General features: G+C 43.8%; 57 protein-coding genes and 1 pseudogene. 16 read left to right on the top strand and 42 right to left on the bottom strand.

The features are described from left to right. Window positions 1-404: 404 nt before the first annotated feature. Window positions 405-1,571: a glutamine-hydrolyzing carbamoyl-phosphate synthase small subunit gene (carA, locus tag BM329_RS03750; RefSeq protein ID WP_092549122.1), complete on the top strand. Its 1,167-nt coding sequence runs from the start codon at window positions 405-407 to the stop codon at window positions 1,569-1,571. 17 nt (window positions 1,572-1,588) lie between these two features. After that, window positions 1,589-4,813 carry a carbamoyl-phosphate synthase large subunit gene (gene carB / locus BM329_RS03745; protein ID WP_092549119.1) on the top strand — a complete coding sequence of 1,075 codons (3,225 nt, stop codon included), beginning with the start codon at window positions 1,589-1,591 and terminating at the stop codon, window positions 4,811-4,813. Between the two features lie 146 nt (window positions 4,814-4,959). Here carB and BM329_RS03740 read toward each other — a convergent pair whose 3' ends face one another. The 4 genes from BM329_RS03740 to BM329_RS03725 all read right to left on the bottom strand — a co-directional run bounded on the left by BM329_RS03740 (window position 4,960) and on the right by BM329_RS03725 (window position 7,855). Beyond that, window positions 4,960-5,538: a TerD family protein gene (locus tag BM329_RS03740; protein ID WP_092549116.1), complete on the bottom strand. Its 579-nt coding sequence runs from the start codon at window positions 5,536-5,538 to the stop codon at window positions 4,960-4,962. A gap of 112 nt (window positions 5,539-5,650) precedes the next feature. Beyond that, window positions 5,651-6,679: a TerC/Alx family metal homeostasis membrane protein gene (locus BM329_RS03735; RefSeq protein ID WP_092549113.1), complete on the bottom strand. Its 1,029-nt coding sequence runs from the start codon at window positions 6,677-6,679 to the stop codon at window positions 5,651-5,653. A 27-nt stretch (window positions 6,680-6,706) separates the two neighbouring features. After that, window positions 6,707-7,162, bottom strand: a complete 456-nt coding sequence (locus tag BM329_RS03730; protein ID WP_092549110.1) for a tellurite resistance TerB family protein — start codon at window positions 7,160-7,162, stop codon at window positions 6,707-6,709. Window positions 7,163-7,267: 105 nt separating this feature from the next. Continuing rightward, entirely contained in the window at window positions 7,268-7,855 is a 588-nt protein-coding gene (locus BM329_RS03725) for a TerD family protein (protein WP_092549107.1), read from the bottom strand. A 299-nt stretch (window positions 7,856-8,154) separates the two neighbouring features. Between BM329_RS03725 and BM329_RS03720 the strand changes: the two genes are divergently transcribed. The 13 genes from BM329_RS03720 to pcp all read left to right on the top strand — a co-directional run bounded on the left by BM329_RS03720 (window position 8,155) and on the right by pcp (window position 22,400). Next, window positions 8,155-9,309, top strand: coding sequence for a phosphoribosyltransferase domain-containing protein (locus BM329_RS03720; RefSeq protein ID WP_092549104.1), 1,155 nt, complete (start codon window positions 8,155-8,157; stop codon window positions 9,307-9,309). A gap of 94 nt (window positions 9,310-9,403) precedes the next feature. Beyond that, complete coding sequence (locus BM329_RS03715) at window positions 9,404-10,486, top strand: cysteine protease StiP family protein (RefSeq protein WP_092549101.1); 1,083 nt, start codon at window positions 9,404-9,406, stop codon at window positions 10,484-10,486. Continuing rightward, window positions 10,486-11,400 (top strand): HpcH/HpaI aldolase/citrate lyase family protein, encoded by a 915-nt coding sequence (locus BM329_RS03710; protein WP_092549267.1) that lies wholly within the window; start codon window positions 10,486-10,488, stop codon window positions 11,398-11,400. Before BM329_RS03715 ends, BM329_RS03710 begins: the two co-directional genes overlap by 1 nt. 183 nt (window positions 11,401-11,583) lie before the next feature. Next, window positions 11,584-12,069, top strand: a complete 486-nt coding sequence (locus BM329_RS03705) for a tellurium resistance protein TerW (protein ID WP_092549098.1) — start codon at window positions 11,584-11,586, stop codon at window positions 12,067-12,069. A gap of 405 nt (window positions 12,070-12,474) precedes the next feature. After that, window positions 12,475-13,155, top strand: coding sequence for a helix-turn-helix transcriptional regulator (locus tag BM329_RS03695; RefSeq protein WP_092549092.1), 681 nt, complete (start codon window positions 12,475-12,477; stop codon window positions 13,153-13,155). A gap of 231 nt (window positions 13,156-13,386) precedes the next feature. After that, entirely contained in the window at window positions 13,387-14,388 is a 1,002-nt protein-coding gene (locus BM329_RS03690) for a LacI family DNA-binding transcriptional regulator (RefSeq protein WP_092549089.1), read from the top strand. Between the two features lie 38 nt (window positions 14,389-14,426). Continuing rightward, on the top strand, window positions 14,427-15,881 hold the full coding sequence (gene nhaC / locus BM329_RS03685) for a Na+/H+ antiporter NhaC (RefSeq protein WP_092549086.1): 1,455 nt from the start codon (window positions 14,427-14,429) through the stop codon (window positions 15,879-15,881). Next, a complete protein-coding gene (locus BM329_RS03680; RefSeq protein ID WP_092549083.1) occupies window positions 15,868-17,046 on the top strand; it encodes a MalY/PatB family protein in 1,179 nt (392 codons plus the stop codon). The genes nhaC and BM329_RS03680 overlap by 14 nt, the downstream gene beginning before the upstream one ends. Window positions 17,047-17,995: 949 nt before the next feature. After that, window positions 17,996-18,685: a PAS domain-containing protein gene (locus BM329_RS03675; protein ID WP_092549080.1), complete on the top strand. Its 690-nt coding sequence runs from the start codon at window positions 17,996-17,998 to the stop codon at window positions 18,683-18,685. Between the two features lie 63 nt (window positions 18,686-18,748). Then, window positions 18,749-19,429, top strand: a complete 681-nt coding sequence (locus BM329_RS03670) for a helix-turn-helix transcriptional regulator (protein ID WP_092549077.1) — start codon at window positions 18,749-18,751, stop codon at window positions 19,427-19,429. A gap of 558 nt (window positions 19,430-19,987) precedes the next feature. Next, window positions 19,988-20,716 carry a DUF969 domain-containing protein gene (locus BM329_RS03665; RefSeq protein ID WP_092549074.1) on the top strand — a complete coding sequence of 243 codons (729 nt, stop codon included), beginning with the start codon at window positions 19,988-19,990 and terminating at the stop codon, window positions 20,714-20,716. Continuing rightward, a complete protein-coding gene (locus BM329_RS03660) occupies window positions 20,713-21,732 on the top strand; it encodes a DUF979 domain-containing protein (protein WP_177216178.1) in 1,020 nt (339 codons plus the stop codon). Before BM329_RS03665 ends, BM329_RS03660 begins: the two co-directional genes overlap by 4 nt. Before the next feature lie 20 nt (window positions 21,733-21,752). Continuing rightward, window positions 21,753-22,400 (top strand): pyroglutamyl-peptidase I, encoded by a 648-nt coding sequence (pcp, locus tag BM329_RS03655; RefSeq protein WP_092549068.1) that lies wholly within the window; start codon window positions 21,753-21,755, stop codon window positions 22,398-22,400. 52 nt (window positions 22,401-22,452) lie between these two features. On the opposite strand, the gene pgpA is transcribed toward pcp, so the two are convergent. The 18 genes and pseudogenes from pgpA to BM329_RS03565 all read right to left on the bottom strand — a co-directional run bounded on the left by pgpA (window position 22,453) and on the right by BM329_RS03565 (window position 39,830). After that, window positions 22,453-22,944, bottom strand: coding sequence for a phosphatidylglycerophosphatase A (gene pgpA, locus BM329_RS03650; RefSeq protein ID WP_092549065.1), 492 nt, complete (start codon window positions 22,942-22,944; stop codon window positions 22,453-22,455). Next, a complete protein-coding gene (gene thiL / locus BM329_RS03645; RefSeq protein ID WP_092549062.1) occupies window positions 22,937-23,983 on the bottom strand; it encodes a thiamine-phosphate kinase in 1,047 nt (348 codons plus the stop codon). The genes pgpA and thiL overlap by 8 nt, the downstream gene beginning before the upstream one ends. Before the next feature lie 101 nt (window positions 23,984-24,084). Next, on the bottom strand, window positions 24,085-24,501 hold the full coding sequence (gene nusB, locus BM329_RS03640; protein ID WP_092549059.1) for a transcription antitermination factor NusB: 417 nt from the start codon (window positions 24,499-24,501) through the stop codon (window positions 24,085-24,087). 28 nt (window positions 24,502-24,529) lie between these two features. Next, a complete protein-coding gene (ribH, locus tag BM329_RS03635) occupies window positions 24,530-25,000 on the bottom strand; it encodes a 6,7-dimethyl-8-ribityllumazine synthase (protein WP_092549056.1) in 471 nt (156 codons plus the stop codon). A gap of 97 nt (window positions 25,001-25,097) precedes the next feature. Next, window positions 25,098-26,204, bottom strand: coding sequence for a bifunctional diaminohydroxyphosphoribosylaminopyrimidine deaminase/5-amino-6-(5-phosphoribosylamino)uracil reductase RibD (gene ribD, locus BM329_RS03630; protein ID WP_092549053.1), 1,107 nt, complete (start codon window positions 26,202-26,204; stop codon window positions 25,098-25,100). A 38-nt stretch (window positions 26,205-26,242) separates the two neighbouring features. Further along, entirely contained in the window at window positions 26,243-26,692 is a 450-nt protein-coding gene (gene nrdR / locus BM329_RS03625; protein WP_092549050.1) for a transcriptional regulator NrdR, read from the bottom strand. 128 nt (window positions 26,693-26,820) lie between these two features. Next, window positions 26,821-27,789 (bottom strand): protein translocase subunit SecF, encoded by a 969-nt coding sequence (secF, locus tag BM329_RS03620; protein ID WP_092549047.1) that lies wholly within the window; start codon window positions 27,787-27,789, stop codon window positions 26,821-26,823. A gap of 10 nt (window positions 27,790-27,799) precedes the next feature. After that, window positions 27,800-29,647 carry a protein translocase subunit SecD gene (gene secD, locus BM329_RS03615; RefSeq protein WP_092549044.1) on the bottom strand — a complete coding sequence of 616 codons (1,848 nt, stop codon included), beginning with the start codon at window positions 29,645-29,647 and terminating at the stop codon, window positions 27,800-27,802. Window positions 29,648-29,674: 27 nt separating this feature from the next. After that, window positions 29,675-30,013: a preprotein translocase subunit YajC gene (gene yajC, locus BM329_RS03610; protein WP_092549041.1), complete on the bottom strand. Its 339-nt coding sequence runs from the start codon at window positions 30,011-30,013 to the stop codon at window positions 29,675-29,677. A 184-nt stretch (window positions 30,014-30,197) separates the two neighbouring features. After that, on the bottom strand, window positions 30,198-31,322 hold the full coding sequence (gene tgt, locus BM329_RS03605) for a tRNA guanosine(34) transglycosylase Tgt (protein ID WP_092549038.1): 1,125 nt from the start codon (window positions 31,320-31,322) through the stop codon (window positions 30,198-30,200). A 339-nt stretch (window positions 31,323-31,661) separates the two neighbouring features. Continuing rightward, window positions 31,662-32,894 carry a phage tail fiber protein gene (locus BM329_RS03600; protein ID WP_177216177.1) on the bottom strand — a complete coding sequence of 411 codons (1,233 nt, stop codon included), beginning with the start codon at window positions 32,892-32,894 and terminating at the stop codon, window positions 31,662-31,664. Window positions 32,895-33,047: 153 nt separating this feature from the next. Next, window positions 33,048-33,698: a hypothetical protein gene (locus BM329_RS03595; RefSeq protein ID WP_092549032.1), complete on the bottom strand. Its 651-nt coding sequence runs from the start codon at window positions 33,696-33,698 to the stop codon at window positions 33,048-33,050. Continuing rightward, a complete protein-coding gene (locus BM329_RS03590) occupies window positions 33,698-33,925 on the bottom strand; it encodes a hypothetical protein (protein ID WP_092549029.1) in 228 nt (75 codons plus the stop codon). Before BM329_RS03590 ends, BM329_RS03595 begins: the two co-directional genes overlap by 1 nt. Window positions 33,926-34,008: 83 nt before the next feature. Further along, on the bottom strand, window positions 34,009-37,380 hold the full coding sequence (locus BM329_RS03585) for a TipJ family phage tail tip protein (protein WP_092549026.1): 3,372 nt from the start codon (window positions 37,378-37,380) through the stop codon (window positions 34,009-34,011). Between the two features lie 51 nt (window positions 37,381-37,431). Beyond that, a pseudogene (locus tag BM329_RS03580) lies at window positions 37,432-38,039 on the bottom strand (tail assembly protein). Continuing rightward, window positions 38,036-38,746, bottom strand: coding sequence for a C40 family peptidase (locus tag BM329_RS03575; protein WP_092549023.1), 711 nt, complete (start codon window positions 38,744-38,746; stop codon window positions 38,036-38,038). The pseudogene BM329_RS03580 and the gene BM329_RS03575 overlap by 4 nt, the downstream one beginning before the upstream one ends. Next, window positions 38,743-39,486: a phage minor tail protein L gene (locus BM329_RS03570; RefSeq protein WP_092549019.1), complete on the bottom strand. Its 744-nt coding sequence runs from the start codon at window positions 39,484-39,486 to the stop codon at window positions 38,743-38,745. Before BM329_RS03570 ends, BM329_RS03575 begins: the two co-directional genes overlap by 4 nt. Beyond that, a complete protein-coding gene (locus tag BM329_RS03565) occupies window positions 39,483-39,830 on the bottom strand; it encodes a phage tail protein (RefSeq protein ID WP_092549016.1) in 348 nt (115 codons plus the stop codon). The genes BM329_RS03570 and BM329_RS03565 overlap by 4 nt, the downstream gene beginning before the upstream one ends. Before the next feature lie 157 nt (window positions 39,831-39,987). Between BM329_RS03565 and BM329_RS03560 the strand changes: the two genes are divergently transcribed. After that, window positions 39,988-40,716, top strand: coding sequence for a 3'-5' exonuclease (locus BM329_RS03560; protein ID WP_092549013.1), 729 nt, complete (start codon window positions 39,988-39,990; stop codon window positions 40,714-40,716). A 220-nt stretch (window positions 40,717-40,936) separates the two neighbouring features. On the opposite strand, the gene BM329_RS03555 is transcribed toward BM329_RS03560, so the two are convergent. The 20 genes from BM329_RS03555 to BM329_RS03460 form a co-directional block, all read right to left on the bottom strand. Further along, a complete protein-coding gene (locus BM329_RS03555; protein WP_092549010.1) occupies window positions 40,937-42,070 on the bottom strand; it encodes a hypothetical protein in 1,134 nt (377 codons plus the stop codon). 303 nt (window positions 42,071-42,373) lie between these two features. Then, complete coding sequence (locus BM329_RS03550; protein ID WP_092549005.1) at window positions 42,374-42,667, bottom strand: hypothetical protein; 294 nt, start codon at window positions 42,665-42,667, stop codon at window positions 42,374-42,376. A 38-nt stretch (window positions 42,668-42,705) separates the two neighbouring features. Then, complete coding sequence (locus BM329_RS03545) at window positions 42,706-43,293, bottom strand: hypothetical protein (RefSeq protein ID WP_092549002.1); 588 nt, start codon at window positions 43,291-43,293, stop codon at window positions 42,706-42,708. Between the two features lie 66 nt (window positions 43,294-43,359). Continuing rightward, the gene (locus BM329_RS03540) at window positions 43,360-43,845 is read right to left on the bottom strand and encodes a type VI secretion system-associated protein TagO (RefSeq protein WP_092548999.1); all 486 of its coding nucleotides are present in this window, start codon (window positions 43,843-43,845) and stop codon (window positions 43,360-43,362) included. Window positions 43,846-44,011: 166 nt separating this feature from the next. Continuing rightward, on the bottom strand, window positions 44,012-46,870 hold the full coding sequence (locus BM329_RS03535) for a phage tail tape measure protein (protein ID WP_092548996.1): 2,859 nt from the start codon (window positions 46,868-46,870) through the stop codon (window positions 44,012-44,014). 149 nt (window positions 46,871-47,019) lie between these two features. Then, window positions 47,020-47,568, bottom strand: coding sequence for a putative periplasmic lipoprotein (locus BM329_RS03530; RefSeq protein ID WP_092548993.1), 549 nt, complete (start codon window positions 47,566-47,568; stop codon window positions 47,020-47,022). A 137-nt stretch (window positions 47,569-47,705) separates the two neighbouring features. After that, complete coding sequence (locus tag BM329_RS03525; protein ID WP_092548990.1) at window positions 47,706-47,990, bottom strand: DUF1799 domain-containing protein; 285 nt, start codon at window positions 47,988-47,990, stop codon at window positions 47,706-47,708. A 17-nt stretch (window positions 47,991-48,007) separates the two neighbouring features. After that, the gene (locus BM329_RS03520) at window positions 48,008-48,310 is read right to left on the bottom strand and encodes a phage tail assembly chaperone (RefSeq protein WP_092548987.1); all 303 of its coding nucleotides are present in this window, start codon (window positions 48,308-48,310) and stop codon (window positions 48,008-48,010) included. Window positions 48,311-48,357: 47 nt separating this feature from the next. After that, window positions 48,358-49,014 (bottom strand): phage tail protein, encoded by a 657-nt coding sequence (locus tag BM329_RS03515; RefSeq protein ID WP_092548984.1) that lies wholly within the window; start codon window positions 49,012-49,014, stop codon window positions 48,358-48,360. A 47-nt stretch (window positions 49,015-49,061) separates the two neighbouring features. Beyond that, a complete protein-coding gene (locus BM329_RS03510) occupies window positions 49,062-49,463 on the bottom strand; it encodes a phage tail terminator-like protein (protein WP_092548981.1) in 402 nt (133 codons plus the stop codon). Beyond that, window positions 49,460-50,017 carry a hypothetical protein gene (locus BM329_RS03505; RefSeq protein WP_092548978.1) on the bottom strand — a complete coding sequence of 186 codons (558 nt, stop codon included), beginning with the start codon at window positions 50,015-50,017 and terminating at the stop codon, window positions 49,460-49,462. The genes BM329_RS03510 and BM329_RS03505 overlap by 4 nt, the downstream gene beginning before the upstream one ends. 1 nt (window position 50,018) lies before the next feature. Then, on the bottom strand, window positions 50,019-50,372 hold the full coding sequence (locus tag BM329_RS03500; protein ID WP_092548975.1) for a hypothetical protein: 354 nt from the start codon (window positions 50,370-50,372) through the stop codon (window positions 50,019-50,021). Window position 50,373: 1 nt separating this feature from the next. Next, window positions 50,374-50,850, bottom strand: a complete 477-nt coding sequence (locus BM329_RS03495) for a DnaT-like ssDNA-binding protein (RefSeq protein ID WP_092548972.1) — start codon at window positions 50,848-50,850, stop codon at window positions 50,374-50,376. Between the two features lie 39 nt (window positions 50,851-50,889). Then, window positions 50,890-51,894 (bottom strand): phage coat protein, encoded by a 1,005-nt coding sequence (locus BM329_RS03490; RefSeq protein WP_092548969.1) that lies wholly within the window; start codon window positions 51,892-51,894, stop codon window positions 50,890-50,892. Window positions 51,895-51,911: 17 nt separating this feature from the next. Further along, window positions 51,912-52,619 (bottom strand): hypothetical protein, encoded by a 708-nt coding sequence (locus BM329_RS03485; protein ID WP_245759000.1) that lies wholly within the window; start codon window positions 52,617-52,619, stop codon window positions 51,912-51,914. A gap of 87 nt (window positions 52,620-52,706) precedes the next feature. Next, entirely contained in the window at window positions 52,707-53,828 is a 1,122-nt protein-coding gene (locus BM329_RS03480) for a phage minor head protein (protein ID WP_092548966.1), read from the bottom strand. A 3-nt stretch (window positions 53,829-53,831) separates the two neighbouring features. Beyond that, window positions 53,832-55,208: a DUF4055 domain-containing protein gene (locus BM329_RS03475; protein ID WP_092548963.1), complete on the bottom strand. Its 1,377-nt coding sequence runs from the start codon at window positions 55,206-55,208 to the stop codon at window positions 53,832-53,834. 1 nt (window position 55,209) lies between these two features. Beyond that, window positions 55,210-56,781, bottom strand: a complete 1,572-nt coding sequence (locus BM329_RS03470; protein WP_092548960.1) for a terminase family protein — start codon at window positions 56,779-56,781, stop codon at window positions 55,210-55,212. Continuing rightward, window positions 56,778-57,338, bottom strand: a complete 561-nt coding sequence (locus BM329_RS03465; protein WP_092548957.1) for a terminase small subunit — start codon at window positions 57,336-57,338, stop codon at window positions 56,778-56,780. The genes BM329_RS03470 and BM329_RS03465 overlap by 4 nt, the downstream gene beginning before the upstream one ends. A gap of 9 nt (window positions 57,339-57,347) precedes the next feature. Next, window positions 57,348-57,560 carry a hypothetical protein gene (locus BM329_RS03460; protein ID WP_092548954.1) on the bottom strand — a complete coding sequence of 71 codons (213 nt, stop codon included), beginning with the start codon at window positions 57,558-57,560 and terminating at the stop codon, window positions 57,348-57,350. Window positions 57,561-57,671: the final 111 nt, after the last annotated feature.

Here is a 57,671-nt window from a genome sequence, read left to right as displayed (position 1 = left end):
AATAAAAACAATAAAGTTGTAATTAAATGGCTTATAAATGGTTTTTTTTAATAAACAAAAATTAATTCCTTTTTTTATAGGAACGGAGTGTCTTTTTATTGCCTTATTTTCGATAAGTAAGAAAAAAAGCACATTTTTTTTAATTTTAAAGTTTTCTTTCATATTAATCGATTATTTATACCTACTTTCCTTATTTTTTTCAGCTGCATTTACTTAATTTAGGGCTGAGCGCTGTAAAAAAGTCAATGAAAATGCCATTTTTTGTAGACAACTCCACCTCTCGTCATTAGAATGCGCGCAATTTGCCAAAATTTTAACAAAAATCACGATTAATATTGATTTTAAACATTAATAATGAATAAATATGCAATATGTTAGACTAATTATTCATTCTGGAGGGCGTTTTGATTAAGTCAGCTATATTGGTTATGGAAGATGGAACCCAATTTCACGGTCGCGCCATTGGTGCAGAAGGTGTGGCTGTTGGAGAAGTGGTCTTCAATACCTCAATGACCGGATATCAAGAAATACTTACCGACCCTTCCTATTCCCGCCAAATTGTTACTCTTACTTATCCCCATATTGGTAATGTCGGCATCAATGCCGCTGATGAAGAATCTCCTGCCATCCAAGCCCAAGGCCTCGTCATTCGTGATTTACCTTTAGTGGCCAGCAACTTCCGCAGTGAAGAAAACCTGTCTGATTATCTGAAACGCCACAATGTTGTTGCCATCGCTGATATCGATACACGCAAGCTGACCCGCCTGTTAAGAGAAAAAGGCACGCAGAATGGCTGTATCATCGCAGGTAATGAAGCAGGTGCCCAAGTTGAAGTTGCATTGGAAAAAGCAAAATCATTCCTGGGCTTGAAGGGCATGGATCTCGCGAAAGAAGTCACAACGGCGCAATCTTACCAGTGGGTACAGGGAAGCTGGACATTGACAGATGGGCTGCCGGAAACTCGCAAAGAACAAGAACTGCCTTACCATATTGTAGCCTATGATTTTGGTGTCAAACGTAACATCCTGCGTATGCTGGTAGATCGCGGCTGCCGCGTTACCGTTGTACCGGCAAAAACTTCCGCAGATGAAGTGCTGAAAATGGCACCAGACGGCATTTTCCTGTCCAACGGACCGGGTGATCCAGAACCCTGTGATTATGCTATTGAGGCAATCAAAACCTTCCTGAGCACCGAAATTCCTGTATTTGGTATCTGTCTGGGTCATCAATTGCTGGCACTGGCCAGTGGCGCAAAAACCGTGAAAATGAAATTTGGTCATCACGGTGGTAACCATCCGGTTAAAGATCTGGATCGCAATGTTGTGATGATCACCGCACAGAACCACGGTTTCGCGGTTGATGAAAGCTCACTGCCAGCCAACCTGCGTGTAACGCATAAATCACTGTTTGATGGCACATTGCAGGGTATTCATCGCACAGACAAACCCGCGTTCAGTTTTCAGGGGCATCCTGAAGCCAGCCCTGGCCCACATGAAACAGCTTCGTTGTTCGATCATTTTATTGAGTTAATCGAACAATATCGCCAGACCAATGCTCAGAACACTAAATAATCAGGAGAAGAAAAAAAATGGCAAAACGTACTGATATTACAAGTATCCTGATCTTAGGTGCCGGCCCAATTGTTATCGGTCAGGCTTGTGAATTTGACTATTCCGGTGCACAGGCCTGTAAGGCACTGCGAGAAGAAGGCTATCGCGTCATTCTGGTGAACTCGAACCCAGCAACTATCATGACCGACCCTGAAATGGCAGATGCAACTTACATTGAGCCAATTCACTGGGAAGTCGTGCGCAAAATCATTGAAAAAGAACGCCCGGATGCAATCCTGCCAACCATGGGGGGGCAAACTGCCCTGAATTGCGCATTGGAGCTGGAACGTCAGGGCGTGCTGACCGAATTCGGCGTGACCATGATTGGTGCCACTGCTGATGCGATTGATAAAGCAGAAGATCGCCAGCGTTTTGACAAAGCGATGAAAAAAATTGGTCTGGATACTGCCCGTTCTGGTATTGCACATACGATGGAAGAAGCATTGGCGGTGGCCGAAGACGTTGGCTTCCCTTGCATCATTCGCCCTTCTTTTACTATGGGCGGAACAGGCGGGGGTATTGCTTACAACCGTGAAGAATTTGAAGAAATCTGCGAACGCGGTTTAGATCTCTCCCCAACCAATGAACTGCTGATCGATGAATCTCTGATTGGCTGGAAAGAGTACGAAATGGAAGTGGTGCGGGATAAAAACGATAACTGCATTATCATCTGCTCCATTGAAAATCTCGACCCGATGGGTATTCATACCGGTGACTCCATCACTGTCGCACCTGCACAAACGCTGACTGATAAAGAATATCAGGTTATGCGTAATGCTTCTATGGCGGTATTGCGTGAAATCGGCGTTGAAACCGGTGGTTCAAACGTACAGTTTGCGGTGAACCCGAAAAATGGCCGCCTGATTGTCATTGAGATGAACCCACGTGTATCTCGCTCATCCGCGCTGGCTTCCAAAGCAACAGGTTTCCCAATTGCGAAAATTGCAGCAAAACTGGCGGTCGGCTATACCCTTGATGAATTGATGAATGACATCACAGGCGGACGTACCCCGGCGTCTTTTGAACCATCTATCGACTATGTTGTGACGAAAATTCCTCGCTTCAACTTCGAAAAATTCGCTGGCAGCAATAATCGTCTGACCACTCAGATGAAATCTGTCGGTGAAGTGATGGCAATTGGTCGTACTTTCCAGGAATCCTTGCAGAAAGCGCTGCGTGGTCTGGAAGTCGGAGCGACCGGATTCGATCCAAAAGTCAATTTGGATGACCCACAGTCACTGACCAAAATCCGCAGTGAACTGAAAAATGCAGGAGCTGAGCGTATTTGGTATGTTGCTGATGCTTTCCGTGCGGGAATGTCCGTTGACGGTATCTTCAATCTGACGAATATCGATCGCTGGCTCCTGGTGCAAATTGAAGAGTTGATTCGTCTGGAAGAACAAGTTGCAGAGCAAGGCGTAAACGGCCTGACTTTTGATTTCCTGCGCCACCTCAAGCGCAAAGGTTTTGCCGATGCACATTTGGCAAAACTCGTGGGAATTTCTGGTAAAGAAATCCGCAAGCTACGCCATGATTACAAGCTGTACCCTGTTTATAAGCGTGTTGATACCTGTGCCGCAGAATTCGCCACTGATACCGCTTACATGTATTCCACATACGAAGATGAATGTGAAGCGAACCCGAATAACGACAAGCCAAAAATCATGGTATTGGGCGGTGGCCCTAACCGTATCGGGCAAGGCATTGAATTCGATTACTGCTGTGTACATGCGTCATTGGCCCTGCGTCAAGATGGTTATGAAACCATTATGGTGAACTGTAATCCAGAAACTGTTTCAACCGATTATGATACTTCCGACCGTCTTTACTTTGAGCCTGTCACACTGGAAGACGTACTGGAAATCGTGCGTGTTGAACAACCAAAAGGCGTTATCGTTCAATATGGCGGGCAGACTCCGCTGAAACTGGCACGTGAGCTGGAAGCGGCGGGTGTACCTATTATCGGTACCAGCCCTGACGCGATTGATCGCGCAGAAGATCGTGAACGTTTCCAACAAGCTGTTAACCGTCTTGGCCTGAAACAGCCGGCTAACGCGACGGTCAGCACTATCGAACAAGCGGTTGAAAAAGGTAATGCAATTGGCTATCCGCTGGTTGTTCGCCCATCTTATGTATTGGGTGGACGCGCGATGGAAATCGTATATGACGAATCTGACTTGCGCCGTTACTTCCAGACTGCGGTAAGTGTATCCAACGATGCACCGGTTCTGCTGGATCGCTTCCTTGATGATGCCGTTGAAGTAGACGTTGATGCTATCTGTGACGGTGAACGCGTTCTGATCGGCGGCATCATGGAACATATCGAGCAAGCGGGTGTCCACTCCGGTGATTCTGCCTGCTCTCTGCCAGCTTATACTTTAAGTACAGAAATTCAGGATGTTATGCGTCAGCAAGTTGAAAAGCTGGCCTTTGAACTGCGTGTCCGTGGTTTAATGAACGTCCAATTTGCGGTGAAAGATAACGAAGTCTACCTGATTGAAGTGAATCCACGTGCGGCACGTACTGTACCATTCGTATCCAAAGCAACGGGGCTGCCGCTGGCAAAAGTGGCTGCACGCGTGATGGCAGGTCAATCTCTGCTTCAACAAGGTGCAACTAAGGAAATCATTCCACCTTATTACTCCGTGAAAGAAGTCGTATTGCCATTCAATAAATTCCCGGGAGTTGACCCAATTCTGGGACCAGAAATGCGTTCTACAGGTGAAGTGATGGGGGTTGGCCGTACCTTTGCCGAAGCTTTCTCAAAAGCAATGCTGGGCAGTAACTCTACCATGAGCAAACAAGGCCGTGTATTGCTGTCTGTTCGTGAGGAAGATAAAGGACGTATTGTCGATTTAGCGGCTAAGTTACTTAAACAAGGCTTTGAGCTTGATGCGACTCACGGTACAGCAATTGTATTAGGTGAAGCGGGCATCAACCCACGTTTGGTGAATAAAGTTCACGAAGGGCGTCCACATATTCAGGACAGAATCAAAAACGGTGAATATGACTATATCGTCAATACCACCGCCGGTCGTCAGGCGATTGAAGATTCAAAACTGCTGCGTCGCAGTGCACTGCAATATAAAGTGCACTATGACACAACGCTGAATGGGGGGTTTGCAACAACTATGGCACTGAGTGCAGATCCTACTGAGCGGGTTATTTCTGTACAGGAAATGCATGCCAAGATTGTGAAATAAATTGAACAGATAAAATACCCTCATTTAGGACGGGACAAGAAGACAATAAAAGCCCTGCTTATATTGCCAAACAGGGCTTTTAATCTCAGTCTGACCTGACGAATTAAATCTTCACACTGAAACTCTTATGTTGAGCAATACTCAAATTAAGCAGCGTTAATACCATACTGTGCACAAACAGAAGCCAGACCACCTGCGTAGCCTTGACCTACTGCACGGAATTTCCATTCCGCATTGTGGCGATACAGTTCACCGAACAGCATAGCGGTTTCGGTAGAAGCATCTTCAGTCAGATCATAGCGAGCCACTTCAACCTGCGTATCATCGTTGACCAGACGGATGAAAGCACCGGAAACCTGACCGAAGCTCTGGCGACGAGCTTGTGCATCATGGATTGTGACCACGAATACCACTTTATCTACATCGGCAGGTATTTGATCCAGTTTGATTTTCAGTGATTCATCATCGCCATCTCCTTCACCGGTACGGTTGTCGCCAGTGTGCATGGTGGAGCCATCAGAGGATTTCAGGTTGTTGTAGAAAATGAAATCGGCATCACTGCGCACTTTGCCGTTTGCCGTCAGCAGGAAAGCAGATGCGTCGAGGTCGAAGTCTTGTCCGTCAGTCGAACGGGCATCCCAGCCGAGACCGATCAGAACGTTTTTCATGCTTGGCGCTTCTTTGCTCAGAGAAACGTTACCGCCTTTAGAAAGAGATACACCCATTGTTATTTCCTCTATTAGTCTGTTAATTAATTGTTGAGATTTATACCCGTCATCTTTCAAGTTGCAGCTTTGTCGGCGGCATCTTGCAATCCATTGGTATAGCTCACCAGATTTAGCTTGCGTTTTCTTTTTGCGGGAACAACATGCTGGCAAGAATACCCGCCACCAGTACCCCAATCACGACAAGCAGGCTGGTTGTCGCCGAAATCGAGTAGCCGTGGTGGAATATGTGCTCAGAAGCGTTCAGACCCAGTTTGATGGCGATAAAGAACAGCAGGACAATGACTGCTTTTTCCAAGTGCACCAGATATTTTTTCAACGCTTCAAGTACGAAATAAAGTGTACGCAGACCCAAGATAGCAAACATCATGGCGCTGTATACAATCAACGGTTCCCGACTGACAGCAATCACCGCAGGGACAGAATCAAAAGCAAACATCACGTCAGACAGTTCAACCACTGCCAGACACAGCATCAGTGGCGTAGCGTAAAGCGCCGCCTTACCTGCACGACCCACTTTCACATCGGCGTTTTCCTGTTTTGCCAGCTCTGTGTCCACTTCTTTTTGGTTCAGTATAAAAGCATGACCACGCAGTTTCGGCCAGATTGGGAAGAAACGCTTCACCAGACGATAAGCCAGATGCTGTGAATAATCTTCGATTTCATCGTCGTCGTCACCGCTTTTCAGCATCATAACCGCAGTCCAGCCAACGATAACCGCAAACACTACCTCAACCCACGGCCCGAGTGATAACAGGCTTGTCCCGATGGCAACAAAAATTCCACGGAAAACGATAGCACCGATAATCCCCCAGTACAGGACACGGTGGCGATAGCGATCCGGAACAGAGAACCAGGAGAAAATAGCCATGATGACAAACAGGTTATCGACGGAAAGTACTTTTTCCAGCGCATAGCCCGTGACAAACAGGCTGGCGGTTTCCGTCCCGTGATGAATATACAGAAAGCCTGCGAAAACAAAAGCAATCGCGATCCAGAAAATAGACCAAAGTGCGGCACTACGCAGCGAAATCGGCTTATCATCACGATGCATAAAGAGATCGATAAAGAGTGCACCAACCGACAGAATAATAAATACAGCAACGGTTTCCATCGGAAAACCAATATGCGTGGATACCATGAAATAAGCCTCTTAAATTATCTGCGATTACAGTCCGAAATCAGCCGGTGCAAAGCCAAGGGCTAAGCAAATTTCACGGGCAGCATGCTTTTCGTCGTTATCAAAGTCACCATCACTCTTGGCGACTGCGATACCTACGCGCAAAGCAAGTTGTGCCGCTTCCGGTTGTTGCTTCAGTGCCATGATAAATTTCATGGCTTCACCTTTGCCAATGTCAGCATCAAATTCGTAGCTGCTGACCAGCTTGTTAAAGAACTCGATAATTTCAGCGGTATCGAATACTTTCAATTCAGGGGAGCTTTTGATGAACCCGATCATTTTCTGTTTTTCTTCTGAGCTGATGCCGTTGCTTGCCATTGCAACATGTGCGCATACCGCGACAGTGCCTTCCATGAACTTTTTGTTCTTGAAACGGCCAACTTGGTTGGTCAGCTCTTCACGTCCTGCATTTAACGCGGATTTGATTTTGTTTAAAAAGGACATAAGTCCCTCCGTTTGAGTAAAATAACCGTTATTTACTTCCCGATGTCCAGCGAAAACCCCATCCAAATATGGCAACGGGGGCATTTCCCCCGGGTGTCAGATTCATTAACGCACCACCGTCTCAACAATCTGCGGATACATTGCGTCAATGGTACGACTGCGGCAAGGAACGCCATGTGCAGTGAAATCCCACTGACCGTCATTGCGGCGCAGGGAAGAGATAATAACGCCGGTATGGGCACCTTGTTCATGCAACTGATAGCGAGCCAGCTCTTTACCGCTTTGGTCAACAACACGGCAGAAGGCATTTTCAACATCATTGAAAGTCTGGCCGCGGAAACTGTTAACGGTAAAAACAAGATATTCAACATTGGCGGGTAATTTGATCAGGTTGACACGGATAATTTCGTCATCCCCATCGCCTTCACCTGTCAGATTGTCGCCAGTGTGTTGTACAGAACCACATTTAGATTTCAGTTGACCGAACCAGACTGTATCGATGGCATTACCTGATTTATCGAGCAGAATGCAGCTCGCATCCAGATCAATTTCATCATTGCCGCCGCCGAATAAACTCGCCAGAAAGCCTTTCTTTTTAGTTACAGGATCCCAGCCCAGACCAAAATCTACTTTAGCCAGTGAAGCGCTCTGCTTAGAGAGCGAAACTGACTGATTTTTGCTTAACGAAACCATTAATAACACCTCTATTATGTTTGTCGGTGGATCACGGTAATTTCACATATTAAAAAATCATAATATGACAAATAGATAGCCTGAAATTTGTCATATTATAATTCCCATAAACAGTGTATGTCGTCGTTAACTGCATGATAGGAAACAATCTGGTTTCATTTTTTATGATTTCTTTTCCATGCAAAAAAGTCAAACAAATTTTGCACTAAAAAATCATAATATGATTGACACTGCTTTATTATCAACTCTAGACTGCGGCGCATATTTCATCGAAGCTGGAATTTTTAAAAAGGCATCACATGGCCGCATTGAATAGCACTTACGTTGATCAAAAACAGGTTTATCAGAAAAAATTGAACAGCGGGACGCTGACGGTAAGTGCATCCCGTGGATATATCTCTCTGGAGACGCTGTTTGATATTGCCGAACGCCGTAATCCCAAAAGAGCATTTTTGTTTGTCAGTAAAATATTGGGGCGGCATATTCCTGTCAGCCCATCAGTTATGCGCTCGGTTTATCGGCAATTATCCGAGCGGTTTCCCGCTAATCTTCCCGGTCCCGTCTTGTATATTGGTATGGCAGAAACGGCGGTTGGTCTGGCTGCTGGCGTATTTCATGAAACGCACGATAAGGTTGAGGCTCCTGTATTTCTGACTTCGACACGTCATCCGGTTGATGGGGATTTATTGTGTGAATTTAAGGAAAACCACAGCCACGCAACAGATCATCTGATTTACTGGCCAACAGAAAGCCGGTTGCGCCAGCGAGTAATGAATGCCCGTACTTTGGTTTTAATTGATGATGAAGCAACAACCGGCAATACGTTTATCAACTTGCTGGAAGCGTTGTGTAACGCGGGACTTGGGCATATTGAACGCATTGTTATGGTAACCTTGACTGACTGGAGTGGTGAGTCGGTGATGAAACGCAGCCCACTGCCAGTCTCTGCGGTTTCCCTGATCGAGGGAAATTGGCAATGGGATGCGGATATTTCTGCCCCTGTTCCTGTTATGCCTCAAGTCAATGTCACAGCACGGGGAAAAGTCAGCATTATTGGCCAACAGAGTTGGGGACGCCTGGGATTGGATGAAATCCAATGTGATATCGGTGCTGACATTCACACTACAGCGGACGAGAAAGTACTTGTATTGGGTTCCAGTGAATTTGTCTGGCAGCCGTTCCTGCTTGCAGAACGCCTTGAGAAAGAAGGCGCGTCGGTGATATTTGGCTCAACAACCCGCTCTCCGATCTCTTGTGGCCATGCCATTCAATCAGTAATGGCGTTTACCGATAACTACGGACTCGGTATTCCGAATTTTCTCTACAATGTTGCTCATCAACAATTTGACCGTATACTGCTCTGCCTCGAAACCCCGAAAACAGCCGTTGATCCGGCTTTGTTGGCTCAACTTGCTCGTATTTCTCCGGTTATAGAGATAGTCTCCTATGATTAAGCCCGTCTTTTTAACTGATCTGGATGACACGTTATTTCAATCCCGCAGAAAATTGAAAAATGTATTGGATGAATCTTATTTGGAGCTGTAAATAATGAATAGCTTTCCTCTTTTTTCGGGGAGTTATGCCTCTGATGATGTTCAATTTCTGTTAAAACCTGTTCAAATTGAGATGACATCTATTGATGTTAAGGAACAGTTGATCCAGTCTGGTGTCCGCCATTATTCAGATATGCTGAGTCAGGAACCGGCACCGACGTCTTATCATCTTCAGTTGTTTGAGAAAGCGCTTGGGCAAGGCGCAACCAGATTGGCAACGGAAGTTGTTATGCTTGCTAAGGCGCTGATGTCACGTTTTGGTGACCAGCCGATTGTGTTGGTAAGTTTAGTCAGGGCTGGCGTACCGTTGGGGGTTATGCTGCATCAGACTCTCAGGAGGATGGGCAAGCGTTCTTATCATTATGGGGTCAGTATTATCCGGGATCGAGGTATTGATAATGCTGCGCTGTCATACATTGAGCAGCAACATGGTACCGATGGGCTGGTGTTTGTTGATGGTTGGACAGGCAAAGGGGCGATTACCACAGAGCTATCGCGATCTTTGGCGGGAAGGGCAGGATATTCGGGAATTCCTCGCCTGGTGGTATTGGCTGATCCTTGTGGCTGTTCATGGTTGACTGCCAGCGATGATGATTGGTTGATCCCTTTTGGCATTATGGGAGCGCCGGTATCGGGTTTGATATCACGCTCTGTCTGGAGTGACAAAGGGTTGCATGGCTGCATGAAATGTGAGCATCTGATTGCGTATGAGTGTAGCCGCGTGCTGGTGGATACAGTTGCTGATTGCCGTGATCGGTTGGATCTGAATGTTATACCTCCAGCCGTTTTTTGGCGGCCGCAGGAAAAACATTCTTTATTGCAATTGAGTAAAACAGTGATTGCCAATCTGGCTGAAAAATACCAAATTGACAGTATTAATCGCATCAAACCCGGTATTGCCGAGGCAACTCGTGCTGTCTTACGACGTGTACCGGAACATATCCTTGTGCGTTCAAAAGATGATCCTGATGTTGCCCTTTTAGTGCATCTGGCGCGCCAAAAAAATGTTGTTATTACCGAAGTCGGTGATCTGATTGGTCAATATCGTGCAGTGACTATTATTAAGAAGGTAGCATGATGATGTCTGTTCCTTCCCCACACCAGCTTGGTGCAACTCTGTATATGCCGGCTACTCGTCAAAATATTGCAGAAATTATACTACAGAATAAAATTGTCGACCTGCGTTCTCTGGTTATTTGTCTGGAAGATGCGGTCAGTGAGCAGGATATTCCTGCCGCTATCGAAAATCTCAGTGGTGTTCTCCAGTTACTGGCAGAAGCCGGTAGATCGCATTTCGGTACTGAGCGTAATCATCCCCTGATTTTTATCCGGCCACGCAACGAGATGATGGCAAGACAGTTGATCGCCACTATGAATCTCAGTGCCATTAATGGACTGGTTTTACCCAAATTTACTTACGCTTCGTTAGCCGGTTGGTGGGAAATTATTCGCGCAACTCATCTTTGTATCATGCCCACGCTGGAGACAGAAGAGGCCTTTGATGTTCAAAAAATGAATCAGCTTGCTGATGCCCTCAAAGCGCACCCTTGCAAGATGCGAATTATTGCCCTTCGTATCGGCGGTAATGATCTGATGAATATGATGTCCCTGCGGCGTTCGCGGGATTTCACTCTCTATGACGGGCCGATGGGATATATTATTAAGATGCTGGTGGCTGTTTTTGCTGCACGGGGATTCGCTCTGACGGCACCGGTTTGCGAGCATATTGATGACCTGAAACTACTTGAGAAAGAGCTGGTATTGGATATTGCCCACGGTTTGGTGGGGAAAACTGCCATCCACCCAAATCAGATTGAGTGTATCCACCGATCGCTTATGGTCAGCGCCCACGATTACACCGATGCGCTTAATATTCTCAATTCAAAGCAGGCGGTTTTCAAATCTCAGGGAGTCATGTGTGAACCAGCTACTCATCAACGTTGGGCGATAAATATCCTTGAACGGGCGGAGCACTATGGAATAGTTCCATAAGCAGTATAGTTCCAGAGGCTGAATAGACGCTGAAACCTACGAGGAGCACTGTAAGGCTTTTTAATCTGTTTTGATATTGATTTAACTGTTATAAAGGCTATGCTGAAAGCCATCCTTGTAGTTAACAGTAGGAGTTAACAGCAGGAAATTTTGGTTTTGTTATCCCTCGATTGGTAATTAAAAATGTTGCTCAGTCCCAAACAATTTAGAAATTTCAAGTTAACCTTATTACTTTCACATGGCAAACCAGTTAGCAAGGCTAAAATCATCCAGGAACTCAATTGTTCGGAACCAACATTGATCCGTGCCCTCCGGGAATTGAGGGATCTTTATTGTGCTGATGTTCAGTTTAGTAAAATAGGCAATACTTATCAGCTAGTTGATAAAGGGATGCTGACTAAAAAAGATGTCAAAAGGATCGAAGAATTACTCGTTCAGCATCTCAGTTTAAAAGCCGAAGAAGCAATCAGCCATGTCTTCCTTGATAAAGAGAAGAAAAAGCCTGTTTCTCTCTCCCTGAGAATGTCAGTGATCAGAAAAATTGATGGCTTGTCTAATCGGCTTGAGACAACCAGAAGTGAAGTGGTTGAAATGGTCGTGGACAGATTTATTGAGAATCTGTTGAAAGAAACTATTAACAGTAATTTACCTAAACGGAAAAACCCATAATGCCAGCCAGTTGAATTTAACTGGCATCAAAAACACGCAGCAGGTGAATGGAGGAAATAATTTCCTGGTCTTGGTATGTTTTGAGGAAGTAAAGAAGATATCTAATGGCTTAACGCGCTGGTGGAGAACTACTTTCATGAAATCCAATGAGCCAGCCATTGCTACAATCTGGATTGACAATGCAAGAACAAAAATTGCGATGAGAATCACATTTTCACACTCCATGAAACCGGTTACATGAATAACACATTTTCCTCACATTTTATTTGAATTGAGTCCGTTATTCTGTCTGTCATAAATCTAAAATCACATAGATAACCATATGACTAGAACATATAAAACCAACAAAACAGTGAATTGAAAAATAACGGAAATATTATATTAAATAACTATTTAAGGCTATATATGAGTCAAATCACTCCTCAGTTGACAAATATGTGGGATAAAAGTCATGAAGCATGGTTTGTAAAAGACAAGAAACTCCGTTTTATATATGCAAATAAGGCATTTATTAGATTAAATGCTTTACCCGAAGGCTTTGATGTTACAGGTTATTCTGAACGAGAATTACCAACACCATTTAATCACCCGATTCATCTCTTTGAAGAACATGACCGTAAAGTCTTAAAATCTATGAAACGAATATCATCTATTGGAGCTTATTTTCAACAAAAAAATCAACAACCCGAACCCTATTTTTGTGAAAAATATCCTTTGATGAATGAAAGCAATCAATGTATTGGAATTATTTGCCACACAAAAGAAATAAGTTATTTTTCAGTACATCATTATATTAAAAACGACATTGCTGTATCCATTCAAATTAGCCCACCTAATCATCTACTGACAGAGAAAGAGTGGCAGATCATTTTTTTATTTTGCCGAGGTCTTGACAATAAATATATTGCTAATGAGCTGAAAATTTCATGTCGTACCCTGGAAGGGTATTTTAAAACCATCTATGAAAAATTATCAATAAATTCAATCATTGAACTAAAAGCACTTTGCGAAAGAAATAATTATGATCTCTATATTCCACCAAAATACTTTAAATCTATAGATCATACTTTGCTATATGAAAGATGATACCTATGTATCTCATGAATTTAGAAATGCAGTGCAACGTCAAGGGAACGAATCCAGCCTTACATTCAATTATTATAACGTTAATAAATTATTTTATATCGAATATAAAAATAGAATCAATGCCGGTAACCCATTTGAATAAAATACCAAAAATCTATTCATGATAATATGAATGAATTAGGTTATTATTCCGCGTTACACTTACATTACGTAACTGTCAAAGGAAGAAACATGGCCACAATGAAAGACGTTGCACATCAAGCTGGGGTATCCGTAGCTACTGTCAGTCGGGTCATTAATAATACAGCTTATGTCGAACCTGGTACTCGTGAGCGTGTAGAAAAAGCCATGCGTGAGTTCAATTATCACCGTAATTCTGCTGCACTTGCACTGGCAAAAAGATCCGGAAATATGTTGGGCTTACTGACGGGTAATTTGGCAGATCCTTTTTTTTCCCTTTTAGCGCGCGGGGTTGAAAAAATCGCTCGGAGAAACGAAGCCAAGCTTATGGTTTGTAATGGTGGTCATCAAGCCGAACTCGAGAAATCTGCCTTGGATTTTTTAATCAATCAAGGATGTGAAGCCATCGTCGCCCATATCAGCAGAATGAGCGATACAGATATATTGCGTTATGCTGCGCATACCCCGGGATTAGTGATCATTAATCGGTATTTCCCATCCATCGCTAATCGGTGCGTCTGGTTAGATAATGTCAGAGCATCCCAAATTGCGACCAACTATCTTCTCCAAAATGGTCATCGAAAAATTGCTTATGTAACGACAGATTTACCAATCGATGATAGAAGGCTCCGTCTGGAGGGATATTATACTGCAATGGTGAATACGGGGATCACAGTCCCTAGTGATTGGATTATTAGTGTTCCATTTAATGAAAAAGGTGGAGAACGGGCAGCAGAAAAACTTTTGGACAGCGGCATCAACTTTACTGCGGCGGTAACATTCAATGATGTTATGGCAGCCGGAATGATGCGATTTCTGCATCAACGGAAAATCAAATTACCGGAACAACTATCAATCGTTGGATTTGATGATATTGTCACAGCCCGATATCTCTATCCTTCCTTAACGACCATATGCAATCCAGTAGAACAAATGGCTCAACGAGCAGCGAATCTAGCATTACAGCTCAGTGCCCAAAAAGAACTGCCCCCACAAATGAATATGTTCTCTGCTGAACTCATCATCAGAGATTCCGTTTTTTTAATAAAATAACTTTGTTTTAATAAACTATCTGAAACTGGAATTTTCATATGGATAACAAGAAAAAACTTAATCTGGGACTCTCTATACTACCCATTGCAGCAATGCTCTTTCTGCTAATTATTGGCTATGGTCAATTAGGTCTGCGCATCGAAGTCTTATTACTCGCATCAGCAGTCATCGCAGCAGCTTTAGCATATTGGCAAGGCTATCACTGGGATGACATTATCAATGCCATTGTGGCAAAGCTAGCTAAAGCGATGCCGGTGATCATGATATTGATTTGCGTCGGGGGCCTAATTGGTACCTGGATGTTCAGTGGAACCATACCTTACATGGTTTACTGGGGATTAAAGCTAATCAGCCCTCAATACATACTTATTGCCGCTTTCTTTATCACCAGCGTTATTTCTGTTTGCACGGGGACATCATGGGGAGCGGCCGGAACTGTCGGCGTTGCTCTAATGGGAGTAGCTGCTGGCCTTGATGTATCTTTAGCGGCAGCAGCGGGAGCGGTTGTTTCAGGCGCGTATTTCGGAGACAAAATTTCACCATTATCCGATTCAACTAATTTCGCAGCCATTGTCGCTGACACAGATCTTTACAGCCATATACAGCATTTAATGTATACCACGATCCCGGGCTTTATTTTAGCTGCCATTGTTTATTTTATTGCCGGTCATACAGGCTTGGCAGGTAATGTAGCGACACCTGAAAAAATCACAGAAATTATACAATCACTTGAAAGCCTATATCACTTCAATGCATTGTTGATTTTGCCACCAATACTGGTTTTATGGGGGGCCGTAACAAAACGCCCGGTGATACCTGTCATGCTGGCTGCCTGCACATTGGCTATTGCAATCGGTGTAGCTCTTCAGGGGTTTACGATTAAACAAGGCTTTAATGCGTTAATTGATGGTTTCAATCTGTCAATGTTTTCTGACCAAGGTTACAGCACCACTGGTGTCGTTAGCGATGTTCCCCGCCTGCTCAATCGTGGCGGTATGTTCTCAATGATGGGTACTATATTACTTGTATTTTGCGCATTCGCTTTTGCCGGCACATTAACACTCACTGGTGCCTTGACCGTTATTATTAACCGACTTCTGCAAGCCGTTCATACTACGGGGCAACTCATCGCTGCAACCCTAGGCACAACCATTCTGGTAACTGGTGCAACCTGTGATGGAAAACTGGCTCTCCTCATTCCAGCAGAACTATTCAAAGGGGCTTACCACCGAATGGGGCTGGACAACAAAAATCTATCACGAACTATAGAAGATGGCTGTACTGTCATTGAACCTTTGCTTCCCTGGACTTCTGCCGGCATTTATATGGCGACAACATTGGGTGTTAATACCCTCGACTTATTACCTTGGGCAATCCAGTGCTATGCCGCTGTCTTTTTTGCCCTAATTTATGGCTTTACTGGTTTCGGTATTGCAAAAACCACACCGCAACACTTGCTGAATAAAAAGGAAATACAACGTGAAATCGCCTGATTTCAATCAAATAATCGATCGCCACAACACAGGCTCTGTTAAGTGGGATTTTTTAGATCAGTACCTGCAATTAAATCAAACTGACCTTCTACCAATGTGGGTGTCTGATTTCGATTTCCAATGCCCCAAAGAAGTCCTCCAGGCCTTATCCTCTCGAATTGATCACGGTATCTTTGGTTATAGCGAACGCGATGAACTTTACTACCAATCAGCAATAGACTGGTTTTCAAGACGCCATAAACTGACCTTGCATAAGGAATGGTTCACATCAATAGAAGGTATTATCCCTGGATTGTCTTTACTGATACAGATGCTGAGTAAACCGAGAGAAGGCATTATTGTTCAGGGGCCATACTATGGTTCGTTTGCCAAAATTATTACGATGAATGATCGGGTGCTGATTGAGAATCCGCTTATTGAAGATACTGAAGGATACAAAATTGACCACAGCCATCTAGAACAGATATTGGATCAATATAAACCACCTTTGCTATTGCTATGTAATCCACACAATCCTACGGGCAGATGTTGGGATCATGATGAATTACTCCAGTTATTGATACTCTGTAGAAAATACGGTACGACGATAATTTCTGATGAGATTTGGGCTGATTTACTGTTGCCCGGACAAAAATTTACGTCAATATTGCATCTTGGAAGTAAATGGCATAATCATGTGATCGCCGCCACCTCAGCAAGTAAGACATTCGGGCTTGCATCACTGCGTATATCTAACTTCCTTATTCCAAACCCTTCTCTGCGGGAAGCTTTTACCGATCGCTTGAATGCTCATGGATTAGATGTATTTAATTCATTATCTATGACTGCAGCGATAGCAGCTTATCAATATGGGGATACATGGCTTGATCAACTGCAAGATTATCTGGCTGAGAATCGTGAGTGGTTCGAAAAAGCCTTGGCATCTTCCGTTCCCTGGTGCCGGATAACTAAAGCGGAAGGTACATATTTGATCTGGTTGGACTGTCGGGATTTAGGTTTAGATGACAATGCCTTGCAACAAGCGTTAATACACAAAGCTAAAATAGCAGTTTCAATGGGATGCAGTTTTGGTGATAAAGGAAAAGGATTTATTCGAATCAACTTAGGTTGCCCCCGACAATACCTTGAAAAAGCTATTGCCGGATTAGCTCAATTAACACAATAAGATTAATATCATAAAACAAAAATATCCAAGAAACTCATCTTGATTTAATTCCATGCTCATACCTGAAACTTTTTCGTAAAAAGTTTCAGGTAATAAGTGTCTTCCTGTTTATTCTTGTACGAAACACCTTTAATAAGTAAGATTTCTCTCCTTTATATGATTATTCAAAATGTTATACCCGCTGTCTTTCAAATTGTAGCTTTGCTGGCTTAACTTACTCTAGTCACATAGTCCGTTATGTTCCCAGGGATTAAGAGAGGTTTCTGCCTCTCACCCATGCCGCCGCGTTGCATTTTGAGATTCATTAGGTATTTATATTATCTTAAAATTATTTTTATATTATTTCAGGTTTTTCCCTGGAGCTGGCGTTAGTGTAAAACACTAAAAATATCTAACTAAAAACTTAACTGCCGTTCACAAAAGCAAAACATTACCCCAATAAAAAATGTCATTCCTATTCACTCTAAATTCATACACTAATTCAAACGGTAAAAATAGAATAACAAACATCCACATAAATTCTTTTGCGCCCGACAAGATACTTATAAATTTTAGCTATTTTTAGACATGTTGGAAGCGTATTAAATACTTAATTACCAATTTTTATATTGTGAAAAATAAAAAACATCAGTCATTACATTACAATAAGTAAGGGTTTAGTGTTACAGATTTGTTAGATTCAGATTGAAATACGAAGAATATGTATGTTATTTAGTTATTTAACGTATGAATATCTTTATAGTACAACTTTTTAAAATTTTATTTTACCCAAACCAATATCTAGATATGATTTGTAAATATTTTTTTAAGTAATTGTATAAACTTGGTTTTTAACCAATAAACACATAGTCTTTGACTGGATAATTGTTGTGCCATATCATACGGTCAATTTCTTACAATAATAATCAAAAAATAATAATTATTATTATTTAACAATTAAATAGTTGATATGGATAATATGAAAAGACAAAATAATATCACACCGCAATTAATCCGTATGTGGGAAAAAAGCCTTGATCCTTGGGGTGCCAAAGATCGCCAATCAAGATTCATCTATGCTAACCCTGCCTTTTATCAACTCCTTGACTTATCAGAGAATTTTGATATTAGAGGACTGAGTATAAGTGAATTTCCCTCACCTATGTCAGAATATAAAGAAACCTTTTATCATCAGGATCAAAAAGTTATTCAGACAATGCAACGTGTCACCTCAATGGAAACTCATCCTTTTGGAAAACAAAAAGTTAAACAAACATATCTTTGTGATAAAAATCCACTTTGTGATGATAACGGCGATTGTATTGGCATTTCGTTTCATATGTACAAAGCTCAAAATTTCTCCACCAATTATTATTATGACAAAACTATTCCGGTAACTCTGGAATTCACACCTCCCAGCGATATATTAACAAACATTGAGTGGGAAATTATATTTTTGACTTTATGCTTATTGGATGAAGAAAATATCAGTAGAGAATTAATGATAAAAACAGAAGATGTAATTAATCATATACAATCAATCTACCAAAAATTCAATCTTCCAGGGCATATTGAGTTGCGCGACTTCTGCAAAGAACAAAAATTCGATCGCTATATTCCTGAAAAATTTGTTACTGTTGGCAGCAGAGAATTAAACTAACTATATTATTAGCACATAATTATTAGTACATCATTATTATGTACATAACAAAGAGATCATGATATGAGTAATAAACCCATCATTTCACCTCAAATAATTAACACACTGGCAATCAGTAACGACCCTTGGGGAATAAAGGATAAGAACTCATGTTTTATTTATGGTAATAAAGCATTGAGTACGATCAAAGGCTTCTCTGATTCATTTGATTTTGAAGGACTTCATGATGATGAGCTTCCTTGGGATGGAGCTGAATTTGCACAAGCATATATTAATCATGACCAAAAGGTTATGAAAGAAGATAAATCATATGTTTCACTCGAAACACATATTTGGGGAGAGACAAAAAAATTATCATCTTACTTCTGTGAAAAATCACCGATTTATCATGAAAATGGTGATTGTATAGGGATTATATACCACTTGTGGAAAGCTCAGGACTATTCATTAACTCGCCTATATCATGGAAAGCTTCCTGCATCTATTATGTTTCAACCACCAACCCATTTATTTACCCAGCGAGAATGGGATGTCATTTTTCTCTCTTTACATAAATATACCAGTAAACAAATTGGTAGAATATTAAACCTCTCTTATCGTACAGTCGAAAATTACACGGCACAAATATATAAAAAATCGGGTGTGAGTTCTTCCCAACAATTGGAAGAATATTGCCGCCTTAATAATTTCGATCTCTATGTACCAGAAAGATTTTTGCAACCTGAAAGCCGTATTCTTGTTTAAATCTCAAATTTCCATAACCTCCACAATTTCCATAACCTCCACAATAGAAACAGGGGACAGTTCCCTCTGTTTCTATTAGGCACCCGCCACATCTGGACACAAGAGTCTATACACTTCGTCTTTCAAACTGCCTCTTTGTTGGCTGCGCTCGCTCACCCCGGTCACATAGTTATCTATGTTCCCGGGGATTTGCTCTCTTGCCGTCGCGATGCAACTTGAAATCCATTGTGTATACACACTAAATATAATCCGCATCTGATTGATCCCAACTACAGGCAAAAGTACTTACCTGCATTGGTGTTTTCCCATTATCAATGAAAATTTTAAAAATATGCTTTTAGCATTTCTGAAATGAAACCTCATGTGTGATCGAAAATTGAAAAATGGCAAGTAATTAAGTGATCTTCATTCCATTTTTAGAATTTAACACCAATTTCACCTGTCTGATTTTTGATCATAACCTATTTGTTGTTAAACAATATAAGAACAATCAGTCAACAACATGCACAATTTAAACTAACAATAATTAAATAAAATATTTCTAAGAGGAAATAATATATGCAGCACACTATCAACTTCTGGCCCCTAATCGGGATCGCCGTCATTATCATTGGTTTTATCATCAGGTTTAATCCTGTGCTGGTTGTCACTATTGCAGGCCTTATCACTGGGTTAGCCGCCAATATGTCGATAATCGATATTCTGGAGAAACTGGGTTCCGGGTTTATTAATACATTAAATTTATCACTGACCATCCTTTTTCCACTGGTCATCATTGGTCTGCTGGAAAGGCATGGATTAAAAGAGCAAGCCCAGAAATCCATAGCTCATATTAAAACTGTCACTACCGGGCGGTTACTGATTATCTATCTGTTTATACGCGAAACGTCTGCCGCTCTGGGGTTAACCAGTTTAGGCGGGCACCCGCAAATGGTTCGCCCTTTGCTGGCTCCTATGGCAGAAGGCGCTGCTGAAAACCAGTATGGTGAATTACCCGATTCAGTCCGTCATCGTATTCGGGCCATGTCAGCTGCAACAGATAATATTGGTTTGTTTTTTGGTGAAGATATTTTTGTCGCTTTTGGCGCGATTATCTTTATGCACAATTTCATGCTGGAATCAGGTGGAATTCAAACCGAGCCTCTGCATATCGCCCTCTGGGGAATTCCCACTGCAATTTGTGCTTTCCTGATCCACTCTGTTCGGTTATATCGCCTTGATTACCACCTTGCCAATGAACTGAATTCTTTGAAGCACACCAGATTAAACAGCAAGGGGGAGAAATAATGTTTCAATTACAATACCTCTATGTGCTGGCAGGACTTCTCTTATTAGCTGTTGCTATCATGTCATGGAGCGATAAAGCTAACCCCCGCCGCATAACAACAGGTCTATTCTGGGCGCTGTACGGTTTAATCTTTCTTGCGGGGAAATGGAGCGGACACTTTGTGTCTTTCTGGATTAATGATGAAAATTACGCCCAAAAAATCGCTTATATCGGTGTTGGTGTGTTGGTGATCATTATGGCTCTACTGGCCGGGTTCGATGGTGTTCGTCTGGGAAATTATCATCAACGCACACCAGAACAGCGGCAAAAAAGTGCACAACGTTTTGGTAGTCGGTTATTTCTGCCAGCATTGCTAATCCCAATTGTCACAATGTTTGGCGTACTGGCGTTTAACCATATTCCCGGTTTACAACACGCTGTTTTTGGAACAGGGAATCACTCTACTCTGGTGACTCTCTTTTCCATTACACTTGGCTGTTTGATTGGATTAATCATTGCGCTACGCATGAGCCATGATGCCATTACACAGCCAATACAAGAGACCCGACGCCTGCTGGATTCAATTGGTTGTGTCTTTATTCTTCCACAAATTCTGGCAACGCTCGGATTGCTGTTTACCGTTGCCGGTGTAGGTACTGTGGTTTCCCATCTGACCGAAAATTATTTAGCTGTCGATAATCGATTTATCGCTGTGGTCACTTATGTTTTTGGCATGGCGCTGCTAACGATGATAATGGGTAATGCGTTTGCCGCTTTTCCTATCATTACCGCCGGTATTGGTATTCCTATTTTGATACTGCAACATGGTGGCAATCCGGCGGTTATGGCTGCCATCGGTATGTTTTCAGGCTATTGTGGTACGTTAATGACTCCAATGGCTGCTAATTTCAATATTGTTCCCGCTGCGCTGTTGGAACTGCCCGATCGCAATGCAGTTATCAAAGCACAAATCCCCACAGGCTGTACTTTACTGATTACTAATGTGTTCTTACTCTATTTTCTTATGTTCTTATAAAACAACAAAAAGGAACTCCCATGAAAATGATTCTAATCACAGGTTTTGAACCTTTTGGTGGTGAGACGATAAACCCATCGTGGGAAGCCACTAAACCATTACAAGGATGCCAGATTGCCGATGCATATGTTGAAGTCTGCCAGTTACCCTGTGTTTTCAATAACTCTCTGGAACACCTCTATGCCGCAATTGAGAGAGTTAAACCGGTAGTGGTCATTTCAACCGGAGAAGCAGGGGGTAAGCCAGATATCACGGTAGAACAGGTCGCAATCAATATTAACGATGCCCGTATTCCTGATAATGCTGGTAATCAACCCATTGATACACCGGTTATTGTCGATGGCCCTGCGGCTTATTTTTCTACCCTGCCCATTAAAACCGTGGTCAATGAATTAAGACTTGCCGGAATTCCCGCAACAATTTCCCAAACTGCCGGCACCTTTGTTTGCAATCATATCATGTACGGTTTACAACATTATCTGAACCAATATTACCCCTCTGTGCGTGGCGGATTTATTCACCTTCCTTATTTGCCAGAACAGGCAGTAAAACATTCAAATAAGCCGAGTATGGGTGTAGAAATGATGACAACAGCCTTGAAAATAGCTATTAAATCAACATTGAAAAACGAAAAGGATATTGAGGTTATAGGTGGGACAACAAACTGAGAAGATAGCCACTGAATACCAGTGGCTAATTGGCTTAGAGAAGAAACCGTTTTTAGAAAGGTAACAGTTGGTAGAAATTCAGCAACCAGATAACCGCAACTGCAAAAATCGCCGCGATAATGTCATCCAGCATAATGCCAATCCCGCCTTTTACATAGCGGTCAAACCAACGAATCGGCCACGGTTTCCACATATCGAAAATGCGGAATACCACAAAACCAACTAAAACCCACTGCCAGTTGAGCACAGGGATCGCCATCAGAGTAATCCACATACCAATGAATTCATCCCAAACCACACAGCCCGGATCTTCCACGTTCATTGCATCAGCGGCTTTCTGACAAATCACACATCCAATGACCGTTCCCAGCAAGATAACCAACCATATTCCGCCTGTCGGCAACTGCATCAGCAGTAACCAGAAAGGGATCGCCGCCACTGAGCCTATCGTGCCCGGAATTATTGGTGATAAGCCGCTCCCGAACCCCGTAGCCAACAAATGCCACGGATTGCTCATTTTTAAGTGACGTTTTGCATCATCCATGTGTTCCCGCCGTATGATCATTTTCTGTTTGTTGTGCTGCCGAAAAAGGAGCGACTGGTTTCTTATTGGTTTTAAAATGGTCGAAACCTTTCAGATCCAGCTGAATTTCTTCATTGTTGTTAAAATAGCGGATACCTTCTGATTCTGGTCTGATTTGCCCGATACAACAGAAACTGGCTCCAGAATGAGCCAACGCCATATTTAATGCACCACGGTTAAGCTCAGGCACAGTAAAGCACAATTCATAGTCTTCCCCACCACTCAACGCCCATTTCAACGCCTGTTCAGCAGCGACATATTGCTGCATTGCTTCAGAATAAGGCAACACATCCAGGTTAATACGCGCACCACATTGGCTGGCAGACAAGATATGGTTGAGATCAGAAATCAAGCCATCGGACAGATCAATCGCCGAAGAAGCCAGAGTACGAAGTGCCTGTCCTTGTAGAACCCGTGGCTGCGGACGTAGATGACGCTTAACCAACCAGTTGTGGACTGCCATATCTTCCACAGTCAGACGATCTTGCAACAGAGCAAGGCCTGCGGCACTGTCACCCAATGTTCCGGTTACATAAATCCAGTCACCGTTCTTTGCACCAGTGCGGCGCAACGCGCGGCCAGCCGGAACTAAACCATGTACGGTTAACGTCAAACTCATGGGACCTTTTGTGGTATCCCCACCAATCAATTGCATACCGTAATAATTCAGTTGCTCAAACAGACTGTCACTGAACCGCTTTAACCAATCTTCAGTGATGTCGGGTAATGTTAATGCCAGCGATGCCCAAGCAGGATCTGCTCCAACAGCAGCCAGATCGCTTATATTGACAGCCAATGCCTTATAGGCCAAATCTTCCGGTGAGATCTCAGGAAGGAAATGAACCCCAGCAACCAAAGTATCGGTTGTTACCGCTAGTTCTTGTTTATCTGCAACGGTCATCAGCGCACAATCATCACCAATCCCTAGAGTTACATCACGTCGGCGGATGATATGGCGATTGAAATAACGTGCAATGAGGTCAAATTCACCACATGCCATAATAGAATTCCAGAAAGTGACTGACGATGAGCGCATGAGGCCGGATTACCGCCCTCATGCGTAAAATCATCAAGTTATAATGGGGAACTCCTGGCAAGCAATCACTTTTTCTTGCGTGCTGCTGGACCAGCTTTATCCAATACCCCATTCACGAATTTATGACTATCTTCAGCGCCAAACGTTTTTGCCAGTTCGATACCTTCATTGATAGCCACTTTGTAGGGAACATCATCACGAAAGCTTAGTTCAAACATCGCAACGCGCAAGATGGCTTTTTCCACCTGCCCCAACTCTCCAAGCTGACGAGAAAGATAAGGTGCCATCAAGGCATCCAATTTTGCAGCATTGACCGCTACCCCGGATAACAATTCACGAAAATAGGTGATATCAACACCAGTTACGTCCTGCTCTGACAGAAAATCCAATTCAATATCAGCAATACTATTATTGGATAATTGCCATGAATAAATTGCCTGAACAGCACACTCACGAGCACGACGACGAGCAGCAGGTTTCACAAGATTCCCCTTAATTAAAACTAAAAATTCAGCCTTTAATAGCTTTGATTACATTAATCATTTCCAATGCGGTCAAGGCAGCTTCCGCCCCTTTATTACCCGCTTTGGTACCTGCGCGTTCGATTGCCTGTTCAATATTTTCAGTCGTCAGAACACCAAACGTGACAGGGATATCACTGGACATTGCTACGCTGGATAAACCAGAGCTGCATTCACCAGCAACATATTCGAAGTGAGCTGTACCGCCGCGGATAACAGTCCCCAAAGCGATAACCGCATCATATCTATTGGTTTCAGCCAGTGCCTTAGCCGTCAACGGCAATTCATAAGCACCTGGAACCCATACTACGGTGATATTATCTGAAGAAACCTGACCGATGCGTTCTAGTGCATCCACGGCTCCTTCCAGCAGGCTGTCATTAATGAAGTTGTTAAAGCGGGCAATTGCAATTGCAATGCGGGCTTCAGGGGTTGCAACAACACCTTTGATTACGTTCATAGCCTTCCTTATATTTTGATTCATATCCGCAGGGGCGCGGATCTTATCACATTATTTTTCTCTGCGTATTGGTTTATGTCCAGACTTAAATCAGAATCTAGACCGGGCGTAAGCGAAGACGCACATCAGACCCAATCTGCTTTACATCAGACAAAACGAATTCAGGGGCATCCGAGAGTCTTTGCAATTCTGGGATATCGAACAATCCACGGGCACTATTGCCCAGTATCTTAGGTGCAATATAAAGGATTAATTCGTCGACCAGCCCCAGAGACAATAGAGCACCGGCCAAAGCAGGGCCACATTCCGCCCAAACTGAATTTATCTGACGCTTGCCCAGCTGCATCATCAGCAGAACCAAATCAACACCATTACCATGTACCGGCAATAAAATCTGTTCGACATTATCAGGCCATTGCTGTTCGTTTTTGTTAGTACGTGCTAACCAACATTGCCCTGTTTGCTGGACAACTTGATGCTGCGGTGTGACACGATTTTGGCTATCAGTGATGATACGGATGGGTTGACGAACCTGCTCTTGGGGATAAACCGATTGTGTTTCAGCATCCAGTTCATTCCAACGAACAGTCAGTGAAGGATCATCAGCCAATACTGTTGCGCTCGAACTCAAAATTGCGCTGCACTGTGCCCGCAATTTCTGCACATCTTCACGCGCCTGTGGTGAAGTAATCCATTTACTTTCCCCAGATGATAACGCAGTGCGGCCGTCCAATGATGCCCCCAGCTTCAATTGCAGATAAGGGAACCCCGTACGCATACGTTTGAGAAACCCCTTATTTAAGGATTCTGCCTGATTCATCATCAGACCATGCTCAACCGCAATGCCTGCCTGTTGCAATTTATATAAACCGCGCCCGGCAACTTGTGGATTGGGATCTTGCATCGCGACCACAACACGGCTTAGACCGGCGGCAATCAAGGCATCAGCACAGGGAGGAGTCTTACCGTGATGGCTGCATGGTTCAAGTGTGACGTAAGCGGTGGCACTTTTGGCTTTTTCACCCGCCATATGCAGGGCATGTACTTCTGCATGAGGCTCACCCGCACGTAAATGAAAACCTTCCCCTACTATCTGATCATCCTTAACGATGACACAACCTACATTCGGGTTAGGGGATGTTGTAAAACGTCCCTGATACGCCAGCTCCAGCGCACGGGACATATAAATTTCATCGAGTGTCATAATTTTTAGGTAGCTATATTGTTTGAAAACTCATATTTTCAATCTTGTAGTTTGGCAATCTCTTCGCCAAATTCTCGGATATCCTCAAAACTACGGTAAACAGATGCAAAACGAATATAGGCTACTTTATCCAGTTTTTTCAGGGCATCCATGACAAAATTTCCAATCATTTTGGATGGGATTTCACGCTCTCCCGTTGCCCGCACCTGAGATTTAATATGGCTAATTGCTGTTTCTACATCATCAGAACTGACAGGGCGCTTCTCCAGTGCCTTTTGCATACCACGCCGCAATTTTTCTTCGTCAAAAGGCTCCCGAATATCATCACTCTTAATGACGCGTGGCATCACCAGTTCTGCTATTTCAAACGTAGTGAAGCGTTCATGGCACTCCAGGCACTGACGGCGACGGCGCACTTGTGAGCCATCCCCAACCAGACGGGAATCAATAACTTTAGTATCAACGGCTGCGCAAAATGGGCAATGCATATCGTTTCCTGACAGTTAACCGAAGGGAGAGTGACAGTGTACCTTGAAGTGATAATGAAAAACACCCTGTCAGTAAGTACTCACAGGGCGTTTAGACACTATCAAAAAAACGCGATCAGGCTAAGTCATTAAGGAAGTATGGAAGGCTGATCAGCCCCTTCTTTCTCAACTTTCTGCTGAATCATATGTTCACGTTTCATACCCAGTTTCAAAGCCAGTGCAGAGGCAACATAGATGGAAGAAACTGTACCGATGGAAACACCGATTAACATTGCCAGTGAGAAGCCTTTCAGCATTTCCCCACCGAAAATGTACAGCATCAGCACAACCAGCAATGTCGTGGCAGAAGTCATGATCGTACGACTCAGAGTCTGGGTCAGTGAAACATTCATGATCTCATAAGAGGTACCACGGCGTATCTTGCGGAAGTTTTCACGAATACGATCCGATACAACGATACTGTCGTTCAATGAATAACCGATAACGGACATCAATGATGCAACGATAGTCAGATCAATTTCGATATGAAACAACGACAGAATACCCAGAGTGATAATTACGTCATGTGCAAGCGCAATCACTGCTCCCAGTGCCAAACGCCACTCAAAGCGGAAACCGACATAAATCAGGATACAGATCAGTGCAACCAATAGCGCCATTGCTCCGGTTTGCGCCAGTTCGCTTCCTACACTCGGACCGACGAACTCTACGCGTTTAACCGTAGCATCGTTATCAATATTCTGATTAATAACGGAAATAATCTTATTACCCAGTTCCTGTCCTGCATTACCTGCTACCGGAGGCATACGCACCATCACATCACGACTGCTGCCAAAATTTTGCAAAAGCGCATCAGAAAAACCATTCTGTGTCAGGCTATCGCGCATTTTGTCCAGATCCGCAGGTTTGCTCAGATTAATCTCAATGACCGTCCCACCGGTAAAATCAAGACCCCAGTTAAACCCACGAACCCCCATCGTAACGATGGAAGCAACCAATAACAGGAACGAAATCCCAAAGGCAACGTTGTCCCAGCGCATAAAGTCAATGACTCTACGCCCATAGTTTAATTGTTCAACAGTATAATCCTGTGCCACAACGTGCTCCTTAAATTGACAACTTATTGATACGCTTGCCACCGTACAGCAAGTTCACGATTGCTCGCGTTCCCACAATCGCAGTGAACATCGAAGTCGCCACACCAATACTCGTGGTGATCGCGAAGCCCTTGATAGAGCCAGTGCCTACTGCATACAGGATGATCGCAGTAATCAGCGTAGTCAGGTTTGCGTCGATGATACTGGAGAACGCGCCTTTGTAACCTTCATGAATTGCCTGCTGAACCGTGCGTCCATTACGCAACTCTTCTTTGATGCGTTCGTTGATTAACACATTCGCATCCACGGCTACGGCTAGTGTCAGAACGATACCGGCAATTCCCGGCATAGTCAGTGTTGCACCCGGCAACAGAGACATAATACCGACGATGAGGACTAAGTTTGCCAGCAATGCACTGCTCGCAATCAGACCAAATTTGCGATAGTAAATCACCATAAACAGAATGGAAGCAACCAAGCCCCACAAGCACGCTTCAAGGCCTTGCTCGATATTTTGCAAGCCCAGCGTTGGCCCTATAGTACGTTCTTCCACAATCTGGATTGGCGCAATCAACGCGCCAGCACGCAGCAACAGTGATAACTGGCGGGCTTCGGCCGGGTTACCAAGACCCGTAATGCGGAAACTGTTACCTAAACGCGACTGAATGGTAGCGATATTAATAACTTCTTCTTTCTTAACCAAAAGCGAACGACCATTGGCATCTTTTTTGCCGCTGTCCTTATATTCCACAAACAGCGTTGCCATTGGCTTTTGCAGGTTATCTTTGGTGAAATTAGACATCGCAGTACCACCCGCGCTATCCAGAGAAATATTCACCTGTGGATAACCGTTCTCATCCGTACTGGAAGTGGAATCAGTAATATGATCCCCTGTCAGGATAACACGCTTATACAATACGGCTGGGTTACCATCACGGGTATATTGCAGTTCTGAATCAGCGGGAATACGACCAGCCAGTGCTGCATTTTGGTCAATATTGGTATTGACCAGACGGAATTCCAAGGTTGCCGTTGCGCCGAGGATCTCTTTAGCGCGGGCGGTATCCTGAATACCGGGTAATTCAACAACAATACGATCTGCGCCTTGACGTTGAACCAGTGGCTCAGCAACCCCAAGTTGGTTAACACGGTTACGCAGGATGGTAATATTCTGCTGAACAGCATAAGAACGCGCTTCACGCAGCCGCTCATCACTCATCACGGCTTTCAGCGTATTATTGGCGCCGGCAGAGAAGACTAAGTTACGGTGACGAGATTCAAGATAGTTTTCCGCTTTAGAACGGGCATCGCTATCACGGAAACGAACTTCAACGCCATAATTATCAATCTTGCGGATAGTAGAATAAGTGATGCCCTGATCACGCAACTCAATGCGTAGACTATCAATATTCTGTTCCTGTAACTTGCTCAGTGCAGTTTCCATATCCACTTCCATCAAGAAGTGAACACCGCCACGCAAGTCAAGCCCCAGTTTCATCGGCTCAGCACCAACTTTACTTAACCAGACAGGCGTTGCGGGAGCAAGGTTTAATGCCACAACATACTGTTCACCCAACGCTGAGACCAGTGCTTCACGGGCACGGAGCTGAACATCAGAACTATTGAAACGAGCAAGGATTGCTCCATTTTCTAACGCAATGGACTTGCTCTTGATTTGATCTTTTTCTAAAACATTACGGACTTGGTCCAGCGTTTTTTCACTGGCGGCGATGCCTCGCGCGCCAGTGATTTGTACAGCCGGATCCTCACCATAAAGGTTGGGAAGTGCATAAAGCAAACCGATGAGGATCGCAGCGATCAGCATCAGATACTTCCACAAAGGATAACGGTTCAACACGGCAGTTCCCTTCGGGAAAATCGGAAATTAAATAGCTTTCATTGTACCTTTCGGCAAAATGGCAGCAACGAAGTCACGTTTGACAGTTATTTCTGTGGTGTCATTCAGGGCAATCACAACATAGCCAGTTTCAGACACTTTAGAGACACGACCAACCAAACCACCAGAAGTCAGTACTTCATCCCCTTTGGAGATGGAATCCATCAGTTTTTTATGTTCTTTAGTGCGTTTTTGTTGTGGACGCAGGATCATGAAATAGAAAATCAGACCGAAAACAACCAGCATGATAATCAGAGAATATGGGCTACCCTGAGCTTGCGCTGGCGCACCAGCAGCTGCCGCAGCTTCAGAAATAAAAAAACTCATCAAATTTCCCTCATTGTTATCGAAGACAGTGCTATTAAAGACATTGTTATCGAAGATATGTTGTCAAAAATATTGTTGTTGAAAATATTGTTGTCGAAAATATGACTATCGAAAAATCGATAGTTTCTTGATCAAAAACCAGCCCAATATGCTACACATATTGAGGCTGATTAGTCACGTCAAATTATATATTTAACGGCGGAACGGGTTTACCGATCTGCTGATAAAACTCTTCAACAAACTGTTCCAGTTTGCCTTCTTCAATGGCTTTGCGAATTCCTGCCATCAGACGCTGATAATACCTTAAATTATGTATTGTATTCAGCCTTGCACCAAGAATTTCGTTACAACGATCAAGATGATGGAGATATGCGCGGCTATAATTCCGACAAGTATAACAGTCACAATGTTCATCCAGCGAAGAAGTATCTTCTTTATGTTTGGCATTGCGGATTTTGATAACCCCTTCTGTCACAAACAGATGACCATTGCGGGCATTACGTGTTGGCATCACACAGTCAAACATATCAATGCCACGACGAACACCTTCAACTAAATCTTCCGGTTTGCCGACACCCATCAGATAGCGAGGCTTATCCTGTGGGATCTGCGGGCATACATGTTCCAGAATACGGTGCATGTCTTCTTTTGGCTCACCTACGGCCAGGCCACCCACAGCGTAGCCGTCAAAACCAATTTCCACCAGCCCTTTTACGGAAACGTCACGTAAATCTTCATAAACACTACCCTGAATGATACCAAACAGCGCATTTTTATTATTCAGCTCATCAAAACGCTGGCGACTGCGTGCGGCCCAACGCAATGACATTTCCATAGAACGCTTCGCATAATCCCAATCGGCAGGGTATGGCGTACATTCATCAAAAATCATGACAATATCGGAACCCAAATCATATTGGATTTCCATCGATTTTTCTGGACTGAGGAAAACAGGCGTCCCATTGATTGGGTTACGGAAATGAACGCCTTCTTCCTTGATTTTACGCATCGCACCGAGGCTGAAAACCTGAAAACCGCCGGAGTCTGTCAGGATAGGCCCCTGCCACTGCATAAAATCATGCAGGTCACCATGCAATTTCATGATTTCCTGCCCCGGACGCAACCAAAGATGGAAAGTATTTCCTAACAGGATCTGCGCTCCCGTTTCTTTTACTTCTTCCGGTGTCATCCCTTTTACCGTACCGTAAGTGCCCACTGGCATAAATGCAGGGGTTTCCACCACACCACGCTCAAAAACCAGACGACCGCGACGGGCATTTCCATCCGTCTTTTGTAACTCAAATTTCACTTAACCTCCAGACATCAGAAAAACAGTCCGATGTATTACAAAAATCCGCACATTCTAATAGCTAATAACGCCACTGTATACGCCAGCCTCGCAGTACTTGGTATGCTATATTTTGCTATTCCTTGTGCCATTTTGCCTTTTTTGTGTCACAGTTTTGACACAGTCACTCCGAAGTGATTTCTCTATCTATAATAGAGCTTCATACTAAAACAAGATGAAACGTGATAGAAATGGTTTGGTGATCTGATAGCAGCATTGACAGGATATCAAGAATCTAATCCACACCCACCCCACCAGTGATGCAGTGGTTAGATGGCTATGTTGACAGAAAACGGGGATCTAATCCCCGTCTGTAATTCCCTGCCTCACATTCCACACCGAATCTGCCGGCATCTGGACACGGACATCCAAACGACAGCCCTCGGGAATGTCACAGGGTTCGCCGTCCGCATAGTAGACCTTCTCGCCGTCCACGATTTCTTTTATCCGATTGTTCTGAAAACGCTCAGGTAAATGATTGTGCTGACGGTGAAAGGTTTCAATCGTGATGCTGCCATCTGGTTGTACCTTGTCATCAAGGTAGATTAACTCCAGTCCGTTATTATTTTTCGGGGTGGAAATGCCACCATGCACACCCCACGCTTTGTCGGCGTTATAGCCGAGGACATTAGCAACCTGATAGTGACCGATGCCGGGTTTGGTGACTGTTGCCCCTTCGGATTCGTCATTGGTGGTAAAGGTGCCATCGGGATGGATTTCGATGAGGGGGGAGGCGGTTTTGATAAACCCATTGCTGTCCCGCCAGCAGTTAACCCCGAGTGACAGAATAACACCGCTTCCCTTAAGCAATTGCTGAACAGATCTGTTTGAGCTGTCAGGATTTCTATCTACAAAATTTAGCAGGACATCATCACCAGAATCAGGCGTGCCCTCTATGCTCCAGAAGGTTTTGCTGGGGCGGGTGACACTGATTCCGCCCCACGGAATATTAGAATGTATGCCGATACCCTCCGAACTGACTGTCAGTACTCTCTTGGCGTTAATATCAATTGCATATCCCTGTGTATCCACCCCGCCACCCCGCACAATTCCCGTCTGGATATCATTGTTATGCCACTGATAACGGGTGAATGCTGCCATGCTATTTGCTGGTATATCGGTTGCAGAGACTAACATTACGGCATTTTTTTCAGCCGGCAGCGTTCCCACCTGCTTAAACCTGAAATCAGCATTATAATCCCCGCTACTGGCCGACATCTTCCCCTCTTCCCCCGCCTGTAATGCCCGTATCGATTGTAACGACACCGATTGTCCGTTTGGCAGCGTCACATTCACCGTGCCACTTTGTGACATCCACTTGTCCATGTTCTGAAGGAAATCGACGATATAGCTGCTGTTGGCCACCATATGCCGAACACCGTCCGAGATGGAATCAGGCACGGTTACCTGTATCTGGTAGGTAACGTTGTTCAGGGTGACGCTGGCATTATCCGCCAGCACCAATTCAGTATCGGAGTTCACCGCCTGAATCATATGCAACAGGTTACCGTTGCCGGACTGGATTAAAATCAATTGTGCCGGGGCAACGCCGTTAATGTTGGATTTAAATTTGGTGCCCGTGCCGCGGACAATCGCCGAGCCGGACACGGTGGAGATGGTGCCCTGTGAGTAGTACATGATTTAGTATTCTCGTATTTTAACTAATTAAGAGATAGAAATGATAAATTAAAACCCGCTGACGTCAGCGACTAGAATAAATGAGTTTCCCTCTGTATATCCTTCTATGGATGGCAAATCTTCACCCCACGAAAACATTTCTTTTATTCTCAGATGGTTATTTGTGCAATTGAAAAATGATTCGTAATATTCATAATATTCGAATTCGTTTCGTTGTCTGCTGCATATTGTTGATACGTTTACTGCTATATCTGTATTAAATTGACGAGAATAGTCATAAATAATATTGCTTCCAACTTCGCTATGGATGATTTTTAGGTGCTCGTTGCCAGAATCAAATATAACGTTCCTATTCATTCCTCTGACACGCAAACCGATTTTTGAGTCCGATTTAACCACGGCGGATGAATTGAAAAAGTATAGTGTAACGTATCCTGAGCTATCTCCGGGGGGCTGGTAAATGGTGCCTTTAAATCGATTAGCAACAATATTTACGTCCCCCTCTGTTTTCATAAATATTAAATCACCGTCAACGTATGGCGTTTTTATCCGGGTGCTAACACCCCGCGTAATAGCCAGAGTGTTATCCTCAAAACCCCCTCGCAAAAACAACCTGTCCCTAGCGCGTAATACATAGCTGCAATTCACCCCGTCAATCTGGTAAATATAATCATCGCCGGTAACACGTAGTCCGAACATCATCTAACTCCGTAAAAAACATTGGTTCCCCCCAACGCAGCCTGATCACCGCAACTGATATCGTAGTGTATGGCGTCATTGTTATACCAGACGTTAAAAATTACACGACCGTAAATAACAACATCGCTATCAACAAAAATAAAAACCTCGCCATATTTTGACGGCCCATCCAGCGGGATGCTACCAGAACGGCGCTCTCCTCCACCCACATCAGGCAATGTAACCATTCCCAAAATTCTGCCAATTCGGGATGACGTATCTATCTTTATTCGCCCTGTTTTTGGCTCTCTGATTCTCAATCCGTAATTTCTCACAACAATTCACCTAATTCGATTATCGGGGTGTTGGTTTTATCAAATAAATAAAACCCTCTATTTGATATCATTATTCTGTATTCGTTGCTTACACCGTTAATCTCAATAGCACCGGTTTGGGCGTCAAATCTAAAACCCTGCTGATTGGGAATGTAGTTCGTGGATTTAATATCAATACCCACCAATAACTGTTGAATATTGGCCATATCAACAAACAGGCTGTTGATAAACATCTGCCCGTTTTTCACCGTCATAAACGGCGTGGGCTTTCCGTTAACGGGATTAAAAAAGGCAAAGTTGTTAGCCGAAAATCCAATGTAAGACTCTAATTTTCCGCCTTTAATCTCACCGCTGATGACCATGCCGCCGGCCGTGTATTTCTGCCCATTGTATTTCAGGATGATGTTCGTACTGTGCATGGCATAACCACTGCCGGACTGGTCAAATTCCGCCTGCATCTTGCTGTTGATCATGGCCTGCTGGTCACCCAGCTGCGCCTGAACCTGTTCCATTTTTTTCGCCTGCGCCTTTTGCGCAGTGGAGATGGCCTGTTTGTTGGTGATCACATCTGCCGCCATATTGCCGAGGTTTGTGCGTATTTCGGTAAATTGCTGGCCGTACGTCCGGTCTTTTCCCGCTATCGTTGTCTCAACCGATTTGATGCGCGAGGTGTTTTCTCCAATTTCGGCATTCACCTCGGTCATCCGCTGCGCCGCCGCCTCTTTATCCGTGACCCTGACTGACCATAACTCCTGAATTTGTGCCTTATTTTCCCCGTCACGCACCAGCAATTCTTTGGATAACTTTTGCTGTTCATTGCTCAGCATCAATACGGATTCAGCGTTCCAGTCAATGTCGGCGGCCAGCCGCTTCCCGGCCTCGGTGGTCATAAACTGGTTACCGGCGGCATCAGTAATCCAGCGGGTATCACTGGACGATTCACCCCGAATAAAGGCCGTCCACGGCGATGGATTGCCGGATTTATCCACCAGCCGCGCCCGGAAGTAGAACGCCACCCCGGCGGCTAATCCCTGCATGGTGTGCGTGCGCTGGGGATAGGGGATATCAGCCAGTAACATCAGTCCCTCGCCGTCATTCGTCTGGCTGTACTGGATTTCGGTTTTCAGGGTGTCACTGGTATGGGCAGCAAAGCCCCAGTCGAGCTGGATGCCGAAGATAATCGGCGTGGTTCTGAATGCCAGCGGGGCAGGCGGGTTACCCTCTTTCCCTCTCAGGTGGGTTTCAGTGGCATTCGCCCAGAGGCTGGAAATTTCAGCCGCATTAATCGCCCTGACCCGCGCCTGATAGCGTCCGGCGTAGATATTCGGCACTTCAAAACTTTGTGTCGAGGTTCTCGGTGCTGATATCCAGTTGCCGTTATCCCGCCGCCATTCTGCCTCATAAGCAATGGCATTTTCCACCGCCTCCCATGTCACGCGCAGGGTGGTCACAGCCATGCCCTGATGGACACTGGAATCACTGCTGATGGTAATATTTTTCGGGGGCGACTGGATGCCGGGCGGAATAACGGAAATGGGACGTTCGTCGATTCGGGCACCCGTGTCAATGCGGTCGTATTTGTCGGGGTCGTGGTATACTGCTGTTATTGTGTAGGTGTTATTTCCATTATCTGAAACGTTAATAACACGATAAAGCTGTATCGCCAAATCATCCGCGTCGATTGTCCAGACAGCATTTTTTTCTATTCTCTGAGAATACGCCGTTGTAACAATAATGGTTTTTTCATTGACTAATTGCACTGTTCTTGCTTCTGATTTCCCATCAGGCAGGTTGATAATCAGCCTGTCGCCAGCTTTAACATCTGCAACGCGATCCAGTGTAACCTTGCGCCCATCAGCAATCGAAATGCGCCCACCAATATCCCGTCCAGCAAGGGTTGCATCCGCAATACCGATAATATGTCCCGGATTTGGAACTGCACCTTCAAGTCCAGTAGCAAAAGTAATCGTCCGGTCTTGTGAATTCGTCAACAGTGCCCAACGTCCACGACGATTGGCTTCTGTCTGGCGAGTACAACCAATAGCGGAAATATCAGTTTTACGCACATTATAGCGACGCTGTAATTTGAGATCAGACACCGCCTCAATCGCATCATTGCTGTGATTGCTGGTATCAGAATAGGACACCAGTGCTTGGGTATAACGATTTTGATGACTGCCGCCGGCATATTCAGGTATGCCCCCCGCAATACTGGCATTCGTGAAAACACGAAAAACATCTGACGGCATATCAGCAACAACTTTTACTGTGTTATCAGCCCAATAGGTCATTCCCCTAAAAATTCCCGCGATATCCCGCAAGACCTGATAAGCAGACTCCTGAGACTGAATATACACATCACATAAAAACCGTGGCTCTTTACCTTCGCCGCCCCGACCATCAGGTACCAATTGGTCACAATATTGAGCAACGCGGTATAAGCCCCATTTATCAACTTGTGCGGGATTGATCCGGTCACCGCAACCATAGCGATTATTCAGTACCAAATCATAAAACACCCACGCCGGATTGTTAGTTGCCGCCATTTTAAATGTGCCATTCCATACATCGGTATAAGTCCGGTTGATCGGATCGTAATTTGTTGGCACTTTGATAACCAGCCCCCCTTTTGGGCGGATACTGATTTTAGGGATACGGTTATTAAATTGACGGGCATTGAAGGTAATGAATAACAATGCGGTATTCGGGTAACGCAATTTCGCGTCAATCACATCCGCAACAGCAGAAATATTGACTTTATCAACAATATTTAAATTGTTTTGGTTTTTGGTTAACCGGCGAACCCGTAATTGCCATCCAGTATCTGCTTTTGGTAAATCAATTCGGTGTGTACGATGGTACTCATTCGTTGTTTTGCCATCAAACGCAGATGCCAATACTTCTTTGTATCCAGCACCGTCAGTCGATAAATCGATGGCATAGTCAACGCAATACCCTGTCTTATCCCCGTTATCATGCATTTGCATAAATCGCGGCAGAGAGAATCTCACTCGCTCAGCAGATAATTGCGTGTTACTGATAGCTCTGATATAGGGCTGATCATCCCTCAGTTCCCGATCTATGTTAATTTCATTATCCACGGACGGAATGCCTTTGATGTATTCCTGAACTTCACTACCCGGACGAAACTCCCATGTCACCCCTTCAAAATTTTTTGTTCCGTCGTTATTACCAATCGGCGTTCCGTCCAGAAAGATGCGCGTGTCATCTAATCCACCCGCAATCTCGCCCTCAGAAATAGCCAGTAATATTTTTGCCGTGGATTCAGATAACAAACTATCTGGTAATTCTGTGGGAGTATGCCCGCCACCGCCACCTCTCTTGCTGCCCTGAATAAGATTGCCCATATTTCACCCATAATAAAAGCCGCAGGTGCGGCGAGATTGAACACAATAAAACTATTGCTGGTCTTCGGTATAAATCCCCGCAGAGATAATAGCCCCACCCACTTCTTTGCGGTCTAGCGTATAGAGAAGCGGCACCGGATTACCTTGCGCTGTGGTATTGACCGCACCGCCGAAAGCATAAGAGGGTTTATTGTCGGCATCCTGACGCATGGATAAACTACGCGGTTGTGGCGACAACATTTGAACCACGCCACCAAGAGCCATAGCCGCCCCACCCAATGCCAGCGCTCCCCCCATACCCCCCCCGCCCCAAGCGCAGCCCACCCCGCAGGACCTAGCATCATAGCTGAACCAATCATCGCTACACCTAGGATAGTCTGAAAGAATCCGCCCCGCTTACTGCCTTTGATAATCGGTGCAATGCGGATTTCCTCACCTGTATTAATATGTAACTCATCCTCTCCGATATTTTGCGTCCCTTTAAATACAGCAAACTCCATCCCTTTTAGATGAGCCTCAGCAAGGAACTGTTCAAAACCATCATGAAGCACAGAAAGTGCTTTTATCGCTTCTTTTGGCGAATCTATTGCTAATTGATGTTTACGTCCAAATTGAACACCCAGCACACCATAAAGTCGCACTGTTTTAAGCTCATTCATAGCAACGCCTTTTTCCTGACAATCATTACTGTTCTGTCGCGCCAATAATCGCTATAAGGGACAATCTGACTCAATTGACCATAAAGATGGTGAAGCAGCATCCCATTGACCAATACGCCCGCATGATTCGGTACATCAGCCTGAACCTGCATGATCACCACATCACCTTCTCTTGGTTCGCCTTCAATCTCAACAAATCCCTCTTTTTGCCAGTTATCCATATACCGGTTTTCACCCTCTTCCCACCAGTGGCAATCAACGCTGTAGTTATTCAGTTGGATGCCATGCTTCTGGCCGTAATAATCCATGATTAAAGACCAGCAATCAGCGTGACCCAGCATAAACGGACGGCCTATCAAATCACGTTCCCCTCTGGGCTGTATGGTTCTGATATCTCCCTCAGGCCATGAAGCGATAATCCACGGCAAGCCCGTAACATCACACTGTAATCGATCTATCTCACTGGGTTGAGTTGTCACACCCTCACCACAATGGCTATGCACAATAGCGATGAGCACTCCCCAATCTTCGGCATTGGCATAATCTTCTGGTGATAATTCAAAGCGCTCAGTGGGGTTTTGGGCGAGATTTTTGCAAGGGAAGTATTTCATTATTCGGCTCTTCTGGCAGATTACACCACAAGCCTCTTGGGGATATTCAGCCTTAACATGCTCAAATATCACCTCAGTTAATTTTTTCGTTATCATCGTATCAATCCGGCAGCCGGAAACCCTCCGAAGTCTAATGGTTCATTCTCACCAAAACGTCCCTTGCAGTCGCGGATAAGCCCGCCACATACATCTTGAGAAGGATCATCAACTGGGTTGCCTTTCTCATCGAAGTATTTATTACCAGAGTATGAGCAGCCATTGCCCGTGCGATACCAGCCGCGCATACACCAGTAACACACATTATGGATTTGTCGCACAGGCAACATAACACCCTGTAAATCAAACGGGCTGGATAACTCAAACTCCACCGTTCCACCCGCAATTTCTCGCGATTTGCGATCAACATAAAAAACCTGTTTAAAGCACTCCTCAGGATTTGCCGTTGGGTTACCCTCAGGGAAATTTTTCCCATCCAGATAGTGCGAAAACGTTTCAAAAATTGTCACCCTGGCCTGAACCATGTCATCAAATTTCAGGCAGAGCGATGATATCAGGCCGTTGATATTAGCGACTTTCAATGTTGGCCGCGCTGGACTGCCATCACTGTTCTTCGACATGCCCTCTATTTCATAAGACCATGCGCCATACTCATTGCCTTGCCACCAAATTGGCTTGGGTTTTAACTCACCGCCTGCGGCTTCAATTTCGTCTGGGGTGTGCGGAAGGTTATAAGCATGGAAGCGAAGAACCGGACCACCAAAAGTGCTACCATCTACTTCAATAAGCTGTATTTTTTCCCCGGCTTCCAGTTTTTGTACATCAGAAGTTATACTCATGCGCTAAATACCTGTTCAAAAGTTGCTGATATTTTCATAACACCACCCGCCATAGGGAGCATGGTTATTGAGTCCGCCTTGACACGATATAGCCCTTTCTCACCAAATGGCGGTGTCCAGATAAATGATTTCAAAGTGTGCCTTCTGATAAACTGAAAAATGGGCATTACCTCTTCTTTTAAGCCCATATAAGCGTACGGCCAAGACTGGGTTTCTGGATTAATCCCATCAGCAGAAACTTGTTTATAGCCATCACCAAACACAACTTCTTTAATCCGATGCGTAAACTCACCGCTGGGCGAATCCTGAATTTGTGTTCGCCATTTAAATTCTTCAATAGTCATATAAGTACCTATAAAATAAAATTCGTTAATCCGGGGTTTATTTAATTCAATAAGTTGAGTGAATTAGATATCACCCTTATCACGAAAGCATATTTTTACGACCACAAAGCTTTTGTGTTACTTTATTCTCACCAAGTAATGAATTAGGATCTTTTTTATGTACAAAGAACAATTAAAAGCACATTATTTCGCAAAAGAATTATTAAAAAAAGACTGCATTGTCCTTGATACAGAAACCACCGGATTAAACAATGATGATGAGATAGTTGAAATTAGTATCATCAATAAGCATGGTGAAATATTGCTTAATGAAACAATAAAGCCAATAAAAAAAATCCCACAGGATGCAAGCAATATTCATGGCATCAGGGACATGGATATGATTCAATCCTTCAAGTGGAACGATATTTATCAACAATACAGAAAATTAACAAAAGGTAAAATTGTAATTATTTATAATAAACAGTATGACTCTCGCATTATTAGGCAAACATGCAAAAAATATAATCTTCCAACCCCTAGAATCCAAGCAGAATGCGCTATGTTGCTATATTCACAATACAGAGGAATAATCAACAAGCGTACCAGTGATTTTAAATGGCATAAATTAAAAGATGCAATAATTTATCATGGTATATTTTTATCTGGACAGCCACATCGGGCTTTATATGATGCCACATCCACTCTAGAGTTAATGAATTTTATGGCAGATAACCCACCCAATAATTCAAAATACATTTCATCTGATAATTTAAAAAATGAACAAACAAAGAATAACCTGACTAACAAACGTACTGAAAACCTTAAAGTAAATCATACTATTTTCTGGAAACCTATTATTATATTCTTTATTTTTATCATTTTATTGATATTTATTTTTAAATAGCCCAACAAAAAAGCCCCGTGATGGGGCTTTATGATTACATTGAAGCTAGATTTTTTGATAAGAGATAGAAGAACATAACCACGAATGCAATAACTGCAATTATAATTGTCTGCTTCTTATTTTTCATTTTTTATCCATAATGTTTTGAGTAAAAACTTTTATATATTAGAGCATTATAAGAAAGCAATCCAACAAAAAGCCCCTTGGTGGGGCTTGATTGTTAGAGTGAGCTTTTCTTGGCGTTCTCAATCTCTTCCTTACATTCTTTATGATTGTCAAAAGTATATTGTAGGAAGAGATATCCTTTTGAATCACTATCAGCCCTAGTTGCTAAGACAATAAAATTGAGGTTATTTTTTTGTAAAGCCTCATTTTGAGATTTCCACTCTGCTGACAGAAATCTTTCTTCTTTATATAATCCCATCATCCAATCTTGTGGTTTGTTCCATATCGAACCAGACAGTAAGAAATCAGTTTCTTCACCCTTTCCATATATTGAATCAAGAGAGGCTTTAAGATCTTCAAATTTGGATTTTAATGATAGCCCATAGCTATCTGTCTTGATATCTTTACCAATAGCGCGTATTTGGCAAAGTCCAACTGTTGGGGAAACCAAAAGTCCATATGATCCAAATTCATTATTATTTTTGGGTAAATTATCTATTAAATAAAGATTCACATTACCTTTGGCTGGGGTAAGTGTGCTGCCTGTCATATCCTCAATATTTTTCTTAGTCAGCCCTGCTTGTAGCCCAAAAGGGCCATCTGCTGGCGGTAGTAATTTTTGTTTAGGATCGTTTTTATTGACTGAAATGTCAGTTGAGGTAGATAAATTATCTTGATTAGAGCTAGATGTTTTTACAGTAACCAATCCATATTTAGCTGACAGATATTTTTGCTGTAACATAGCCAAAGTTTGTTCTTGAGTAGCAACTGCTGATAATTTCATTGCTTGCACTAAGCCACCGCTATATTGAGCTGCGTCGTTCTTCGCTACCTCTATGTCAGATTTTAGATTATCGATCTCTATTTTTATGGCATTAGCCGCTTCGGGGTCTGGTTTTACTCCATTCACTACGACTTCAATTTTGGCACCAGACTCTATTGCATTAATTCTTTGTTGTAACAATGCCTTATTGGTTTCTAAAACTTCAAGACGTGATCCAATCAATAATTTGATAAGACCACCAACATATTGCTCGTTTTGTGATTTAGCGGTTGAAATATCTTTTTCAGTTTGTGTTAACTCAACTTTCAGTTTGTCAACTTGTTGCCTCTCCTCAGGAGATAACTCCTTAGGTCCACATCCAGCCATTAAAACAACACCAATCAAAGCTAAAATTATTTTTTTCATTACAATCCCCATTATTAAATTTTGCCCATAATATCAATCAATGGGTGCAAAAAAACATAATAAATCATACTGGAATGGTGTTTGTGTGATAACTGTTCAATTGAAGCCCAATAGGGGCTATTATTTCCCATAACTGCTTGATAATTCATTATCCCAGTACTTTATTTTCCTGATAAATGTTTCATGAATTTCACTAGGCAGAGTGTGTTTTATTGTAGAAATTTCATCTTCAAAATCTCTATAGATGCTAGTTGAACTCCGCCCGCCTCGCCTGTAGGTGGCTATTCTTAGATTAAATTGCTTCTATTTCTTTGTTGTTTCAGACATGTTTTTATCATACTGATTTTGAATGTAATTAAACATCTTTATAGCTTCAGAACATTCATCGTTTTTTTTATTTTTCAACTTACAACTATAATAAGTCAGCGTATTGATGCTTGAAATAGCACTTAAATTTTCAATTTGCCATTTGCAAAAGTCAGGGTCTTCATGCCCTGAGCAAGTGGTGTTTACCATTTCTATAAAAAATTCTTTCTCAGTTTCTTTTGCTTGCCCAAGTATCGGGATGAGAAACGCTAACCATATAAATTTTTTCATCTATACCTCCAGTAATTTTTAACTTATGTAATGGTAGCCTATTCGTTAAACTCAATACCATGAAGCCAATGTATGTATCTTTCGTGAAATTGCTTCCTTATTGCTTTTGGTAACCCTTTATTAAGGCTCTCTATTTCCGATTGATAATGAAGCTCTATCTCTTGAGTGTCCTTGTCTATGTTTGCTTTTATCAACGTTTCTGATAGCTCTTTAACCCTATCATCTATTAACTCTATCCCATCCTTCCTTCTTTTATAAAAAAACTCAGGAGGGACACTAGATGGCTTAAATTTCTTAAGGGTTATTTCTTTTGTTTTTTCCTGAACATCACTGCCGCAATGTTTGCATTTGATAGCTTCAACGTTGATCTGTTCTGCACAAAATGGACACTTTATTTGATTGCTTTTGCTATCCCCATTAAGAGATCTCTTTCCTCCGAAGATAACCAACAACAAACTACACAAAACAATAAAGCAACTAATCAACAAGAGATTTTCTCTTTGAGCCATCAACCCGATATTATTAACCCTTCCACCATATCCAGTTGCTACACTCACATCCATATTAAATGATGCAAAAACAGCTAGAACACCAACAACCAGAAGGAAGATCCCAAAATTTTTCATCCCACGCCTCTATATACTTAACACATAATTGATTATTCCGTTAACTAATCAATACATTCAAAACATCTACAATTTCCAGTTGCAAGCCTCAGATATTTCTTTTGCAACCTCATTTATGTGGTTTATTTTAAACTCAGCGATTACTTGGGTTTTACCATATGGCTTATACCCAATAACTATATTTTGTTTGCCGTATATTTTTTTTATAAACTTCACTGGAATTGGAGAAAAAGCAGTATCATTGCTTCCACCCATGACCCAATTTTCAGTTATTGCATTTTGTTTATCTATTCTAAATGTCACCTTAGTATAGTCACCGCCTCCCAAATATTCATCTGTCGCAAGATAAGCCTCTGTTGTATCGTTTACACACCGCAATACTAATGCCCCATCCCCACCTTCTGGTGACAAAACGGCAAAATAATCCACCTTATCTGTTAGCTTATTGACTTCTTTTGTAATAAACCATTTGCCAAGATCTTGGTGTTCGCTTGCAATAGAAGATAGAGGTAGCAAACAAACCGCAATCAACCCAACAACTAACCTTTTCATGCTTCACCCTCATTTTAATTAGATACATGAATCTTAATCAAAGTATGGCGTAAAATGAAGCAAAATGGACAGTTACAAGTCGTAATGTGATCTACAATAAGCATATATTCTCATTTGATTTATGGTTACATCTCAGCCCAAAGCCACCATGCTATTTTGATAATTTCTACCGCCCTTTGATAGTACGATACAATGCAGATGCAGGGTTGTTCAACATTCGATTAACGCCCCCTTCAACCATTTGCTGAAACTCACGCCTGACTGCTGCATCATTACCACTAGATGATTGCTGCTGTTGCGGTGAACTAATATAGAGATCACCCATACTGAAAGATACTCCACCAGCATTAGCGGCTGGCTGCATACCGTACATACGTTGAACCGGTTGAGTGATAGAAACAGGCTGAGAGCCGCCAACATAACCACCGGAAGCATAGCCTGTCTTCGCGCTATCCATTAAGCGGTATAGGTTAGCGATACCTAAACGCTGAGTGGCCTCTTTGGTGAACACGAACTCACCACCGTGAACAACGCCTTTAGGTTCATATTTGCCACCATTACCAGTATAGCCACCACCAGCAAATCCAAGAAAACCTCCAACTGCTGTGCCACCAAGAGCCGTTTTCATGGCTTGCAACATAGCCATTTGCACTAGCATCTTAGTAATCATCTCAAGCACTGATTTAGTAAATCCGGCAAAGTCAGCCTTACCAGTAAGTAAAAAATCAGACAGGCTATTACTCATCCCTTCAAAGGCAAACTGGCTGATTTGGGCTACATTTCCGTAAACATCAGTTGCCTTATCCTGAAACTCAGAAAATCCTTTTTGTATTCCAGCCTCCCAATTTCCTCGCATGGAGTCCTCTTTTGCGTAATAATCCTCTAAATCCTTTTTATCTTGGGGTGTTTTCTTCCCACTTAACGCTAACTCCCGCTGTTGCAATCGACTAGATAGCCCCGCGTTCTTAACTAAAGCCTCACCTCTTGCTCTGATTTCATCAGTACGTTGGCGCTGTTTGTCTATTTCATCATTTAATTTCTTTTGAATAGCAACCTTGTCACCATAGATTGCCAATTCTCGTTGTGACGCTAAAACACTTTCCTTTCGCAAAAGCAAAGATTGTTCATCTTTTGTTAGCTGCCTGGTTTTACTTGCTTCTTCAAGTATGGCTATCTTAGCTTCCATATCCCAAAGTTTTTTACGCTCGGCACTAATAACATCACTGACCGTTTTATGCTCTTTAAGGACTACTAACTGAGCTTGCAGGGATAACAAGGCTTGATTTGCTGCTTCATCGGCACGAGTGCCGGCATCAACTTTAAACTTAGGTTCTTTGGGTGGTTTTTTACCAGTGCCAGGCATTTTACGGTCACGGTACTTATAGTTGATCATTTTCTTTGCTTCTTCGTACTGCTCCTTGGTTAGCGCATATTTTTCAGCCTCTAGTTTCGCTAGCTTTTCATTTTTGTGGGTTTCCCAGCTTGCATAATTATTATGCCATTTTTGGCGAATCCTAAACTTTTCAATCTCTATCTGCTCGGCGTTCTTTTTAGACTGTTCCCGTGCATTTTTGATATCAATTTGAAACTTTTTTTCTTTAAGAGTTTCTAGCTCATTCTTAATGTCATCAACAGAAATTCCCGTTCTGTAATAAAAAATACCTTTTGAGGCAGGGTTAGTCTGGAATTCAATCAGCTCTTCTTCCCATTCTCTGATGGTATCATCCAGAGTACTTTTTCTGCCGATATTAAGCATTTCGTCCCAAGCGCCTTTAGCTGCATTTTGGATACCTACCCATGCAGATTCAAGAAAGCCGAGATTATCAGTTATATCGTTTACCCCATCGTTAATAGACTGAGCATAGGCATCAATAGCGATTCTGGCCGCAGCGGTAGTATTGCCCTGTAATTCTAGTGTGCGGATTTGCTCCAATTGTGCAGCGGTGAGGTGATGATTGGCTTTTTCCAGTTCCAGTGACATTTGTAACGGTTCATCCTGTAACCGTTTGAACTGGTTTATTGTCGTCTCAACGGCCTGACCGGTAATGTAATTCATCTGTGCAGCCGCATTCGCAATACGGGATATTTCATTGTCCCTAAACAACCCTGTGCCAACCACGCTAGCGATAGATGTTGCCATTTCAGAACGGGTGATTCCACTACCTGCCATTACCCGCGCCATCTCATTCAGCTGGCTAGCTGTTTTATTGGCGTAATTCCCCGTTAAAATGAGTTGCTTATTGAATTGGGTGAATTCCTTTTCTGCTTCGTAAGCAACCTTAGTGATACCGCTCACCACTGTGATTACTATGCCAATTCCACCGCCGCGCAATAACCCGCCCATGCCTAATATGCTTGCGATATTTTTAAAACTACTAATAATGGCCTTATTTTTCCCACTTAAGCCGTTAGTGGCCTTACCCGTTTCCTTTAATTTATTGATATAAATCTCTGCCGCAGAGCTAACACCTAATTGTGCTGCTCTATGTCTCAGTAGCTCATTACGGCTGAGATTTTGGGTGGCTAGCTGATCTTTTAATCGGGCAAGAAACATCTGACCGGCTGCCGATTGTTTCGCATCAGCATCGGCCATCTGTTTCTTTTTACCGATAATGTCAGACAGAATATTGCGGTAAGACTCAAGGTCTAGCTTCTCGGACTGTCTGGCTTTTCTGGCCTCAGCCTGAATCTTGGTTAACTGCTCTGTCGCAGTCGCATTGCGTTTAATAGCATCGATCTGTTTAAAGAATGCTTCTGCGACTTTATCTTGTTCCGCTGCGAGGACTTTTGAAGCGGAAGCTGTTTGCCGTTCCTTCGCTGCCAGCTCTGCAATACTTCGGTGTACCCTGTCAATTTCTTTCGCCATCGCAGCAGAAGCAGAGGCATTCTTTTCTGACTCGCTGGATAACTTACTGGTGGAGTTACTAGCCTTTTCAGCGGCATCTTTGAATGAGTTTAATTTCTGCTCACCCCTCTCAAGGTCAGAGGTGTTAACCTTTAATGAGATAGTTGCTACATCAGTCATTCTTGTTTCCTTCGGGTATAAAAAAACCTCCCGAAGGAGGTCGTTAAGTATTTGATGCGGATAATACGCGGGGATTTACTCCATACTTATTCTGGAAGTCATTTCCCATTTTTTCACATGCGGATGCGATGAATTTCTAATCATATAAATTACAAACCAAAATATGGCTTATTAATATCTAGTGAATCTAACTGCTCTAAAAATTTCTTGATGTTATTTTGAACTGAACGGTTCACAGATTCTCTAGCTCTTGTCACCCCAAGAAATGCATAACTAAATGGAACGATGCCATCTGCCGTAATTTCGCTGCTATACAAAATCTCACCATTCGCTCTGTCAATTAATTGATACTTTGCAATTGATAATGTTCTCATTTCAGCCCCAAACGCAGGAGCATTGAGCGCTAGCACCTTTACAGATAAATTAACCTTTTTAGATGTGTCATCTTTGAAAATTGTATTTCTCGCTAAAGCATCATCAAGTGCCGACTTCCAAAAAGCAGGAACGGCCTCCATTCCCGCCTCAATATCTCCTTTTTTTTCGCTTGGTGATGCAAGGGAAACGGATACTGATTTTAACTCTGCGTCAATTTTATGACTTGATGGCTGGATATCCTGCACAACAAAATTGAGTGGCGGCACTGATTGACAGCCAGATAATGCAATAACTCCCAGTACAACTAATAGTAGTTTTTTCATGATTAACCATTCCATTAATAAGTTAAATATATATTAACATTGGAGGAATGTAATTAAACGTAAATTAGTCACACTTTTATTTTATTAGATCACCTATTTATTTGATTAACCGTGAACTTTCCAATTGCATTACCATCTCATTTCTTATGCATAACTTCGAGCGACTTCATTTCCATCACTCGAATATCGTTAAATACGGTCGCCCGGTCTTTGATGTTGAGATAATCCATGACCTGATTTAATGGCGTGTAATCCAGACCCGTAGCGCCATTCATGCCAACACGCCATTGTGTCCGCATTGCGCTGAACGCAAGGTACGACTCCCACACATCAGGCCACACCTCAACATCATATTCCTCGGGAACGAATCCGAATGCCCGTTCAAAATCAGCGGCATCTCTTGCACTCATTCCCCCATACATGGATTCAGCGACCGCGATCAGTTTTTTTCGCGATGACCCAACAATTCGTTGTAATACGTGGTTGTGATTGCAGTTGTGGCGGACGGGTAGTTATCCAGCAACAATTTGAGATTGTCCGCGTTATAGGGTTCTTCTATTGCCCAATCAGCAATAATCTGCTCAAAAAATTCCTGAGCGGACATTTCCCGCATTTTATCCAGTTCACTGATCGGCTTGTGATGGAAAGTGAAGGTGACAACTTCCGGTTTTTCTTGACCAGCAACGGGTATTTGCACATTTGCCTTGAACTTGGGGTTAGGAACGAGTGTAAATGTAGCCATCTAAAAAATCCTCAAAAAGCCCCAAAAGGGGCGATTGCGTTATTGGGTTATTCTGCGTTGGTGTAAATCTGCATTTCAGATTTGAGAGAGAAACGTGCGGTGACGTTTTCCAACTCGTTCATGGCAGTATTGGGGACACGCTGGAACGACACGGAAGCCGTGTAATAGCGATCTTCTGCCGCGCGTTTGTTGAAAAAGCGGATGGCAGTAATCTGTTTACTGTCATCCAGCAACATAAGCAGCTTACGAATAGGCAGTTTGGCATCATGAGCAAAGGTATAGACCTGAACCACACCGTTTTTATAGGTGTCGATGGTTTCTGCCTGCTCATCTTCCAGGAACTGAACTTCTTGCGTTTGCTGCTCGCCGCCCTCAGTTGAAAGTGTCATCACCTGCGGCATGACTTCCCATGTCAGTACTTTTTTCAATGAACCCGCCCCACCACCAACAGGAAAGGTATTTTTATCTGAGGTGTTCAGCCCCTCAAGCGTGATGCTTTTATCAGTGGCCGTTTTGACACGGTAAGCACCTGAGGCCTTTTTCCAGCCAGAACTGACATGAACGATGTCACCTTTAGTAATGCCAGCAACCGACTCAACCGTCAGCACCACCTCTTCTGCGTTAGATGCCGCGGAGAATTTCACTTCATCCCCGTATTTGCTGGCAAGATAAACACGGGAACCATTGGGAATGTTATAGGCCATCATAACCTCTTTATATATGCGTAAAAAAAGCCGCGATTGCGGCTGTATTATCGAATTGCGTTACATTGATAGGATGTTCGTATGGGAATGGTGTAATTTGCACCATCCTGTATGGCAGGAAAGATATTCGGCTCATCGTTGAGATATAAATTGTCGGTTAATGACAAGCCGTTCTGTAGGGATTCAGTTACTCGGTCAGCAATACCCGTCAAAGTTGAGTCACCCGATCCAGATTTGCCCACAATATTTACCTGAATCACACCACGGAAGACGGGCATATCTAACGACAATCCGATGTTTTGCGTTGCTGCGGGCATAATATGCAGTTGAAGATAAGGATCGTTGATATCATCAAACGGCATATTGGGCCACGCGACATTAAGACTTTCCTGTTTGGCTATTCCGGCTATTAGTACCCGAATAGCGCCATTTATCATTGACTGGTTCATGATTTTGTCTCTATAGCCGCATCACTAAAGAATTTCTGAAACTCCTGTGCGGTTACCGCAATCATACCATTGGGGGCTTGTGTTGAATGCCCCATTTCAAGGGGGTAGGCATAAGGCACTACGTTTGAGAAATAGACCGCTTTCACCCCAACCTTAAACTGTCCAATCATCAAATCACCCACGGCCTTGGTCATATTACCGCTTTTATCAATGCGTCCGGTTTCTTCTGTAGGGATCTCATCAAATGTCACCTGCCAGTTACCACGGAACCGACCACCTGTGTACCCCGGTGGGGATTTGATTTCCATAGAGTCGCGTGAACGGACACGTTTTTTTAACTGGCACTTTTTGGGTTGCTGCTCGTTCCAGTCATGAACTGCTTGATTGTATTCTCTCGCCGTTTGGTTAGTTTTCCATAGTTCAGGATTACCCACAGGAGACATGATAATCAGTCGTGACAATATTTTAATAAATACCCCTCTTGATGCCGCTTCAATATTGCCTTTGGATTTATTCACAAATGCATCAATGGAGGTCATAAACGGATCTGCCATATCACGCCCTCAACTGAGATTGATAGCACAGAACGACATCAGCGGGCTTGACGGGATTAGGTTCAATGACCCTCAGCCAGACTTCATCCACCAGCACCAAATCCCCCTTAGCTATCTGCGCATTTGGAGAAAAAACCATCTTGATATCCGTAGATAACACCAAAGAGCCATCAATTTCATTAGGGTTATATCTGGTCTTTACACCGACAGTATTAAACCGGTTCTCCAGTTCGTGATGTTCCCTGCCCTCGTCATCAACCCAATGTCGCCCCGACCGTTTTACCTGAAATTGAGCGCCATACTTTTTCAGTAGCCGTTCAGCCGTTTTCTGCATTCTGGGATAGAAAGTTGCCATATCAACCCCTGAATACTTTAAATGTCATCCCACTACCGGATAGAAATTCACGCAGCATAGCGTTAAACCAAGGGAGATTCGGTGAGCCTGAATTAGTCCCTTCCGCATACGTTACCGACACAGCACCACTAACCGCCTCAGATAACACTTCACCACCAATCGTAGGGGTTAAATCGTACTCCAACGAATCAACAGCCAGCCGGCATTGGGCATTAATTAACTGCGTAGGGATCACATCATCCGGCACTTGTCCGCCATCGACATAAATTCCCTTGCGCGGAAATGCCAACGGTTGATTTTTGTTAGCCTTACTCCCTTTCCATCGCTTCGTAGAGAGATAGTCCATCGCCTGAAACAAGAGATGCGGCAGAACACTATCATCAGGCAGTGAATAACCTCGTTGCATGGCAAATTGTTTTAAGTCATCCACATTGGCGTAACTATTGAACGCTGGCGAGTTTTTATCTGAATCAATCATGCTCACCTCGAAAGTAAAGGGGCATAAAGCCCCTATTGATTACTCGCCGCTCTTTGTTCCTTTGCTGCCAGAGACAGCCTTACCGCTCAACACTGCGGCAAACGGTACGTTTTTTCGGTCAAATTTCCGCACCCAATTACCCGCTTGGGCAATGTCCGTTGTTGATGGCGTTTTGTTTGGGTCTTCTTCTCCCAACCAGCTAAATCCCGCTGGTTGCAGGATAAAAGTCTTGCGTTCCCACAACACTTCAGCTCCCCCACCGTTACCACCTGATGCTTTGCGATCCAGCTCAACTGGCGTGTGAGGGTTCCCGCTACCATACCCAAATGCTCCACCACCAAAGAAGACAGTGAGATAACGCCCATCTTCATATTTCAGGCTGTCATCCATGAAAAGCGGTTTGCCCAAATAGGTTTGCAGGATAATACGACCTTCTGAGTCACGGATGGTTTCAATCAGGTTCTTAGTCGCCATCTGTTTCATAACCACAGAGTGGACACCAATAGCGCTGAATGTGTCAGCTGCGTCACCAGCGGTAAATGCAGCGTCAATCAGATTATTAGCCGAGATTTCATCTCCACCTTGAATCACCATGTCGCTATCATTTTTCGCAATGTTGCTGCCAATAACCCCGCGCGCCGTACCGATCAGGTAGCGCTGCCACTGACGAGTCCAGTAAGTGCCAAAGCGGTTACGGATATGAGCCATCGGTTCACTGTTTGCTAATTCTGCCGCCAAATCAGCAACTCCATAGCCCTTATTCAGGAACAATACGCGAGATTTCAGGCTGGATTGAGAGGCTTTCCCTACCTTACCAATTTGGTCAGGATCATCTGAGGTCGCATTAGGTGCTTCGTTCGCGTCTAAGTCATTCCAGTAGTTAATCGTTGCCGTACCCTGACTATCAGATGCTATGGTGTCTAGCTGAGGCAGGCGAATGATAATGCCTGACTCAAATACGGCGGTCTTTTCTGGGCTATTCTGTGGTGCGATTGCTTGATAATAATCACCACGAAAAATATCGGATAAACGGGTTGTTGCCATTATATCTTTTCCTTACATTACTGAGTTTTTTGGAGGCGTTTAAATTCCTCGGGATCTTCATCAAATAAACGGATGCGCTCTGCTTCCGTATAATCGTGCCAAGTTTTACCGCCGCTTCTGGTGACCATGGAGCGTGACTGACCGTCTCCGGCGGTTCCTGTCGCCTTGCTACCGATAACAACCGGCGCAAACAGCTTGTTGCTACGGAATTCTTTTTCCAAATCGTCGATGGTTAATGCTGACGGCTTACCTTCTGCATCTATGACGCGCGTCTTGCCTTCTTCAACGATTAGCCGTGATTTGATATGAGGCATGAGCAACTGTGCGCTATCGCCAGCTAATTTGGTTGCCAGAGACTGAGCGACGTTATCCACCAGCAGCGTGCGCAGATTGCTGTCTTTATCTTCGAGTTGGGTTAGCAGCTCTTTTTCACGGGCAGTGAGCTTTTCAGACCAGCTTTTTTCCAGCGATTCAATATCCCCGTTTTTACGAGCTTGTTCTTCGGCGGCTTTTTTTGCTGCTTCTTCCGCTTGACGGCGCTTCTCTTGTTCTGACTTCTTCTCAGAAAGCAATTCATCCACTTTCTTTTGCAGACCGGAAACATCAGGGATTTCTGGCATCCCTTCAATCTGCAACTGATACTTGCCGTTGTTTTCTTTGTACATGGCTTTCTGTTCATCAGTCAGTGCGTCAAATTCTTCTTTCGTTAATGCAAATTTAAACATCGTAAACCTCGGGTTTTGATGGTGCAGTCACCGACTGCGGACAATAAAAAAGGCCGCCTCAGCGACCTTGTGAATTGTATGAGCCGATTATTCATAACCAGCCTCTCTGAATACTTGTTCGTCAATCTGCTTGAGTTTATCCAGTGAAATAAACTCACCTTTATCTGTGTAGAATTGCGAAGGGTGCATGCCACCTTCTTTCATCAGCCGGAAACGCGTTTCGCCAAACACTTGCTTCTGTCTCCACTCTGATTGTCTCTGTATCCATTCAATGAATGTTGTATTCTCTGGCACCTGACCATCCATAGATGCCCGTGTGCCTTCACCCATTTCATCCGCATCAATACCGAGTTCTTGCCACGATCTCACCACCAGCGTTTCCATTGAGCGACAATTAAAATGAATTTTACCGGGGCCTTGCAGGTAAGGGACTTTGTGGCCAATAGGTTTGCCGCTCAGAGTGTACTTAAGCCCATCACGGATAATGCAGTCATTGGACGTTTTGTTATCCAGCGTTGACACCCAGCGCTTACAATCAAGGATATCTTTATTGGCTTCTGCGAATTGATCTCTCGCTACTGCTTGTAAATGACTGACTGCTGTTTTAGCGATAGTGGTCGCATTAGCCCGACTCATTTGCAAAGCGCCGTCTTTATGCCCTTGATTGGCATGACCTCTAATCTTTCGACCAATCTCAACCGCACTGTCACCGTTCAGGTAACCATTGCGAACCGTATTACTAATACGAGCCATACGGTCTTTTTCCAGACCGTCAGCCCATTCGGCTAATAATTTCCCTTGAAACGGACGCGCCATCACCGATGAATACAACATTTCTTCTGTAACACCCACCAGCGGGTATTGTCTTAGAATGACATCAGGCAATAGGGAGTCAAATAGCGACGGATAGTAGCCAATCTCATAGCGGGCATGCTCTAACATTTCACGGGACAACACAGAAAATGCACTTTCAACCGCATTTTTGTTTATCATTTTGGCGCTATAAAGCAATGACTCTAAACGCCTCGCTGTGAAACTGTCAGTATCAATGCTGGCATCATCCAGCGCGACAATTAAGGAGGCTGTGAGTTCAGCATCAAATGCATTCAGCGCCTTCACCATTTTACGGGCAACTCCTGCGCCATACCGGCCGGAAAATAAGGCGTGAGCAATCAACTCATCCATTATTATTTCATTGATGGATTTCATTTATCACTCCAGCATTTCAGGTTCTTTGTTTCTTAACTGATCTTCAATGTCCTCTGGTCGCTCATCTTGAGGAACAATATTGATGCTTTGCAAATACCGAATGAAATCGACTTTACGCATCTCACCCGATTGGACAGCGGATAACAGAACCGAAATAGACGCAGAATCAAGTTGTGCAATGTCATAGAGTTTGTTCAGCTCTATTGTGGCCTCACCCGAACCCGCAAACTGGATGCAGAACTGGAGTGCGCGGTTAAATGCCTGCTCCACGTTTCCGGCACATAGCGACAAAATAGAATTATCTGTCTGCGCCTCGTTCTGTGCCTGCGTAGCCGTCCGTGCTGATGTGCCGCGCTCCACCAGCTTAGCCCCCAACATTGCCATTTGTTTTTCACGGCGTTCAGCGACAGTTATCTGTATATTCCGTTCTTCCGGTTGAGCGAACTTCATATCGGCATTCTGGGGAAGTAACACCCCGTTACGAGATCCCACCGTAAAACCATCAGAGAAATATTTATCTGCCCATGTTTCAGTCAGCCCCGTTAAGGCGACCATTGGTTGTCCCACTGTGTGCGCTGATTCCGCGATATCAGCTTCGGCCTGATAATGCTTAATATTCACATAGGCAATATCCGCCAGTGGCGGTGCATCAGGTGTATGATCATTGTTCATCGAACCTATCCATGACCACGGCAGCTCAGGTAATGGCTGTCCTACAGCATCTTTCAGTTCAACCCAATCGCCAGCTATTAAATTGCTGTCCTGATACCAATGTCGTGAATATGCCCTGCCATCAATGAGCCGCAACTCAATCCAGCGATCAATCAGTTGCAAATCAAAATCATCTGAGTCTCTCGGCTCTTTGTAATGCATCACAACCAGCGAAGTTTTCCCCTTTGTCACCCGCCAGTTAATAATTTCCTTTGCTGTAAACAACCGGATATAGGGACGACCTTTTTCAGCCTCTGACTGAATACCTGAGCCTGAAAAATCACTTAACAGACCTGCTCGCCCACGCTGCAATACCTGAGACAACGAATCGCGTATCATTTGCGTCAGGGGCTGCCCTTCACCATCAATATCAGTTTCCAGATATTCAACACCGCCTGAGATATTGATTTTGACGGGTTTATTAAATGCAATCCCCAGTAACCCACTCAACGTACGCCCCGTCGCGTTAATAAACGAGGCACGGAGAAGATATCGCTTGTAACGTTCATTATGTGGATCATCCCTGTTTTTTTTATCTGCCGGATGTGGCAAATATTTTTCTTTCCGGCTCTTAACCACCCGCTCGCCATCAACACAATCACCGATCATGTTCCATTCTGGCAAAAATTCGGTGTATGCCGGATGTCTGTAATCAACGTTTGTATTCATGTCAGTTCCAGTTGAAATTGAGTTCTTTTGCGAAGCGCAGAGGTTTATGCAAGATACGATATCGTGTTGCATCCCAATCATGATCTTCCTGCTCAGTGTCAACATCATCAGGATTTTTGCTATCGCGCACTAATACAGGAATACGACTAATCCAGCCCCGGCAATAATCAAACACATAGAAAGCGGGTTTTTCCGGCAGGCCTGATTCTGACTGTTTACCCTCAATGACGGCCTCCAGCATATCCGCAAAGATTGATGCACCATTGATACGGGAGCCGGGCTTTTTGTTAGCCTCCAGCCATGTCACACCCTGCTTTTGCATTTTCTGTGCAATTGAGTCTTCGTTATCGCCTGTGTTAAAAATGGAACTGTCAGCGGGGCCAGTAATCACTTTTTTGCAGATACCGGGCATAATATTTAACTGACCCTGTGTCTTGCCGCCCTGTTTAATCTCGTCAGGTTCTGCAACATCCTCGCCAGTGAGTCTGCTGTCAATCCACCTCACCCCTTTTGCTACATTGGTAGAGGACATATTCAGCCCTTTATTCAACTCATCAGGCGGACAGCCGTACCATTCACCAATGAGAATCAACGTTCCCGCGGGCGGACAGAATTTGCGGCCATCTGATAATGTGGCTTCTGTGCCGTCTGACTCAGCCCACCACAGATTAGCGAACGGTTTTGATTCACCCCAGTCATGAGAGCGGTCAACTGTCCAGCTATCCGGTATTTTGAATGGTTTAATAACGTGATGATTCGCATTCCAAAGATGGTCGAAGCGACCACCGCTGGTAACATCCCACGAACCCTCAACCCATGCCTTTCTTCTGTTCGGGTCCTTAATGTTCATTAATGTGGCAATGTATTGCGGGTCAAGATAAGGGTTCTCTTTGAACGAGCCATGAATAGCAACACGGGTCAGGGTGATGTCTTCTTCTCGTTCTGTCTGAGGGTTAAATACCGCCTGAGTCTCACGGATAACCGTTCCGCGCGGTGCGGGTTCAATAAACCGTTTCTTAACCCATGTATGACCAATGCCGAAGGGGTTAGTTGTACTAAATGTTTCTAACGGGATGGACCTTAACAACGTACCATCTTCACGCGGGTAATCCTCCGGCCTGAATGACGAACGCCGACAAGAGAACATGACTTCATAAAAATCAGGCGACTTCTGTTTGGTTAATTCGTTAAATCCAATGAACGGGAACTCCTGCCCGTGATAATCCCAATAATCATCCGCTTCCTTGCCGAACCGAAATAACAACTCTTCACCCGTCGGCCACACCCAGCGTAATTCAGATGCTGATGCCAGAAAGCGAGCGCCATCTTTAAACAGGCGATACATGCGCTTTGACTGGGTAATGATATCCGCAAGGTTTTTATATTCAGTATCGAATATCACCCCACGCCAGAATGAACCGTAACCAACCCCGACATTGCGTCGAAATCGGGCTAGTTGTGCTGCTGTTTTGCCGGGTCCTCGTGTCCCTTCATACAGAATTTCATTGCAGGGGCAACTTAATGATAACGATTGTGAGCCAGTAAGCGGCTTCCAAACCACATTGTAATTCATCCACCTAATACCTCACCTTGCTGCTTCTGTGCTGTTTTTTCCCAGTCATCAACATTGTCACAAGTAGGAACTGGCATGATGTTATGTGTAGCCACCACCTTTTGATCAATTTGTTCTTTAAACGCCTGAACGCTGATGTGCTTGCCTAACAGCTCTAGATTTTTCACTTTATCCGGCCACTTGATTTTCTTGAGTAACGCGGCGGCATCTTGTGATCCCGTCTCAACCACTTCCAGACCGGATAGCGTGGTACGCCAGACTTTAGGCCAGTCTTTTACGGGTTTCAGTTCGCCACCATCAGCGAGAATGTCGAGCACGTCCATCTGGTCAATTTCAACCAACCGTTTCAATACATACGCGGCATTGATACCTACCTCTTCATTGCGATCGGCTTTAAGTTCAGCAATGCGTGATTGGATGTCAGGTTTTGACAGGTTTTCAGACGCAGTGCGGTTAGCAGTCCTTTCGCTGTACCCCGCACGAATGGCCGCTTGTGTGGCGTTCAAATCAACGAGGTACTCGCGACAAAACATCTCTTGTTTGTCGGTGAGTGCCATTTTATTTCCTTATTTCGAAAACAGTCCGCCGCATCGACTTTCGCGATTAACGAACTGATGTATCTCTTCGCGGACTATCTGGCGGATGTGGTCAGCCTGAGCTTGGTTTATCTTCGCTGTGTCAATGAATGCCTCTTTCACATGAATACCCGCTGCGACTCGGTAAACCTTCTCTGCTTTTTCTATGATGGCCTCGGCGTTCTTCTCTACTGCTAGTGTCATACCTGCGTCATAGACTTTCTTGGATTCGCCTAATAAGTGCAATTTCTAAGAAAGGCGGTCAGTTGCTATAGTAGGCATCTTTCTCGCCAAAGGAAAATGCGCTATGGCCTA

The organism is Xenorhabdus koppenhoeferi (assembly GCF_900116635.1).
Classification (GTDB): Bacteria; Pseudomonadota; Gammaproteobacteria; order Enterobacterales; family Enterobacteriaceae; genus Xenorhabdus; species Xenorhabdus koppenhoeferi.
The sequence above is the reverse complement of the archived record's forward strand: the minus strand, read 5'-3'. Positions and strand labels throughout refer to the sequence as shown.

Bases quoted from the DNA above. Each gene is read 5' to 3' on its own strand.
- carB (WP_092549119.1), top strand. From the start codon at position 1,589: ATGGCAAAACGTACTGATATTACAAGTATCCTGATCTTAGGTGCCGGC.
- BM329_RS03740 (WP_092549116.1), bottom strand. From the start codon at position 5,538: ATGGGTGTATCTCTTTCTAAAGGCGGTAACGTTTCTCTGAGCAAAGAA.
- BM329_RS03735 (WP_092549113.1), bottom strand. From the start codon at position 6,679: ATGGTATCCACGCATATTGGTTTTCCGATGGAAACCGTTGCTGTATTT.
- BM329_RS03730 (WP_092549110.1), bottom strand. From the start codon at position 7,162: ATGTCCTTTTTAAACAAAATCAAATCCGCGTTAAATGCAGGACGTGAA.
- BM329_RS03725 (WP_092549107.1), bottom strand. From the start codon at position 7,855: ATGGTTTCGTTAAGCAAAAATCAGTCAGTTTCGCTCTCTAAGCAGAGC.
- BM329_RS03720 (WP_092549104.1), top strand. From the start codon at position 8,155: ATGGCCGCATTGAATAGCACTTACGTTGATCAAAAACAGGTTTATCAG.
- BM329_RS03715 (WP_092549101.1), top strand. From the start codon at position 9,404: ATGAATAGCTTTCCTCTTTTTTCGGGGAGTTATGCCTCTGATGATGTT.
- BM329_RS03710 (WP_092549267.1), top strand. From the start codon at position 10,486: ATGATGTCTGTTCCTTCCCCACACCAGCTTGGTGCAACTCTGTATATG.
- BM329_RS03705 (WP_092549098.1), top strand. From the start codon at position 11,584: ATGTTGCTCAGTCCCAAACAATTTAGAAATTTCAAGTTAACCTTATTA.
- BM329_RS03695 (WP_092549092.1), top strand. From the start codon at position 12,475: ATGAGTCAAATCACTCCTCAGTTGACAAATATGTGGGATAAAAGTCAT.
- BM329_RS03690 (WP_092549089.1), top strand. From the start codon at position 13,387: ATGGCCACAATGAAAGACGTTGCACATCAAGCTGGGGTATCCGTAGCT.
- nhaC (WP_092549086.1), top strand. From the start codon at position 14,427: ATGGATAACAAGAAAAAACTTAATCTGGGACTCTCTATACTACCCATT.
- BM329_RS03675 (WP_092549080.1), top strand. From the start codon at position 17,996: ATGGATAATATGAAAAGACAAAATAATATCACACCGCAATTAATCCGT.
- BM329_RS03670 (WP_092549077.1), top strand. From the start codon at position 18,749: ATGAGTAATAAACCCATCATTTCACCTCAAATAATTAACACACTGGCA.
- BM329_RS03665 (WP_092549074.1), top strand. From the start codon at position 19,988: ATGCAGCACACTATCAACTTCTGGCCCCTAATCGGGATCGCCGTCATT.
- pcp (WP_092549068.1), top strand. From the start codon at position 21,753: ATGAAAATGATTCTAATCACAGGTTTTGAACCTTTTGGTGGTGAGACG.
- pgpA (WP_092549065.1), bottom strand. From the start codon at position 22,944: ATGGATGATGCAAAACGTCACTTAAAAATGAGCAATCCGTGGCATTTG.
- thiL (WP_092549062.1), bottom strand. From the start codon at position 23,983: ATGGCATGTGGTGAATTTGACCTCATTGCACGTTATTTCAATCGCCAT.
- ribH (WP_092549056.1), bottom strand. From the start codon at position 25,000: ATGAACGTAATCAAAGGTGTTGTTGCAACCCCTGAAGCCCGCATTGCA.
- ribD (WP_092549053.1), bottom strand. From the start codon at position 26,204: ATGACACTCGATGAAATTTATATGTCCCGTGCGCTGGAGCTGGCGTAT.
- nrdR (WP_092549050.1), bottom strand. From the start codon at position 26,692: ATGCATTGCCCATTTTGCGCAGCCGTTGATACTAAAGTTATTGATTCC.
- yajC (WP_092549041.1), bottom strand. From the start codon at position 30,013: ATGAGTTTTTTTATTTCTGAAGCTGCGGCAGCTGCTGGTGCGCCAGCG.
- BM329_RS03595 (WP_092549032.1), bottom strand. From the start codon at position 33,698: ATGTTCGGACTACGTGTTACCGGCGATGATTATATTTACCAGATTGAC.
- BM329_RS03590 (WP_092549029.1), bottom strand. From the start codon at position 33,925: ATGGTTACATTGCCTGATGTGGGTGGAGGAGAGCGCCGTTCTGGTAGC.
- BM329_RS03585 (WP_092549026.1), bottom strand. From the start codon at position 37,380: ATGGGCAATCTTATTCAGGGCAGCAAGAGAGGTGGCGGTGGCGGGCAT.
- BM329_RS03575 (WP_092549023.1), bottom strand. From the start codon at position 38,746: ATGATAACGAAAAAATTAACTGAGGTGATATTTGAGCATGTTAAGGCT.
- BM329_RS03570 (WP_092549019.1), bottom strand. From the start codon at position 39,486: ATGAGTATAACTTCTGATGTACAAAAACTGGAAGCCGGGGAAAAAATA.
- BM329_RS03565 (WP_092549016.1), bottom strand. From the start codon at position 39,830: ATGACTATTGAAGAATTTAAATGGCGAACACAAATTCAGGATTCGCCC.
- BM329_RS03560 (WP_092549013.1), top strand. From the start codon at position 39,988: ATGTACAAAGAACAATTAAAAGCACATTATTTCGCAAAAGAATTATTA.
- BM329_RS03555 (WP_092549010.1), bottom strand. From the start codon at position 42,070: ATGAAAAAAATAATTTTAGCTTTGATTGGTGTTGTTTTAATGGCTGGA.
- BM329_RS03550 (WP_092549005.1), bottom strand. From the start codon at position 42,667: ATGAAAAAATTTATATGGTTAGCGTTTCTCATCCCGATACTTGGGCAA.
- BM329_RS03545 (WP_092549002.1), bottom strand. From the start codon at position 43,293: ATGAAAAATTTTGGGATCTTCCTTCTGGTTGTTGGTGTTCTAGCTGTT.
- BM329_RS03540 (WP_092548999.1), bottom strand. From the start codon at position 43,845: ATGAAAAGGTTAGTTGTTGGGTTGATTGCGGTTTGTTTGCTACCTCTA.
- BM329_RS03535 (WP_092548996.1), bottom strand. From the start codon at position 46,870: ATGACTGATGTAGCAACTATCTCATTAAAGGTTAACACCTCTGACCTT.
- BM329_RS03530 (WP_092548993.1), bottom strand. From the start codon at position 47,568: ATGAAAAAACTACTATTAGTTGTACTGGGAGTTATTGCATTATCTGGC.
- BM329_RS03525 (WP_092548990.1), bottom strand. From the start codon at position 47,990: ATGTATGGGGGAATGAGTGCAAGAGATGCCGCTGATTTTGAACGGGCA.
- BM329_RS03520 (WP_092548987.1), bottom strand. From the start codon at position 48,310: ATGGCTACATTTACACTCGTTCCTAACCCCAAGTTCAAGGCAAATGTG.
- BM329_RS03515 (WP_092548984.1), bottom strand. From the start codon at position 49,014: ATGGCCTATAACATTCCCAATGGTTCCCGTGTTTATCTTGCCAGCAAA.
- BM329_RS03510 (WP_092548981.1), bottom strand. From the start codon at position 49,463: ATGAACCAGTCAATGATAAATGGCGCTATTCGGGTACTAATAGCCGGA.
- BM329_RS03505 (WP_092548978.1), bottom strand. From the start codon at position 50,017: ATGGCAGATCCGTTTATGACCTCCATTGATGCATTTGTGAATAAATCC.
- BM329_RS03500 (WP_092548975.1), bottom strand. From the start codon at position 50,372: ATGGCAACTTTCTATCCCAGAATGCAGAAAACGGCTGAACGGCTACTG.
- BM329_RS03495 (WP_092548972.1), bottom strand. From the start codon at position 50,850: ATGATTGATTCAGATAAAAACTCGCCAGCGTTCAATAGTTACGCCAAT.
- BM329_RS03490 (WP_092548969.1), bottom strand. From the start codon at position 51,894: ATGGCAACAACCCGTTTATCCGATATTTTTCGTGGTGATTATTATCAA.
- BM329_RS03485 (WP_245759000.1), bottom strand. From the start codon at position 52,619: ATGTTTAAATTTGCATTAACGAAAGAAGAATTTGACGCACTGACTGAT.
- BM329_RS03480 (WP_092548966.1), bottom strand. From the start codon at position 53,828: ATGAAATCCATCAATGAAATAATAATGGATGAGTTGATTGCTCACGCC.
- BM329_RS03475 (WP_092548963.1), bottom strand. From the start codon at position 55,208: ATGAATACAAACGTTGATTACAGACATCCGGCATACACCGAATTTTTG.
- BM329_RS03470 (WP_092548960.1), bottom strand. From the start codon at position 56,781: ATGAATTACAATGTGGTTTGGAAGCCGCTTACTGGCTCACAATCGTTA.
- BM329_RS03465 (WP_092548957.1), bottom strand. From the start codon at position 57,338: ATGGCACTCACCGACAAACAAGAGATGTTTTGTCGCGAGTACCTCGTT.
- BM329_RS03460 (WP_092548954.1), bottom strand. From the start codon at position 57,560: ATGACACTAGCAGTAGAGAAGAACGCCGAGGCCATCATAGAAAAAGCA.